Annotated in this window: 49 protein-coding genes, 5 tRNA genes and 1 pseudogene (1 of these 55 cut by a window edge); 15 read left to right on the top strand and 40 right to left on the bottom strand. The window is 40.9% G+C overall.

What is annotated here, in order from left to right:
- On the top strand, positions 1-232 hold the 3' portion of the coding sequence (gene greA / locus KUL10_RS03370; protein ID WP_110427457.1) for a transcription elongation factor GreA. The gene continues 245 nt to the left of window position 1, outside the view; only the last 232 of its 477 coding nucleotides appear in the window; its start codon lies off the left edge, out of view; its stop codon occupies positions 230-232.
- A gap of 355 nt (positions 233-587) precedes the next feature.
- Positions 588-2,171: an ABC-F family ATPase gene (locus KUL10_RS03365; protein WP_110427456.1), complete on the top strand. Its 1,584-nt coding sequence runs from the start codon at positions 588-590 to the stop codon at positions 2,169-2,171.
- A gap of 347 nt (positions 2,172-2,518) precedes the next feature.
- Here the strand turns inward: KUL10_RS03365 and KUL10_RS03360 are convergent, their stop codons facing one another.
- From KUL10_RS03360 to KUL10_RS03315, 10 genes are all read right to left on the bottom strand, one after another.
- Positions 2,519-3,238, bottom strand: a complete 720-nt coding sequence (locus KUL10_RS03360; RefSeq protein ID WP_110427455.1) for a hypothetical protein — start codon at positions 3,236-3,238, stop codon at positions 2,519-2,521.
- Positions 3,235-4,149, bottom strand: coding sequence for an aminotransferase class IV (locus KUL10_RS03355; protein WP_110427454.1), 915 nt, complete (start codon positions 4,147-4,149; stop codon positions 3,235-3,237). Before KUL10_RS03355 ends, KUL10_RS03360 begins: the two co-directional genes overlap by 4 nt.
- 56 nt (positions 4,150-4,205) lie before the next feature.
- Positions 4,206-5,915, bottom strand: a complete 1,710-nt coding sequence (locus KUL10_RS03350; protein ID WP_110427453.1) for a SulP family inorganic anion transporter — start codon at positions 5,913-5,915, stop codon at positions 4,206-4,208.
- A 141-nt stretch (positions 5,916-6,056) separates the two neighbouring features.
- Positions 6,057-7,259 (bottom strand): Na+/H+ antiporter NhaA, encoded by a 1,203-nt coding sequence (nhaA, locus tag KUL10_RS03345; protein ID WP_110427452.1) that lies wholly within the window; start codon positions 7,257-7,259, stop codon positions 6,057-6,059.
- Between the two features lie 230 nt (positions 7,260-7,489).
- Complete coding sequence (lnt, locus tag KUL10_RS03340; protein WP_110427451.1) at positions 7,490-8,989, bottom strand: apolipoprotein N-acyltransferase; 1,500 nt, start codon at positions 8,987-8,989, stop codon at positions 7,490-7,492.
- 13 nt (positions 8,990-9,002) lie between these two features.
- Positions 9,003-9,863, bottom strand: coding sequence for a CNNM family magnesium/cobalt transport protein CorC (corC, locus tag KUL10_RS03335; RefSeq protein WP_110427450.1), 861 nt, complete (start codon positions 9,861-9,863; stop codon positions 9,003-9,005).
- A gap of 32 nt (positions 9,864-9,895) precedes the next feature.
- Positions 9,896-10,384 (bottom strand): rRNA maturation RNase YbeY, encoded by a 489-nt coding sequence (gene ybeY, locus KUL10_RS03330; RefSeq protein WP_373415171.1) that lies wholly within the window; start codon positions 10,382-10,384, stop codon positions 9,896-9,898.
- Between the two features lie 88 nt (positions 10,385-10,472).
- Positions 10,473-11,540, bottom strand: coding sequence for a PhoH family protein (locus KUL10_RS03325; RefSeq protein WP_110427448.1), 1,068 nt, complete (start codon positions 11,538-11,540; stop codon positions 10,473-10,475).
- A 25-nt stretch (positions 11,541-11,565) separates the two neighbouring features.
- The gene (gene miaB, locus KUL10_RS03320; protein WP_110427447.1) at positions 11,566-12,993 is read right to left on the bottom strand and encodes a tRNA (N6-isopentenyl adenosine(37)-C2)-methylthiotransferase MiaB; all 1,428 of its coding nucleotides are present in this window, start codon (positions 12,991-12,993) and stop codon (positions 11,566-11,568) included.
- 179 nt (positions 12,994-13,172) lie between these two features.
- The gene (locus KUL10_RS03315; RefSeq protein ID WP_110427446.1) at positions 13,173-14,030 is read right to left on the bottom strand and encodes a DMT family transporter; all 858 of its coding nucleotides are present in this window, start codon (positions 14,028-14,030) and stop codon (positions 13,173-13,175) included.
- 190 nt (positions 14,031-14,220) lie between these two features.
- Between KUL10_RS03315 and KUL10_RS03310 the strand changes: the two genes are divergently transcribed.
- Together KUL10_RS03310 and KUL10_RS18715 are read left to right on the top strand one after the other, a co-directional pair.
- On the top strand, positions 14,221-15,399 hold the full coding sequence (locus KUL10_RS03310) for an FAD-dependent oxidoreductase (RefSeq protein WP_233499675.1): 1,179 nt from the start codon (positions 14,221-14,223) through the stop codon (positions 15,397-15,399).
- A gap of 85 nt (positions 15,400-15,484) precedes the next feature.
- The gene (locus tag KUL10_RS18715; RefSeq protein WP_199509177.1) at positions 15,485-15,658 is read left to right on the top strand and encodes a hypothetical protein; all 174 of its coding nucleotides are present in this window, start codon (positions 15,485-15,487) and stop codon (positions 15,656-15,658) included.
- A 129-nt stretch (positions 15,659-15,787) separates the two neighbouring features.
- Here KUL10_RS18715 and KUL10_RS03305 read toward each other — a convergent pair whose 3' ends face one another.
- From KUL10_RS03305 to KUL10_RS03255, 11 genes are all read right to left on the bottom strand, one after another.
- Positions 15,788-19,033, bottom strand: a complete 3,246-nt coding sequence (locus KUL10_RS03305) for a S41 family peptidase (RefSeq protein WP_110427445.1) — start codon at positions 19,031-19,033, stop codon at positions 15,788-15,790.
- A gap of 32 nt (positions 19,034-19,065) precedes the next feature.
- Positions 19,066-20,520: a sodium:alanine symporter family protein gene (locus KUL10_RS03300; RefSeq protein WP_110427444.1), complete on the bottom strand. Its 1,455-nt coding sequence runs from the start codon at positions 20,518-20,520 to the stop codon at positions 19,066-19,068.
- A gap of 217 nt (positions 20,521-20,737) precedes the next feature.
- Positions 20,738-20,813 (bottom strand) — tRNA-Gln (locus KUL10_RS03295).
- 23 nt (positions 20,814-20,836) lie between these two features.
- Positions 20,837-20,912 (bottom strand) — tRNA-Gln (locus tag KUL10_RS03290).
- A gap of 4 nt (positions 20,913-20,916) precedes the next feature.
- Positions 20,917-21,001 (bottom strand) — tRNA-Leu (locus KUL10_RS03285).
- A gap of 35 nt (positions 21,002-21,036) precedes the next feature.
- A tRNA-Met gene (locus KUL10_RS03280) sits at positions 21,037-21,113 on the bottom strand.
- Positions 21,114-21,284: 171 nt separating this feature from the next.
- On the bottom strand, positions 21,285-22,286 hold the full coding sequence (locus KUL10_RS03275; protein WP_110427443.1) for a hypothetical protein: 1,002 nt from the start codon (positions 22,284-22,286) through the stop codon (positions 21,285-21,287).
- A 456-nt stretch (positions 22,287-22,742) separates the two neighbouring features.
- Positions 22,743-23,834 carry a redox-regulated ATPase YchF gene (gene ychF, locus KUL10_RS03270; protein WP_110427442.1) on the bottom strand — a complete coding sequence of 364 codons (1,092 nt, stop codon included), beginning with the start codon at positions 23,832-23,834 and terminating at the stop codon, positions 22,743-22,745.
- 52 nt (positions 23,835-23,886) lie between these two features.
- Positions 23,887-24,468, bottom strand: coding sequence for an aminoacyl-tRNA hydrolase (pth, locus tag KUL10_RS03265; protein ID WP_110427441.1), 582 nt, complete (start codon positions 24,466-24,468; stop codon positions 23,887-23,889).
- 6 nt (positions 24,469-24,474) lie between these two features.
- Positions 24,475-25,107: a 50S ribosomal protein L25/general stress protein Ctc gene (locus tag KUL10_RS03260; protein WP_110427609.1), complete on the bottom strand. Its 633-nt coding sequence runs from the start codon at positions 25,105-25,107 to the stop codon at positions 24,475-24,477.
- A 204-nt stretch (positions 25,108-25,311) separates the two neighbouring features.
- Entirely contained in the window at positions 25,312-25,713 is a 402-nt protein-coding gene (locus KUL10_RS03255) for a hypothetical protein (protein ID WP_146216748.1), read from the bottom strand.
- Between the two features lie 126 nt (positions 25,714-25,839).
- Here KUL10_RS03255 and KUL10_RS03250 point away from each other — a divergent pair, with 126 nt between their 5' ends.
- Both KUL10_RS03250 and KUL10_RS03245 read left to right on the top strand, forming a co-directional pair.
- Positions 25,840-27,012 (top strand): ABC transporter substrate-binding protein, encoded by a 1,173-nt coding sequence (locus tag KUL10_RS03250; protein ID WP_110427439.1) that lies wholly within the window; start codon positions 25,840-25,842, stop codon positions 27,010-27,012.
- Entirely contained in the window at positions 27,005-29,860 is a 2,856-nt protein-coding gene (locus KUL10_RS03245) for an ATP-binding protein (protein ID WP_158525302.1), read from the top strand. Before KUL10_RS03250 ends, KUL10_RS03245 begins: the two co-directional genes overlap by 8 nt.
- A gap of 77 nt (positions 29,861-29,937) precedes the next feature.
- On the opposite strand, the gene KUL10_RS03240 is transcribed toward KUL10_RS03245, so the two are convergent.
- From KUL10_RS03240 to lolB, 4 genes and pseudogenes are all read right to left on the bottom strand, one after another.
- Positions 29,938-30,885: a ribose-phosphate pyrophosphokinase gene (locus KUL10_RS03240; protein WP_110427437.1), complete on the bottom strand. Its 948-nt coding sequence runs from the start codon at positions 30,883-30,885 to the stop codon at positions 29,938-29,940.
- Positions 30,886-30,915: 30 nt separating this feature from the next.
- A tRNA-Gln gene (locus KUL10_RS03235) sits at positions 30,916-30,991 on the bottom strand.
- Between the two features lie 23 nt (positions 30,992-31,014).
- Positions 31,015-31,892: pseudogene (gene ispE, locus KUL10_RS03230) on the bottom strand (4-(cytidine 5'-diphospho)-2-C-methyl-D-erythritol kinase).
- A gap of 6 nt (positions 31,893-31,898) precedes the next feature.
- Positions 31,899-32,576: a lipoprotein insertase outer membrane protein LolB gene (gene lolB / locus KUL10_RS03225; RefSeq protein ID WP_110427436.1), complete on the bottom strand. Its 678-nt coding sequence runs from the start codon at positions 32,574-32,576 to the stop codon at positions 31,899-31,901.
- 171 nt (positions 32,577-32,747) lie between these two features.
- On the opposite strand from lolB, the gene hemA reads away from it, so the two are divergent.
- The 3 genes from hemA (at position 32,748) to prmC (ending at position 36,109) form a co-directional block, all read left to right on the top strand.
- Positions 32,748-34,061 carry a glutamyl-tRNA reductase gene (hemA, locus tag KUL10_RS03220; protein WP_110427435.1) on the top strand — a complete coding sequence of 438 codons (1,314 nt, stop codon included), beginning with the start codon at positions 32,748-32,750 and terminating at the stop codon, positions 34,059-34,061.
- Between the two features lie 89 nt (positions 34,062-34,150).
- On the top strand, positions 34,151-35,245 hold the full coding sequence (prfA, locus tag KUL10_RS03215) for a peptide chain release factor 1 (protein ID WP_110427434.1): 1,095 nt from the start codon (positions 34,151-34,153) through the stop codon (positions 35,243-35,245).
- Positions 35,246-36,109 carry a peptide chain release factor N(5)-glutamine methyltransferase gene (prmC, locus tag KUL10_RS03210; RefSeq protein WP_158525301.1) on the top strand — a complete coding sequence of 288 codons (864 nt, stop codon included), beginning with the start codon at positions 35,246-35,248 and terminating at the stop codon, positions 36,107-36,109.
- On the opposite strand, the gene KUL10_RS03205 is transcribed toward prmC, so the two are convergent.
- Positions 36,078-36,473 (bottom strand): type II toxin-antitoxin system HicB family antitoxin, encoded by a 396-nt coding sequence (locus KUL10_RS03205; RefSeq protein ID WP_199509176.1) that lies wholly within the window; start codon positions 36,471-36,473, stop codon positions 36,078-36,080. The genes prmC and KUL10_RS03205 overlap by 32 nt on opposite strands.
- Positions 36,474-36,929: 456 nt before the next feature.
- On the opposite strand from KUL10_RS03205, the gene KUL10_RS03200 reads away from it, so the two are divergent.
- Together KUL10_RS03200 and kdsA are read left to right on the top strand one after the other, a co-directional pair.
- Positions 36,930-37,307 (top strand): SirB2 family protein, encoded by a 378-nt coding sequence (locus KUL10_RS03200; protein WP_110427433.1) that lies wholly within the window; start codon positions 36,930-36,932, stop codon positions 37,305-37,307.
- Positions 37,308-37,358: 51 nt separating this feature from the next.
- Positions 37,359-38,198 (top strand): 3-deoxy-8-phosphooctulonate synthase, encoded by an 840-nt coding sequence (gene kdsA, locus KUL10_RS03195; RefSeq protein WP_373415168.1) that lies wholly within the window; start codon positions 37,359-37,361, stop codon positions 38,196-38,198.
- A gap of 60 nt (positions 38,199-38,258) precedes the next feature.
- Here kdsA and KUL10_RS03190 read toward each other — a convergent pair whose 3' ends face one another.
- Positions 38,259-38,732, bottom strand: a complete 474-nt coding sequence (locus KUL10_RS03190; protein ID WP_110427432.1) for a YchJ family protein — start codon at positions 38,730-38,732, stop codon at positions 38,259-38,261.
- Positions 38,733-39,162: 430 nt separating this feature from the next.
- On the opposite strand from KUL10_RS03190, the gene KUL10_RS03185 reads away from it, so the two are divergent.
- Positions 39,163-41,394 carry an NADP-dependent isocitrate dehydrogenase gene (locus KUL10_RS03185; protein ID WP_110427431.1) on the top strand — a complete coding sequence of 744 codons (2,232 nt, stop codon included), beginning with the start codon at positions 39,163-39,165 and terminating at the stop codon, positions 41,392-41,394.
- Between the two features lie 60 nt (positions 41,395-41,454).
- Here the strand turns inward: KUL10_RS03185 and KUL10_RS03180 are convergent, their stop codons facing one another.
- The 7 genes from KUL10_RS03180 to cspD all read right to left on the bottom strand — a co-directional run bounded on the left by KUL10_RS03180 (position 41,455) and on the right by cspD (position 48,623).
- Entirely contained in the window at positions 41,455-42,642 is a 1,188-nt protein-coding gene (locus KUL10_RS03180; protein ID WP_110427430.1) for a cupin domain-containing protein, read from the bottom strand.
- A 116-nt stretch (positions 42,643-42,758) separates the two neighbouring features.
- The gene (locus KUL10_RS03175) at positions 42,759-44,057 is read right to left on the bottom strand and encodes an adenylate/guanylate cyclase domain-containing protein (RefSeq protein ID WP_110427429.1); all 1,299 of its coding nucleotides are present in this window, start codon (positions 44,055-44,057) and stop codon (positions 42,759-42,761) included.
- Positions 44,058-44,102: 45 nt separating this feature from the next.
- Entirely contained in the window at positions 44,103-45,479 is a 1,377-nt protein-coding gene (gene purB / locus KUL10_RS03170; protein ID WP_110427428.1) for an adenylosuccinate lyase, read from the bottom strand.
- A 91-nt stretch (positions 45,480-45,570) separates the two neighbouring features.
- Positions 45,571-46,197 carry a high frequency lysogenization protein HflD gene (hflD, locus tag KUL10_RS03165; RefSeq protein ID WP_110427427.1) on the bottom strand — a complete coding sequence of 209 codons (627 nt, stop codon included), beginning with the start codon at positions 46,195-46,197 and terminating at the stop codon, positions 45,571-45,573.
- A gap of 6 nt (positions 46,198-46,203) precedes the next feature.
- The gene (gene mnmA / locus KUL10_RS03160; RefSeq protein ID WP_110427605.1) at positions 46,204-47,388 is read right to left on the bottom strand and encodes a tRNA 2-thiouridine(34) synthase MnmA; all 1,185 of its coding nucleotides are present in this window, start codon (positions 47,386-47,388) and stop codon (positions 46,204-46,206) included.
- 124 nt (positions 47,389-47,512) lie between these two features.
- Entirely contained in the window at positions 47,513-48,124 is a 612-nt protein-coding gene (locus KUL10_RS03155) for a pseudouridine synthase (protein WP_110427426.1), read from the bottom strand.
- 277 nt (positions 48,125-48,401) lie between these two features.
- Positions 48,402-48,623, bottom strand: a complete 222-nt coding sequence (cspD, locus tag KUL10_RS03150; protein ID WP_110427425.1) for a cold shock domain-containing protein CspD — start codon at positions 48,621-48,623, stop codon at positions 48,402-48,404.
- Positions 48,624-48,839: 216 nt separating this feature from the next.
- On the opposite strand from cspD, the gene clpS reads away from it, so the two are divergent.
- Together clpS and clpA are read left to right on the top strand one after the other, a co-directional pair.
- Positions 48,840-49,163 carry an ATP-dependent Clp protease adapter ClpS gene (gene clpS, locus KUL10_RS03145; RefSeq protein WP_110427424.1) on the top strand — a complete coding sequence of 108 codons (324 nt, stop codon included), beginning with the start codon at positions 48,840-48,842 and terminating at the stop codon, positions 49,161-49,163.
- 8 nt (positions 49,164-49,171) lie between these two features.
- Positions 49,172-51,451 (top strand): ATP-dependent Clp protease ATP-binding subunit ClpA, encoded by a 2,280-nt coding sequence (gene clpA / locus KUL10_RS03140; protein ID WP_110427423.1) that lies wholly within the window; start codon positions 49,172-49,174, stop codon positions 51,449-51,451.
- Positions 51,452-51,560: 109 nt separating this feature from the next.
- Here clpA and infA read toward each other — a convergent pair whose 3' ends face one another.
- The 4 genes from infA to trxB all read right to left on the bottom strand — a co-directional run bounded on the left by infA (position 51,561) and on the right by trxB (position 54,265).
- Positions 51,561-51,779: a translation initiation factor IF-1 gene (gene infA, locus KUL10_RS03135; RefSeq protein ID WP_006003271.1), complete on the bottom strand. Its 219-nt coding sequence runs from the start codon at positions 51,777-51,779 to the stop codon at positions 51,561-51,563.
- An 87-nt stretch (positions 51,780-51,866) separates the two neighbouring features.
- A complete protein-coding gene (locus KUL10_RS03130) occupies positions 51,867-52,556 on the bottom strand; it encodes an arginyltransferase (RefSeq protein WP_110427422.1) in 690 nt (229 codons plus the stop codon).
- Positions 52,553-53,275: a leucyl/phenylalanyl-tRNA--protein transferase gene (gene aat / locus KUL10_RS03125; protein ID WP_110427421.1), complete on the bottom strand. Its 723-nt coding sequence runs from the start codon at positions 53,273-53,275 to the stop codon at positions 52,553-52,555. Before aat ends, KUL10_RS03130 begins: the two co-directional genes overlap by 4 nt.
- Positions 53,276-53,311: 36 nt before the next feature.
- A complete protein-coding gene (gene trxB, locus KUL10_RS03120) occupies positions 53,312-54,265 on the bottom strand; it encodes a thioredoxin-disulfide reductase (RefSeq protein WP_110427420.1) in 954 nt (317 codons plus the stop codon).
- A gap of 348 nt (positions 54,266-54,613) precedes the next feature.
- On the opposite strand from trxB, the gene yfbV reads away from it, so the two are divergent.
- Positions 54,614-55,060, top strand: a complete 447-nt coding sequence (gene yfbV, locus KUL10_RS03115) for a terminus macrodomain insulation protein YfbV (RefSeq protein WP_110427419.1) — start codon at positions 54,614-54,616, stop codon at positions 55,058-55,060.
- On the opposite strand, the gene KUL10_RS03110 is transcribed toward yfbV, so the two are convergent.
- The gene (locus tag KUL10_RS03110) at positions 55,041-55,610 is read right to left on the bottom strand and encodes a SprT-like domain-containing protein (protein WP_110427418.1); all 570 of its coding nucleotides are present in this window, start codon (positions 55,608-55,610) and stop codon (positions 55,041-55,043) included. The genes yfbV and KUL10_RS03110 overlap by 20 nt on opposite strands.
- A gap of 100 nt (positions 55,611-55,710) precedes the next feature.
- Positions 55,711-57,582, bottom strand: coding sequence for a signal peptide peptidase SppA (gene sppA / locus KUL10_RS03105; protein WP_110427417.1), 1,872 nt, complete (start codon positions 57,580-57,582; stop codon positions 55,711-55,713).
- Positions 57,583-57,671 lie beyond the last annotated feature (89 nt).

Raw genomic sequence — 57,671 nt, 5'->3', positions numbered from 1 at the left:
TACCGGCAAAGTGATATTTGGAACAACGGTTACCGTGATCAATGCAGATACTGAAGAAGAGATCACCTATAAAATTGTTGGCGATGATGAGGCTGACATTAAAAGTGGTTTAATCTCGGTTAATTCACCTATCGCGCGCGGTTTGATTGGTAAGTCTTTAGATGACGTCGCAAATATTCAAACGCCTTCTGGTGTGGTGGAGTTTGAAATTATTGAAGTACAGTATATCTAGAGGGTAATTATTAATCATTTGCTAAATTTAAAGCGTAACATCCTCGAAAGCACAAAATACTACTATATAATTTTACCCTGTTTAGCGCGTCAATAGTCGTTCTAAACAGGGTATTCAAATTTTATTTTTATAAAGCAGATTAAGCTTAATTTTCGTCATTACGAGAAATAACTTAGTTTACTTTTGTCGTTAATCTACATAATTAAAACCTCCCTAAGCAATACATCCCGATAGATTAAGATTCAAACCTTGAAATTTCTTCAGTTTGCTGTACAGTCGCGCGCTCAAAACACGAACAACTAATCGTAATTTGAACTTCTACGATTCAACAGATTGACTACAGGACATTCCCCTTTTGATTACGCTCGCAAACATCACCATGCAATTTGGCGCTAAGCCTTTGTTTGAAAACATATCTGCCAAATTTGGTAACGGAAACCGCTACGGTTTAATTGGTGCAAATGGTTGTGGCAAATCTACGCTGATGAAAATTATGAGTGGAGAACTTGCTCCCTCAGCAGGCAATATCTCTGTATCGCCAGGTGAGCGCTTAGGTACACTAAACCAAAACCAATTTGCGTTTGAAGAATATTCAGTTGTTGACGCCGTCATCATGGGTGACGAAAAGTTGTGGGAAATCAAACAAGAGCGAGACCGTATATATGCGCTTGAAAATATGTCAGAAGAAGAGGGCATGCGCGTTGCTGATTTAGAATCGGAGTTTGCAGAACTAGACGGTTACATGGCTGAAACGCGGGCGATAGAGTTATTAGTCGAAACTGGTATCGACGAGAATTATTACTACGGTTTAATGTCGGAAGTTCCCCCAGGCTTAAAATTGCGTGTGCTTATCGCTCAAGCATTATTTTCACAACCAGATATTTTGTTACTTGATGAGCCTACCAACAACTTGGACATCTACACCATCAAATGGCTTGAAGATGTATTAAATCAGCGAAAGTGCACAATGGTGATCATTTCACACGATAGGCACTTTTTGAATTCTGTGTGCACTCACATGGCAGATATAGACTATGGCGAGCTGCGTCTATATACCGGCAACTATGAAGCGTATATGGCAGCATCTGAATTAGCAAAAGAACAACTGCTCAATGAAAATGCTAAAAAATCAGCAGAAATACAAGAATTACAAAGTTTCGTAGCGCGTTTCTCTGCAAACGCATCTAAAGCGAAACAGGCGACATCACGTGCAAGAAGGCTTGAGAAAATAGAACTGGAAGAGGTCATTCCATCTTCTCGTCAGTCTCCATATTTAGTTTATAAACAACATAAAAAATTACATCGTCTTGCCTTAGAGTTACATGACGTTTCTCATGGTTTTGAGGGTGAAACCTTATTTACCGGCGGTGATATTTTAATTGAAGCGGGTGCGAAGCTTGCCGTTATCGGTGAAAACGGAGCCGGTAAAACTACATTTTTACGTTGCTTAGTGGGTGAGTTACAAGCAAACCAAGGCATCATAAAGTGGTCAGAAAATGCCTCGATAGGATATCTAGCACAAGATGTAAGCAGTGACTTTTCTGAATCGATGACCCTGTTTGATTGGATGTCACAATGGCGTACTCCAAAGCACGATGACTTGGCAGTTCGCGCTATCTTGGGACAGTTGTTATTCAGCTCAGATGATGTGAAAAAAGACGTAAAGGTCTGCTCGGGTGGTGAAAAGAATCGACTGTTATTTGGTAAATTGATGATGCAAGAAATCAACGTGATCATCATGGACGAACCGACTAACCACATGGATATGGAAGCGATTGAGGCCTTGAATAAAGCCTTGCAGGACTTTGACGGCACTCTGATTACGGTGAGCCACGACAGGGAGTTTGTGTCTAGTTTGGCCAATCAAATCATCGAAATAAAGGATAATCAGTTACACTATTTCCAAGGCACATACGACGAGTATATGTCTGGCCGATAGTTAAATTGCTAAAACAGAAGAATCGTCATTCCCGCATCAGCGGGAACCTCCTTGGAATCTAGCAATCTTTAAACATCAACTACCGTTCTCCGTAAGCAATATTCAGCTTTTGCCAGATAATCCCTATGCATTCATAAAACCGCTGTGCGCCATCCTTGGCCGCTGCTGCCAACACGTCCTGTGTTGGAAGCTTTTATGAATGCATAGGGCTCATCTGGCGCGCTGAATGTTCTCTAGTAATGTTTACTCGATAGTTTGATTGAATGGTTGTTGATTGACGAGATTCCTTCATTCGAAGGAATGACGGATAAACTCACTTAACTTACCTACAAAGAAACCCATCAACATCACAAACAAAACCGTTTCAAGGCTTCATAAAACGGCAAAACTTCTTCTAACACTGCTTGTTGCTCTGCATTCAACGAAACATCACGCATCTGCGGCTTACTAAATCCAGTAGACTGCTCAACACTGCGATACCAATGCGCGGCCCAAACGCCGTCTGAATCGCGCTTTCCAGCTGGCCACGAGAGCATTGCGCTATCAAATTTAATATTAAGCACATCGCACAATGCTTTTATGGTTTGCATAGGATTGTTAAGTGTCTTTTCTGTATCAATAACGGGAAGGGGATTCGAAAAGTTATCCGATAAACGCTTATAAATCTCGTATTGCCTAATAATGCCAATATCATCAACACTACAATGGCCCATGCTATTGGTGTAGGAACTGATAACATAAGCGGGATTTCTGATCAAAAAGCAGTGTTTCATATCTGCAGCCCAGGCTAAGTCATCATGCTCTAAAATATGATGCGTCATATGTTTTTGATATTGAAGCGGAGTCTCAACCAAGGCTTTAGTTAAGTCCTCTATGACTGTTTGATAATCATTAGGCTGAGATGCTAATACTTCATCAAACATCGGGTGACGAAACTGAGTGCGTTTTAAATACGCTGCATAAAAGGGCTCATCGATGACACTGCAATCTGCTCTATTTTCCCAGCTTCGCATCATAGCAGTAGATATATTGCGAGGGCCTGACCACATCGCGATTCTAACCGTCATGATTGGTGATCTTGCTCAATAAGCTTGATATACAATTGCTCAAGATGTTTTGTCATACTGCTGACACGTGTGCTTTCGAGTACTCGTCCGTCGACTTGCTTGACAGGTGTTAAGCCTGCAAACGTACCAGTGATAAACGCTTCATCAGCGCTGTATACATCAGATAGCGTGAAGTTTTTTTCGTAAACAGCAACACCATTGTTTTTACATACATCAATCACGTTTCGTCTAGTAATCCCGTCTAAACAAAAATCACCAGATGAAGTCCATACTTCGTCGCCTTTCACAATAAAAAAGTGGGTCGAATTGCAAGTGGCAACAAAGCCATGAGGATCGAGCATCAAAGCTTCATCGACTTGCGCTTTTGCTGCTTGAATACAAGCAAATATGCAGTTTAGCTTTGAATGTGTGTTTAGCTTTGGGTCTTGAACATCAGGGTAGCCGCGACGCACATGAGAGGTGAACAGACTCACGCCATCACCTTCAGCTAGACCCAATGCTTTTTTATGCTCAGCAATAATGACAATGGTGGGTGGTGTTATCGTGACACGAGGGTCTTGATAGGGTGTTGCTTTGATACCGCGTGTGACCATTAAGCGGATATGAACACCATCGTGCATTTTGTTTTTACGGCAGGTTTCGTAAAGGCGTTGGACCAATTCGTCTTTGCTGACATTCATTTGCATGTCTAGCGCTTTTGCACCGTCGTAAAGGCGTTTCATGTGTTGTTCGATAAACGCTAGTTTACCTTCATGTAGTCTGATGCCTTCCCAGACGCCATCTCCTAAAATAAACCCGCTGTCAAACACCGATATCTTGGCATCTGCTCTGGCGAAATACTCACCATTGATGTTGATTAAGATATGCTCATTACGCGGATCATCTTGATATTGATGGGTTCCTTTGGCCATACTTTTCTTCTTTTTAATTTTTAATTTTTAATTATCTAGCATACAACACGGTTTATCTATTCTGCAATGGTGTGGTTCTCATAACGTTTAGTAGACGCATTGTCAAATTCAAGTTGTTTCATGTCGGCAAGAATTTTCGCCCCTGCTTCTAGCGCTTGGGTACGATCTTTCATGAAACGTGTTGGTGATATAAGCTCAGTAAAGCCCATTTCCGTTAGCCTTTGCATTGAACTTGTTTGTTTCACAACCATTATAACTTCACGTTCTAGTTGCAAAGCATCTTTAATCAGGTTCTCTATTGATAAAATAATTGTGTCATCCAAAAATGAAACATCACTTAAATCAATGATCAATACTTTTTGAGAGCTCATACTTTTTAGCTCACGAGACATTGCTTTGGAAACACCAAAAATCATCGTACCACTTAAATAGAAGAATAAGATTTCACCATTGGCTTTGTTTAGCAATAATCGTTGCTTTGTATCCAGTGGGATTCTGTCATCAACGTCACTGATTGCTTTAATGTTTTTGGCTTGTGCGGCACTCAATTTTTCAATCGTGATGATATTAGCAATAAATACTCCAATCCCAACGGCTACAACAAGGTCTACAAACACTGTCAGCAGAAGAACGGTTAGCATGATCAAGGATGTTTGCTTTGAGACTGTATGAGCGCGTTTTATGAAGCTCCAATCAAGTATGTCGATGCCGACTTTTACTGCAATACCTGCTAGAACAGCTATTGGAATGATGGAGATCAGCTGTGATGCACCAAAAATTGCTATCACTAACACCAGTACGCGAACGACGCCCGATAATGCTGTTCTAGCACCCGATTGGATATTGACGACAGTACCCATTGTCGCGCCGGCACCAGGTAAACCGCCAAATAAACCAGACATTATGTTACCAATACCTTGACCGACCAGTTCTTTATCAGATTTGTGTTCGCTTCTTGTTAGGTTATCTGCGATCACTGAGGTTAACATAGAATCTATACAGCCAAGCATTCCCAAAACAATGCCATCTAACACCATGGTTTTGATTTGAGCTTCGGTAAATGTAGGGAAAACCATGTTTGGTAAGCTGACGTTGATCTCACCAATTCTTCTAATTGGGTCGTCAGTAAAAAACCAAATTGAAAATGCTGAAATGAGCACCAATGCAATTAACTGTGGGGGCACAAAACGTTTCCACTTTTTGGGCGTTGCGAAAAGTATTACCAGCGTTGCTAATGCCATAGAAAGTTCAGGCCAACTGATAGCAGCTAAAATATTATCTAAATTAGAAAGTGTGCCTAAAACGCCACCTGATGGTGCTGGAGAACCCAATGCGGGTGCCAACTGCATAATAATTAATATACAACCGATGCCAGACATAAACCCACTTATCACGCTGTAAGGCATTAAGGTGATGTATTTACCTAACTTTAGAAGGCCAAATATAATTTGAGTTGCACCTGCAATCATGACGACCGTAAATGCCATCGCGATACCTTTATCAGGGTTATCAATGATCAAGGCTGTGACAACTGCTGCCATAATCACAGTCATTGGGCCGGTCGGTTCCGATATTAAAGTAGGGGTGCCGCCAAATATAGCGGCAAAAAAGCCAATAATGATTGCGCCATAAAGCCCCGCTTCTGGGCCAACTCCAGAGGCAACGCCAAAAGTCAGAGCAAGAGGTAAAGAGACGATGGCGGCGGTCACACCACCCAAAATATCACCACGGATATTATTAAACTTAAATGTATTAAAAATCTGCAAGGTAGCTATCTCTTCTTATAAGTATATTTAGAACCTAATCACAACAATTAGCGCGGATTATAGACCCTTTGGTAATCATTTAGAGATCGTACCTCATTAAAAAGGCGCTTATCAAAGCGCCTTTTGGTCTTAATTATATGTTTAAGTATTATTTGCTAAATCAGGGTTTTGTCTTTTGTCAAAAGATTTAGCTGACCTCGAAATTACAATGCCACCCAAAATTGCAGATAATATTGAACCACCTAAAACGCCCACTTTTACACTATCAAGGTAAACGGGATCAGCAGTTTCAAATGCTAGGGAGCCGATAAACAAACTCATTGTAAACCCAATACCGCAAAGTATCGAGGCTCCGTATAGTTGACCCCATGTGACGCCCTCGGGAAGTTTGGCGAATCCCGCTTTTACTGCTAACCAACAGGCTCCGAAAATACCTATTTGTTTTCCTATGAACAAACCTACCATAACGCCAATCACCACGGGAATAATTAAATCACCCGTCGCACCAATTACTTGCACTCCAGCATTTGCAAAAGCAAATATCGGTAAAATTAAAAACGCAACCCAAGGGTGCAACTTGTGCTCTAGATGGGGAAGCATTTCATGGCCACTTCTATTTTTACCTCGCAGTGGAATAAACCAAGCCATTGCAAAACCGGCTAGCGTAGCGTGGACGCCCGATTTCAATACAGCCGCCCAAATTACAACGCCAATTAGGATGTAAAGGCCTTGTGAACGCACACCTAATCGGTTCAAAATAAATAAACCGAGTAAACCAAAACCTGCAATGACCAGCGATGTTGTTGATAATTCTGCAGAATAGAACAAAGCAATAATAAGGATTGCGCCTATGTCGTCAAATATGGCGACTGACAGTAAAAATAATTTCAGGGTTATGGGTAATGAACGACCAAAAAGGCTATAAACCCCAAGTGCAAATGCAATGTCGGTCGCTGCTGGTATCGCCCAGCCGTTAATGCCCGTCGGTTCTTCAAAGTTAAAGAACACATAAATTACTGCTGGTATTGCAATCCCAGCAACAGCGCCAACAGCTGGAAGCATGACTTGGTCACGTGATTGAAGATGTCCGGCAAGAATTTCCCGTTTGACCTCAAGCCCTACTAAAAAGAAGAAAATAGCCATCAAACCATCATTTACCCAAAGTAAAAAAGGCTTATTAACTTCGAAGGCTCCAAATTTTACTGCGACGGGGGTTTCAAATAGCCCTTGATAGAAAGGGTTGAGCCCTGTATTAGCCATTATCATTGCAATTAATGCAGCGATTACAAGTAACACTCCGCCAGCGGCATCGTGTTTAAATAAATCTTTTATGTTTTGTAACATGGTTTCTCCTACCAAAGTTGCTACTACTTATACGCAATTAACACATTAAGAAAAAGTCGATTAATCATGCTTTGCACATCGAAAAACTCGAATTAAAGTCATAGCCAATGATTAATATGTTACTAATCGCTTATTGGATTACATTTGTTTGCAATAAAGGTAGGTATTAAGCGCATAATTTTCAATGATTTAATTAAAATTATTAATACTTTAATAAAGAAGGTTGTTTTTTAATCAGACTGACGGAGATTGTTTAGTAGCAATAATAGGTTAAGAAAAACAAAAAATAGCCAAGTTGGATAGTCGCCATAAATTCTGTAGGGTGTTTTGCCCTCGACAAAGGTGACACTGTTAGTCAATGTCGCATCTTTAAACTGGGGAGCAATTTTTGAAATTTCTCCTTTGTGATCAACAAAAGCTGTCACACCATTGTTCGTTGCTCGAAACACGGGTAGGCCAAATTCTCGTGCTCTTACTTGCGCAATTTGAAGGTGTTGATGAGGTCCATGAGAATCTCCAAACCATGCATCGTTGCTAACAGTAATAATCGCATCGGTATCATCATACAAGTTAGCCGCTATTTGTGCAGGAAAAACAATTTCAAAACAGATGGCTGGTGTAAGGTTAAACCCCTTTACTTTCAAATTGTGTTGCTGATAGTCGCCCCTTGTAAATGATGACATCGGCAAGTCAAATATCGGAGCAAGTCCCCTTAAGAATGATTCAAACGGCACAAATTCGCCTATCGGCAGCAAATGATGCTTGGCGAACCTGTTACTATGCATATAGCGATATGGGATCGTATTTTGAGTTTTTGTATCCAGACCCAGTGCGATTAAATTGTTATAAACGCGTTCTGTTTCAAATTGGTAATTGACGATCCCAGTGATTAATGCAGCGTGCTCGCTAGTAGCGCGTCGATCCAATAAATCAATAAACTCACTGGCGATAGGTTCTAGTTTTGGTATGGCGGCTTCAGGCCATATTATTAAGTCAGAATCCCAGTGTTCTTCAGTCATCGTCAAGTATTTTTGCATGGTTGGGATGTCTTGTTCGGGCGTCCAACGCAGCGATTGAGGGATATTGCCTTGAACCATAGTGACTTTAGCGTTTTTCGTTTTGTCTACTGTGACCCAATCGATATTTTGGATCGAGTAAGATGTAGCCAATACAACTGTACATAAAATAATAGAATAGTGTATTCGTTTGCGAACCAAACCAAGTGCAAGACTTGCACTCAAGCAAACTAATATCGTCGAAACACCAATCTCACCTACAACCGGGAATAAGCCATTCAAGGGCCCTTCAAGTTGGCTATAGCCAATTGAAAGCCAAGGAAACCCAGTTAAAAAACGAGCGCGCAACCATTCCATTATCAGCCAGAGAAGCGGCAACACGATTGGCCAATGCTGTATTTTTACATAGCGTTTTAACAACATAAAAACAACGGCCGGATATAGAGCTAAGTATCCGCACAATAAAAGCATTAATGCTATCGAGCCTATCAATGGTAAGCCGCCGAAATCAGCAATGCTCACATGTACCCAACTGATACCTACACCGAAGTAACCTAAGGCAAAGCAAAAACCATGCTTAAAACCAGAATGCTTACTTATTTTAATAATGAAAATGCTAATCGGTAGCACTAGAAAGGCCAGCCACCAATGATCAAAAGGAGCAAATGCAAAAGTTAGGCTTGCGCCAAATACTATTTGAAAGAAGTATTGTATTGGCGCGCTCAGTTTACTTCTCCGAGTCTGGAAGGGTCACCTTCAGTTGAACAATTCTGCGTTTATCTGAGTGTGTGACTTTAAATTGAATTCCGTCTATTTCAACTTCATTATCGGTTTCTGGCATATGCCCAAAGGCTCGAAGAACTACACCACCAATAGTATCGCTTTCTTCTTCGTTGAGGGATGTTTCGAAAAATTCGTTGAAGTCTTCAACTGGGGTAAGTGCTTTTACGGAATAGGTCGATTTGTTTAAGGGGCGAATATCATCTGTTTCACCAATTTCTGTATCAAACTCATCTTCGATCTCGCCGACAATCAACTCCAATATGTCTTCAATCGTCACAAGACCAGATACGCCACCATATTCATCCACCACGATTGCCATGTGATAGCGCTGCTGTCTAAACTCTTTCAACAAAACATCAACGCGCTTACTTTCCGGTACAATTATCGCTTCACGCACAATGTCTTTAAGTAAAAATTCTTTATCTTTATCAAATGCAAATTTCAATAAATCTTTAGCTAATAGTATGCCTTCAATATGATCTTTATCTTCACTAATTACTGGATATCGACTGTGAGCAGATTCTAGTATGAGTGGCAAAAACTCTTCTGCACTTTGCTCGATATCTAAGGTAATCATTTGAGCGCGTGGGATCATGATATCCCTGACGCGCATTTCGCTGACTTCCATTACGCCCTCAATCATTTCTTTCGTTTGAGGGTCGATAAGCTCTCGCTGTTGTGCATCAGAAATGACTTCTGATAACTCTTCTTTGTTTCTCGGCTCTCCACGAAAGGCTTGTGTAATTGAATCCAACCAGCCTTTATTAGCAGAGCCGTTGGTAGAGTGGGGGTTGTCGTCGCTCATAGTTTTGCTCGTTATCTTTTGTATTTTAAGTGTTAAATATCTTTATATGGGTCGTCAATACCCAATTCGGCCAGTATTTTTGTTTCTAGTGCTTCCATTTGCACTGCTTCATCGTCATTTATATGGTCATAACCCAATAAATGCAATAAACCATGTATGCAAATATGTGCCCAATGGTCTTCTAGTTTTTTATTTTGTTCTGCTGCCTCTTTAAATAAGACCGACGAACAAACAATTAAATCCCCTAAATAATAAGTCGCTTCGGATTCAATTATAAAAGCTGGCAGGTCAGAAGGAAACGACAATACATTTGTTGGCTTTGCTTTGTCGCGATACTCATGATTTATGCTATGCGACTCTGTTGCATCGACCAATCTAATTGTTAATTCACAATCTTTGTCGATTACGCGTTGCTCTTGCAATGCTAACGCTTTTTTAAACCAAGTATCAAATTGGGCATCAGTTGGAATAAATTGCCCGTCTGATTCAGCAGAGAGCGCATTTTGTAGGTCTATATTGATACAGTAATTCATCGAAGATTTAATGAATATTGGCTTGTGTGCTGTTTACTAGCAACACACAAGCGGGTTTGATCTTGGGCAAGAGGCATTAAGATGCCGAATCGTCGTTTTTATTAGCTACATCTTTTGCAGCTTGTTCGCGTAAATAGTGTTCTTTTTTTATTTTAGCTTCTTTTTCAACTTTAGCGTCGTAATCTTCGTAGGCTTGAACAATCCGAGCGACAACAGGATGGCGAACGACGTCTTGTGCATTAAAGAAGTTAAATGAAATGTCATTCACTTCACCCAGTACCTCAATAGCGTGTCGAAGACCTGATTTAGCGCCACGAGGCAAGTCGATTTGAGTAATGTCTCCTGTGATCACTGCTTTAGAGTTAAAGCCAATACGGGTTAAGAACATCTTCATTTGCTCTACGGTTGTGTTCTGGCTTTCGTCCAAAATAATAAAAGCGTCGTTAAGTGTTCTGCCCCGCATATAAGCTAAAGGCGCTACTTCTATTACATTTCTTTCGATAAGTTTTTCGACTTTTTCAAAGCCTAACATTTCAAAAAGTGCGTCATACAACGGTCGTAAATATGGGTCGACTTTTTGCGATAAATCACCTGGTAAGAAGCCAAGTTTTTCTCCAGCTTCAACTGCTGGACGCGTCAACAGTATTCTTCGTATTTCTTGCCTCTCAAGCGCATCTACCGCGCATGCAACAGCTAGATATGTTTTACCAGTCCCTGCTGGGCCCACACCAAAAGTGATATCGTGGTTGACAACATTGGTCACATATTTTGACTGGTTGGGGTTGCGCGGTTTAATTACGCCACGCTTAGTTTTGATGTGTACTTCTTTGCCATAATCACCTGCTTCTGCGCGTTCAAGACACTTTGCCTCTTGAATTGCAAGGTGAACTTGGTCTGGTTCTAGGCTAGGAATGCTACCTTTTACCGGTTGTGTTTCTATGTACAAAAGCTTGAGTAATTCACTTGCACCATTAGCTTGCTGAGGGTCGCCTAGCACTTTGAAACAATTATTTCGGTAAGTGATTTCAACTCCTAATCGGCGCTCAATCTGTTTTATATTATCGTCAAAAGGGCCGCATAGGCTAGAAAGACGTTTATTGTCTTCTGGTTGTAATACGATTTCGTTACTAACTAGTTTGCTCAAGCTTTTACCTCAATTAATTTGTTATTTATGCGGGCACATACTGCGTTACACCAATAGCATCAGGGTGTGGCTGTTTGGCTAATATACTTTCTGGCGATACTGCTACACGCAATCCCATATTTGCTTCTCTTAAAATGACATCACCTCTTAACGAGTTTGAAAATACGTTAGTGATTTTTACATCAACAAATTCGCCAACCATGTCCGGGCTTCCTTCAAAATTAACGACACGATTGTTTTCCGTGCGACCCGTTAATTCCATTGGATTTTTCTTGGAAGGGCCCTCAACTAGTATACGTTGTGTTGTATCAAGCATATTTCTAGCAATCTGTTGAGCATTTTGGTTAATTCTATTTTGAAGAATTTGCAGGCGTTGTTTTTTAGTTGCCTCTGTTACATCATCGATTGCATCTGCAGCTGGTGTCCCTGGACGAGCGCTATAGATAAAACTGAAGCTCATGTCATATCCCACGTGATTAATAAGGTCCATGGTTGCTTCGAAGTCGGCATCGGTTTCTCCTGGAAAACCTATGATGAAATCAGATGACATGCAAAGGTTGGGACGCACTTTCTTCAATTTTCGAATGGTTGATTTGTATTCGATCGCTGTGTGACCTCGCTTCATCAAATTCAAAATACGATCTGAACCACTTTGAACAGGTAAGTGAAGGTGATCAACTAATTCGGGAATGTTTTTATAGGCTTCGATAATATCATCTGTAAATTCTACTGGATGAGATGTTGTATATCGGATTCGGTCAATACCATCGATAGCTGCTACTAATTCTAGTAATTCAGCAAATCGACAAATACCGCCTTCGAAATCTTCTCCTCGGTATGCATTTACATTTTGCCCGAGTAAATTAACTTCACGTACGCCTTGAGAGGCTAATTGAGCAACTTCTAATAGCACATCATCGACAGGGCGACTTACCTCTTCGCCTCGTGTGTAGGGTACAACGCAAAAACTACAATATTTAGAACAGCCTTCCATAATAGAGACAAATGCAGTGGGACCATCCGCTCGTGGCTCTGGTAAGCGGTCAAACTTCTCTATTTCAGGAAAGCTAACGTCTACAACAGATGCTTCACCACCTTTTACCTGCTTTATCATCTCTGGCAAACGATGAAGGGTTTGAGGGCCGAATACGATATCAACGAAAGGCGCACGTTTTCTAATTTCAGAGCCTTCTTGAGAAGCCACACATCCACCCACACCGATAATCAATTCAGGTTTATCTTTTTTCAGGTTTTTCCAACGACCAAGTTGATGAAACACTTTTTCTTGAGCTTTCTCGCGAATAGAACATGTGTTCAATAGGATTATATCAGCTTCCTCAGCTTCCTTAGCTTCAGTATAGCCGTGCGTTGCATCCAATAGATCTGCCATTTTTTCCGAGTCATACTCGTTCATTTGACAGCCCCAAGTTTTAATAAATAGCTTTTTGCTCATGTCGTAGTGCTCATATCGAAAATAGGCTCAGTTAAACGCTTAAAACGGGCAAGTGATTCGTGTATTTAAGGGACGAACAGCGCGAATGCGTAAAAATAAAATTTAGCTCGATATTTTAACAATAATGTTGTCAACAAGCTAGATATGATGGCGAATCAGCTCATATTCAGAGTGTTAAGTTAAAACAACCATTTTTGTCTGATGGTCATATTGGCAGCAAAGAATAACAATAGGATGCCAAAAAGCGTCAATAGGGTAATAGGCTCATCCCATATGAAGTACCCAATAAGTGTCGCAAAAATCACACTAGAGTATCCCAATAACCCTATTTTAACTGGTGACGCTAGCTTATATGCCTTTGTCATCAATAATTGACCTAGCACTGCAAGTATGCCGATGACACACAATAATAACCACGCTAAGTTATTGATTGTTTTCCATTCAATTAACAATGGAAAAAATGAAATGATAGTTGAGATGACGATAAAATAGTAGACGATGCGAACGGTTGGCTCGGTATCAGATAATTTTCGCAGTGTGCATTTTGTGATGGCCACAAGCACTGCGCAAAAAATTGCAACCCAAACATAATGAGCTTCAAATTTTTCGATATTAGTTGGATTAATAACCAGCGCAACCCCCATGAAGCCGATAAATATCGCAACACTGGTTTTTAAAGTCACTTTTTCTTTTAACCACACACTGGCGACAATCGGAATAAAAAATGGTGCAATTTTTATTGCCAAAATAGCAGCGCTAAACGGCAAGTTTGCTAGCACGTAAAAAAAGCAATACATACCAATTAAGCCAGTGGCCGCTCGAAAAAGGTGTAAACCTAGCCTATCTGTTTTTAATTCGTGATAGCCTTGTTTTATCATCCAAGGCGTCAATATAATCAAAGCCACAAGATTTCTGAAAAAAATCAATTGAGATTCTGTAAGTTCGTCGCTTAAGAACTTGACGATAGTACCTACACCAGAAAACAATGCTTCAGCACTGATTAAGACTATCGCACCCAACAACAAATGGTTTTTCATGCTATTTCATAATTAAAGAGGTTATGGTATTTGCAATAACAACAAGCTATTCAAAATTCGCTAGTATAAACGAAGCGAACAAAAATTTAGTTTATGTATAAAAGTAAATGTAAGCGCACTGGAAAAGCACGAACTTTGGCTTTGTAGGGCAATGTTAACAAAAAGCATCATCAAAAGGTGATTAACTCAAGTGATATCTGAAAATTTAAATTGTGATGTGTGTATTGTCGGGGGCGGTATGGTTGGAGCCACTACAGCGATTGGATTTGCCAAGCTTGGACTAGACGTTGTTGTATTAGAGCGCTCTAAACCAGAGGCCTTTGATGTGAAACAGGCACCGGATCTTAGAGTCTCAGCGCTTAATCACTTCAGTCTCAATCTATTAGAAAAATATGATATTTGGGAGCGTGTCGAAAAAATGCGTTTCCGTGATTATGAGCAATTAGATGCTTGGGAAAGCACTGGCCACTTAACAAGTTTTAAAGCAAGTGAAATTGGTGAAACTAGACTAGGGTCTTTTGTTGAAAATCGTATCTTACAATTAGCCATTGTTGATGTTATCGAAACAGGCTACCGTGATTCTATCCGAATCATTTATGGTCATAGAGTGGTTCATATTGACCATGTACAAAGCGAGATAAAGCTCGAAAATGGTTATCAAATTCAATGTAAATTACTTGTGGGGGCTGATGGCGCTCAATCATTGGTCAGAAAAAGTACTGGAATAGGTGATACGGGGTGGGACTACACTCAATCTGCGTCGCTCATTACTATCAAATCTAAAGAACCTTTTGAAAATTGCACGTGGCAACAGTTTACACCTCAGGGGCCGCTTGCGTTTTTGCCTATGCATCAAAATTATGCTTGCCTTGTTTGGTATGGAGACAAATCCAAAACCGCAGAGATCAAAGGTGCAAGCTCAGAAGAGCTTACAAACATGATTGGCCTTACATTTCCCTCTCGTTTATCAGCGTTCGAAGTCTTGGATAGGGGAAGCTTTCCTTTGAGAAGAATGCATGCAAATACATATTTTCAGAACAAAACAGTTTTGATAGGCGATGCAGCGCATACTATAAACCCCTTGGCTGGGCAGGGGGTTAATCTGGGTTTCAGAGACGTGGGAGCGTTAATTGAATCGATCAAAAATAACGGTTTAGAATTAAAGCAAATTGAAAAGGCATTATCTGAATATTCATCAAAGAGGCGATTACAAAATTTAGCAATGATGTCTGCGATGGACGCAATTTATCACACTTTCAGTAACGAAAATTGGGTATTAAAAAAGCTAAGAAATATTGGACTTTCTGCTGCTGATAAAGCCGGTCCACTAAAAATTACAGCACTAAAATATGCTGTTGGCATAAAATGAATTGAACTTGAGTTCTTAGAAAATGCCTATACCTAAACAACTTTAAAAATCAACGAAACTACTCGCTTTACGAATAAGGAAAGTCATGACCGCCATAATGATATTAGCAGTGCTGTTTATAGCATTAATCGTCATCGTTCCATTGATTGAAAAATCTAATATGAGGGTTTCCCCTGAAACACAAGCCAAAATGGGTAAGTGGATTTGGCCGCTTTTAGTTATATTGCTAGTTTCCCAATTGATTATGATGATGTTTTAGTAGCTGCTTGGCGTTTTGAATTTAATAAGGGAGGGGAGAGTAGCACTGACACGTAGCTGCTCTCCTATTTGAATTAATGAGGGTGACAGCCTTTTTAAGTCCAGGCAATCACCACTGCTATTATTACTATTACCTCGTTTCTTTTAACAAGGTTTTTATTGCTTTTTCAAGCTGCTCATCACGTCCATTTGCCGTTTCTTTTGGCATGTTTTTAATGATGATGTCTGGCGCTGTTTGGTTGTTTTCAAGCCATTCACCTGCTTGGTTTTTTGCACTGACGGGGACAACACCCCAATAACCGCCATTAGGAAGACGTTCCCATCCTGCAAAGCTACAAGTACCTGGGACAGGCATGCCAACTGATTTACCTAGTTTTAAGTCTTGGTAGCCGCTGGCGTAACAATGTCCGTCGCTGTACATGGCTTCGTTAAACAAAGATACGATTGGTTTGGTATATCGAGACGTGGGTTCACCCCCGACAACGCGATCTTCAGTTGCGTAGGTTAAAAATGCTTCACCGGTAAAGAACATCGCTAAATCAGCAACAAGGTCACCGCCGCGGTTATTTCTCGCATCTACTACCATACCTTTTTTGTCATAAAAACGTCCCATCATATCATCATAGATGTTTCTGAAAGGGCCATCTCCCATACTTGGGATGTGTACATAGCCTAATTTGCCTTTACTATCTTTCAAAACTTGCGCTTCATTGCGTTTTACAAAACGGTCGTATAACAAGCGACTTTCGTCTCTTAGGCTAATAGGTTTGACGGTAATTTGTTTTTTGACTTCACTGTTTGCGCTAGCGATATCCAGAAGCACGAACTTATTGGCTTTACGATTAAGAAGCGAAGCCCAATCCATAGCGTCAGTGATAGGCGTGCCATCGATTGCTTTGATGATCATACCTGCCTCTATATCAAATTTAGCTTTGTCGAGGGGACCATCATTTATAATTTCAGTGATTTTTATGCCGTCACCACTGTAATCATAATCGTAAAAAATACCCAATGATGCGGTTGCGTCTCCTTCGCCAGTGCCTCTATAGCCAGCACCTGAGTGCGACACATTGAGTTCGCCTAACATTTCGGCCAGCAATTCAGTGAATTCATGTGGGTTACTGGTATGGCTCACTTTGGGCAAGTATTCATTGCGCATTTGTTGCCAATCAATACCATGATAGGTGGGTTCGTAAAATACTTTCGAGGTACGCAACCAAACATGCTCAAATGCTTCAAGCCTAATTGCATCGTAGTCGACAAGCATGTCGGCATTGATTCTAATGCCGCTTTTTGAACCTTTATCTAGATCTAACTTTGATAAGCTACCGCCGCTTAAAAAGTAAAGATTCTCCATTTCTGGGTCCCAGGCTAAGCTTCCACTGCGACCATTTATTGAAATAAGTTTCTTGGTTTCTTTGGTGCGTAGGTTGGTTTCCCACAAATCATAACCGTCTTCAAACTCGGACAAATAGTAGAGTGTGTCAGCTTCTTTGTTTAAAACGGCATCTGATAAACTAGAAGAATGAATGGTTAATTTTGCGATGCGCCTATCTAGGTCATCCCAATCAAAGGTTAATAATTCAACTTCTTCGTTGTCATCTTTATTTTGGTCAGATTCATCTGCGGCTTTATCATCAGCTGTTTCTGACGCTTCTTGTTGAGCTTCTAGTTTTTCTTCAATTGCTTTCATTAAATTGAAGTCATCCTCACTCATATTAAATTTGTCCCACTCTTCTTGAGTGAAAAACAATGAATAAACGTCATATTGTGCGCGCCCACTGGTCGCATAGCTCTTTAAGCCTTCGGCGTTACTAAACCAAATGATTTGCTTACCATCATTGACCCATTTAGGGGAAGCGTCATAGTAACCGCTGGGTACGATAACTTTTTTCTGCTCCGTACCATCGGCTTTGATCAGCGCGATATCGGTATTGTTAAGCAATTTGCCGTATTCAAACATAATCCATTGACTGTCGGGGCTCCAAGAAAAAGTTTGGTCACCATCTCTAAAGTGAATAGTTTCTTGAGGCTTCACTAAATTAACTGTTTTTTGACTGTCGAGATCTAGCACGCTAATGGTACGGCGGTCTTCGACAAAGGCTAGTTTTTTACCGTCAGGGGATAGTTTGGGTTGATAGTTGTCTTTTTCGTTTGATAAAAATACGCTCTCATCTATCAACGATGCAGCATAAAAGAAGGGCTCTTGTTCTCTTTTCTTTTGCGCTTTGTAAATACTCCATTTTGCACCGCGCTCCGAAGCGTAAATTAAATAGTCGCCTTCAGGCGAAAATGATACGTCAGCTTCTTTCGCAGGTGTCGATGTAATTTGTTTGGTAAATGCGCCGTCAACCGACGATACAAACACATCGCCTCTAGAAATATAAGCGATTTCCTTGCCATCGGGTGAAATAGAAAACTCACTTATTTCACCGTTGACACCCACCATTTCATGACTGTTTACGATGTCTTGAGTGCGAATTGATATATTAACGGGCGAGGGGTTTTCACCCTCCTGCATTGTGTACAAAGTGCCGTGATGCGTAAACGCAAGTTTATCTTGTGCAGCAGATAAAAATCTAACAGGGTGCAATTCAAAGTCAGTTAATTTTTTACTCGATGTAGGACGTTTTAATGATGATTTGTGAATATTAAAACTGCCTTTGCTTTCACTCAGGTAATAATAGCTTTTACCGTCAGCAGAATAGACGGGATTGCGATCTTCACCTTCAAATTTGGTGAGTTGTTTATGATCACCTGATTGCGTATCGTATTCCCAAATGTCGCGAGTGACAGCACTTCTATGATGTTTCCGCCACGGATTCTCAGTGCCTTGATGATCGATATATAAAAACTTATCACCGCTTGCGTTAAATTGAACTTCTTCAGCTGGGGTCGTCAATATTTGCTTGATTGCACCGCCGTCAACCGGAACAGAATAAAGCTCAGCTAATCCACCGCTTGGAAAAACTCGGTTGCTCGCAGCATCCATTCTCAAACCTTTAAAATAGACTTCAGTGTTATCGTTAGTAAAGGTATAAGGTTCTTCGTTACTAGAATGATAAGTGAGGCGTGTGGCTTGACCTCCTTCAGCATCCATTACAAAAACATCAAAATTACCATGCCGGTCTGAGGCAAATGCTAAACGTTGAGAATCTTTACTCCAAACAGGTTTGAAGTCGTGTGCTTTGTGAAAAGTTAGTTGAGTGGCTTGACCGCCGTTTACATCAACAGAATAGATATTGCCTTTGTATGTAAAAGCAATTTTACTAGCGTCTGGAGAGATAGCTGGGTATCGCACCCACTCAGGTGTTATTTGCGCGATTGAGCTTGCACAAAACGCAGTCAGCGCAAGTCCAGTTAATTGTTTGATCATTGTCGTTATTGCTCCTGATATTCTTGGCGGTTTTACTGCCAAATTTTGTCTTCGGTGCTTCCTTGAATCTTGCACTCTTTTTCTTTGAAACCAATTTCTAAGTCTGGTTGATTTAATTGGGCTTTGCGTTTGTCGTGATAGTCTTTTGTGACGGCCACTATGGTGGGGGTCAGTAATACGATAGCGATGATATTAACCACCGTCATTAAACCCAGCGCCATATCTGCCATCGCCCATACTTTGGGTAATGCGGCCATCGAACCCCACAGGATCATCGCGAGGTAACCGGTGGTATAAAAGGTTCGCCCGATTTTGTTATCTAACTTGAACATATGGAGATTGCTTTCGCCGTAGGCATAGTTTGCAACCACTGAGGTGAACGCAAATAAACAGATTGCGGCAGCAACAAAATCACCGCCGATCACACCTAAATGGCTTTCCATAGCGGTTTGAGTGAGACGAATGCCCGCCATTTGGCCAATTTCGTCATTCCCTGCTAATAAAATGATAAATGCAGTACAGGTACATAAAATCATGGTGTCGATAAATACACCTAACATCTGTATATAACCTTGAGAGACAGGGTGGTTGGGATGTGGCGTTGCACTAGCCGCAGCGTGAGGAACACTTCCCGAACCGGCTTCATTTGAGTAAAGTCCGCGTTGAATACCATTTTTAACCGCTGCTGCAAACGCGCCTGCACCGGCTTCTTGAAGGCCAAATGCTGATTTAACGATGTTCAACAATACATCTGGCAGTAAATGAATATTTAGGGCGGTAATCACTAGGGCAACTATTACATAGGCAATACCCATAAAAGGCACCACCCATTCCGCAAAACGAGCTATTGCACGTAAGCCGCCTACCACGATTAAGGCAGCAAGTGAGATGATGACCAATCCTGAGTGAAATGTATCGATACCATAACTATTATTCAGGGCATCAGTAATGGTGTTGGCTTGGACGGCAGAAAATACAAATCCATAGCCAAAGAACAAGCACAAGGCAAACAATATAGCGAACCAAGAGTTTTTGAGACCTTGTTTAATGTAGTAGGCTGGGCCACCTCGGTATTCACCTTTTTCGTCTTTTATTTTATAGACTTGGCCTAGTACACTTTCAGCATAACCTGTAGCCATACCGAGAAGGGCGATCACCCACATCCAGAAGATTGCACCTGCGCCGCCTAGAGAGATAGCGACAGCCACCCCGGCAAGGTTTCCTGTTCCTACTCGCGCAGATAAACTTGTACACAATGCTTGAAACGAGCTAATGCCCGAACTATCACTCTTACTACTGCCTTTAAGCAGCGAAAACATATGGCGAAAGTTGAGTATTTGAATAAATTTAAGTTTGAAACTAAACCAAATGCCGGCAATAAGTAACATATAGATGAGGACTTGGCCGTCGCCCCACAAAATCATGTTGATAAAATTAACGGTACTTGTCACTGCTTCACCGGCAGTATTAAATAGAGTAGAAAGCATGATGATCGATAGTCTTTTTATTGTAATACGAACAACGAATGGTGCTGTTAGAAGCGTATGTTGTTTTGGCTATGTCTCAACTATATCAAAGCGTGAGATTTTTCCTATCTTAATTTATGTAACTGAATGTGGCTTATTTAGTAAGAAAAGATTTATTTGCAAGGTCAAAGCGTGTAAAACGAAAAAACGCCGACCTAAGTCAGCGTTTTATCTAATATGGCTGGGGTAGCAGGACTTGAACCTACGAATGGCGGGATCAAAACCCGCTGCCTTACCAACTTGGCTATACCCCAAGGGAATTTGTTGAACTGAGAGATGGCTGGGGTAGCAGGACTTGAACCTACGAATGGCGGGATCAAAACCCGCTGCCTTACCAACTTGGCTATACCCCAACAATGGTGCGGAAGGAGAGACTTGAACTCTCACGCCGTGAAGCACTGGAACCTAAATCCAGCGTGTCTACCAATTCCACCACTCCCGCGTTTCTCAGTGCTTGTTTTTACAATTCAAGCGAATTGGTGGCTACGGCGGGACTCGAACCTGCGACCCCATCATTATGAGTGATGTGCTCTAACCAGCTGAGCTACGTAGCCATCTATATCGCCTCAGCACAAACAAGGTCTGTCCTGAAGTGGCGCGTATTATGCTCAGTTGAGCATGGGTCGTCAACCGTTTTTTGATGAAAATTAAATGCTTGCCTATATATTCGCCAACATCAGCTTACATCTGCGTCATTCATCAATTCGTGTTGATAAATTGTTCACTTATTTGGGTAAAATACCACCGCCGATTTTAAAACGATTCAACTGCGCAGATAATTTAACGCCAAGCTTTCCGTGTTTTTCTTTTGGTAAACTGGGGACTCTTGTCTCGTCGGTTTCGTAATTGCTTTGCGTGAAAGCTGCTCTAAAGTGTTCGTTGCCCTCAGTCACGCCTTTATGTCGAGTTTGAGCCGATAAATCTGCAATTTTTAACACGCTGTTTGAGCGAGAAAACCTAGCGAACCGTTTAAATGTGAAATTCTCTTCTACATGTCTGTTGCTTCGATGCAAGAGCGCGTCTATAACAGCGTAAAGCACTGCGTTTTGGTTCATTTCATCGACTAACAAGTTCATTGTGAAAGACTCAGATAAATCGGGTTGCTTGGTTTTTTCTGAAGGCAAAAACTGTAAGCTGATTACAAACTGGCGATTTGCCAACTCGATTGTGTCTAAAAGAAGAAACGAGCCATCATCGAAACTGAGTTGTTCAATCAGTCCTTTTAATTTTTCTTTGCTCAACAAAGCGTCATCATTATTGGCTTGCGTTTTTGAGGACATAGCCATTAAGGGTAAATCGTGGTGACAACTAAAAGGCGTCGTTGTTTTTCCTTTTTGATGTAACTTAACTAACTCACGTATTTCGTGTTCCCGTGCTTTCATCAGCGCTAAGAAACATGTCTGTATAATTTCTGAAGAAGGCAGATTTGGTTCAACACGCCAGCGTCTGCCATACACGATTTTTTGGTGGGCTTGAAAGTGCTTACTAATATAGTTATCCAAGCCGACAATACCCACTTGAATAAAAATACCGCCTTTGTCTTCATCAGCAAACAAAAGGTAATGAGGGTCATAATCAATATCTGCTACTAAGTCTTGCACCGACGACTTGGTGTGATGATATGACAAGTAATGTTGAGGAATACAATTAGTGCCATCGTCTAATTTGATCTGTGGCGCTTGTGGCATCGGTATTTCACCGGGTAGCAATGTGTGTGTTGCTTTCATTAATAATGTTCTCACTACTTTACTAGGGCCTGTTGACCTTTGCTGTATGATTATGCACTGGCGCTGCCCGAAGGGTTCGCTCTATGTGTTCACCGTTCTTCGTTACATCCTCTTGAGACAGCCCACTGCATCTGCGAATCTGTGCCTTGATCGCTGAACACATAGAGCGAACAAAATTCATACAGCAAAGGTCAACAGGCCCTCGTCAACCAGACCAAGGTAAATCGTAATTAATTTCAATGATTACGTGCTTTATTGTGTTGTTTTTACGTCGCGATTTTTATTTGGTTTTATTGCTGATTAGATATTTATATTAAATTTTTATTGCCGTAGCAGAAAAGGGAGAAGATACGTTGAAATACTTGAAAGTAAAAATGATTAAACTAGCAGATACCAAATACAAAAAAGGCAGCAAAACAAGCTGTTTTTGCTGCCTAAACAATCTTTTAATAGTGCTTAGACGTTAAATCTAAAATGGATTACATCACCATCTTTTAATATGTAGTCTTTGCCTTCTAAACGCCATTTGCCGGCTTCTTTTGCACCTGCTTCACCCTTACAAGTCACATAATCGTCATAGCCGATAACTTCTGCACGTATAAAGCCTTTTTCAAAGTCAGTGTGAATTTTACCCGCGCCTTGAGGTGCCGTTGAGCCAATGGGATAGGTCCAAGCTCGCACTTCCTTAACACCTGCCGTAAAGTAAGTCTCAAGCGTCAACAAGCTGTAACCTGCTCTAATCACACGATTCAAGCCAGGTTCAGTTAAACCAAGCTCTTGCATAAACTCGTCCTTTTCTTCATCTTCAAGTTCGGCAATGTCTGATTCAATTGCCGCACAAACGCTAACAACCACAGCGCCTTCTTTTTCAGCAATGGCGCGCACTTGGTCGAGGTAAGGGTTGTTCTCAAAACCGTCTTCATTGACGTTTGCAATATACATCGTCGGTTTTATCGTTAGGTAATTCATGTACGAGATAGCAGCGTATTCTTCTTTGCTCAAGTCAACAGAGCGAAGTAATTCACCTTCGTTTAGGTGAGGAAGCAACTTTTCTAGTACTTTTAACTCGAATTTAGCGTCTGCATCGCCGCCTTTCGCGCGTTTACCTACACGTAGTATGGCTTTTTCAGTCGTTTCTAAGTCAGCCAATGCTAGTTCGGTGTTGATGACATCGATATCTTCTTGCGGATTGACTTTTCCCGCTACGTGAACAATGTTTTCATCATCAAAACAACGCACAACGTGACCGATTGCATCAGTTTCTCTGATATTCGCTAAAAACTTATTTCCAAGCCCTTCACCTTTTGATGCACCAGCAACCAAGCCTGCGATATCGACAAACTCCATGGTTGTTGGGATCACTCGCTCTGGACTCACAATAGCGGCAAGCGCATCTAGGCGCTCATCAGGAACAGGAACCACACCCGTATTTGGCTCTATTGTGCAAAAAGGGAAGTTAGCCGCTTCGATACCCGCTTTTGTAAGTGCATTAAAAAGCGTTGATTTACCGACGTTTGGCAAACCGACTATGCCGCATTTAAAACCCATGATGATGTTCCTTGAAATGTATTTTAAAAATTATCGCTGTTAACGAAAAGGATTATGCCTTGAAAGCATGCAAGCGTTGTTGAGCCGAAATTAAATCTTGTTCGATTAATAGCTCGGTGCATCTGAGCGCTTCATCAATCGCTGCATCTATCTGTAACTGTTCGTCTTTTGGGGCTTTGCCAAGCACATGCCCAGTGACTCTTGACTTATGCCCCGGGTGACCGATACCGATGCGCAAGCGCAAAAACTCTTTTTGGTTACTCATCTTAGCGACAATATCCCTAATACCATTTTGAGAAGAGCTTCCGCCGACTTTAAATTTTGCTATGCCTGGCTCGAAGTCTAGCTCGTCAAATGCAACAAGTGTTTGAGCAAGTTCTATTTTATAAAATTTGCACATTGCAGCAACGGCTTGACCGCTTCTATTCATAAAGGTGGTAGGGATGAGTAATCGCACATCTTGGCCGTTGATCATGGTGCGGCCAGTAAAACCAAAAAACTTAGGTTCAAGTTTTAATGTCACATTAAACCTTGAAGCTAAGCTTTCAACAAACATAGCACCTGCATTGTGCCGTGTGTTTTTATATTCGGGGCCTGGATTACCCAGACCCACGATTAGACGAATATCAGCCAAGCTGTATTATTCCTCTGTAGCCTCTTCTTCACCGTCAGCGTCTGCTGCAGCTGCGCCTTTAGCAGCTTTAACAGTCACAACAGCTAAGTCATGAGACTCACCTTTACCAAGTTCAACTGACTCAACACCTTTAGGAAGCGTGATGTCTGAAAGGTGAAGCGTTTGACCAAGTGCTACTTCCATCAAATCAACTTCGATGAACTCAGGAAGATCTTTAGGCAAACATGTGATTTCTACGTCAGCCATGTGGTGCTCAGCGTGACCGCCTTCAACTTTGATAGACGGTGCTTTGTCTTCGTTGATGAAGTGTAAAGGTACGTTTGTATGTACTTTTTCGCCAGCGATAACACGTTGGAAGTCAATGTGCGTTACTTTTGGCTTGTACGGGTGACGCTGCATATCTTTTACAAGCGCTTCTACTTTTTTACCATCGATATTGATAGTTAAAACGTGAGAGTAAAACGCTTCAAATTCTTGAGCTTGAATCACTTTGTTGTGATCTAGTGTAAGAGATACAGGGTCTTCGTTACCACCGTAAAGGATTGCAGGTACTTTATCCTGATGACGTAGGCGGCGGCTCGCACCTTTCCCTAGGTCAGTACGGATGCTTGCATCCAAATTAAAAATTGCGTCAGACATTGAAATGTCTCCAAATAAAAAGTTTAAGGTGCTTAGTTTTGCGACCAAACTAAGCTCGAATTTTTATGTGGAACTCAAAATTAATATAAGCTAAGTCCACACACCCATTAAAAACGGGCGGCGAAGTTTAGCATTTCAATGCGCGAATACACAAGTAAATGGAAGGGTAATTTACGATTAATTATATATTACTGAGTAGTTTTATTATTCAACGTGGATATTTTTTATCTTTAATAGTTGACCAAACTGAGTCGTCGTCATCATACCCGTGACAATAACCCCCTCAACTTTAACCGCTAAGCCATCTATTTTATGTTCATCGTTCAGGTTCATCAGCGTATATCTACTACCATCGTTTGCTATAAAACTGTAAAACCCGCCTTCGAGATCCTGAAATACGATTTTTCCCACTTTTTGCAATGTATGTTCATTCATTTCGACTGACTCCTTGCCAATAGCAATTGGCTCTGGCGAAGTGGCTATCAAGTTTTGAGCTGGTTTAATTTGCTTTTCTACTGATTGAGTTTCTTCTTGTGGTGGGGGAGTTTCTTGCTCTGCACTACAACCCATTATCGTTATCGCCGATAGAAAGTAAAAACTCTTCATATAATTAGCATTTTTCACATTTTGCTCACTTTTTTATCTGGTTGGTAAAGCGGTTTCACTGATTCAAGACTATATCAGTCATGTCGATAAACTAAAATACCGGTTTATTTCAAAGATAGTGATTTTATGAACGCTAAAATTTTAGCCTTACTCTTTCTTTTCTGCTCAGTCATTTCAGTTCACGCGTCACAGCTCACTATTGTGTTAGATGCGGATTTCTCAGGAGGTGCTAAAAATGGGGGGATCGCTATCAAGCGCGGTGTTGAGCTGGCGGTTGTTGATATTAATGAAAATGGGGGGCTACTTGGAAAGCAACTTCAATTAGTGGTAACTGATCATCGCGGAAACCCGGCTAGAGGGGTGGCAAATTTAAAAAAGCAATTAAAAGATGAATCAGTAATTGCAGTAATTGGAGGTGTTCATACTCCTGTCGTATTAGCGCAACTGCCATTAGTAAAGCAAACGGGGTTGCCATTTCTAATTCCATGGGCTGCAGGCACAACCATAGTAGAAAACGGCTTTGAAAATAATAACGTGTTCAGAGTTTCACTAAGAGATTCTGACGCGGCAATCACCATGTTAAATCATGCAAAAAACCAAGGGTACAAGAATGTATCACTTATTTTGGAACGCACGGGGTGGGGACGCTCAAATGAGGTATCGATGAAGCGCTATGCCAGCAGTTTGGGTATCTCAGTTGATGAAGTACTATGGTTTAATTGGCGACAAAGCACATATGAATCACTGATCGAACAAATTGAAATGAAACCACAAAAAGCATTAATACTTGTTGCAAATGCGCCGGAAGGTGCAGAATTTCTATTGTCCCTGCTTAATAACAATGAAAAGAGAGTAATGCCGGTACTTTCTCACTGGGGGATTACTGCCGGTGATTTTGTTTCTTTGGTGGGGCTGGAGAAACTAGGACAGATGCAGTTGTCAATTTTGCAATCTTTTCATTTCGCAAAAACTGACATGCAAGATAATGCACAAACATTACTTTCAAAATATCGAGCAAAGTATGATACGCAAGCGAACGAATCCAATATTACAGCTGCAGTGGGCGTTGCACAGGGCTACGATATCGTTCAGTTGTTAGCCGAGTCAATTCGTAACACAAAAAGCTACATGGCCCCACTGATCCTCGACGGTTTAGAAAACCTAGAGAGCTACCAAGGCGTGGTTAAACATTACCAACGCCCATTTTCGGCGGGCAAGCATGATGCATTACTTGCTGATGATTACTTAATGACACGTTTTAACGAAGATGGTCACTTGGTACCTGTATCAAATGAATAAATCGCTTCCTTCTTTGTCTCAAGTCTTAATTAAGAAAACATTACCGAAACAGGTTGGTTTGCAGCTTGGTTTGTTTTTGGTGTTTTTCATTGCATTGGTTTTTTATAGTTACCGTCAGATCAATGAACTACATAAATCTCAAAGCTTGGCATTTAACCAACATATAGAGCAAAACCTGATACTTGTTAAACAGCAGTTAGATAATATTGCAAGTAATGATTTGGTGGTGAATTCAATTATTGATTATGACCAGCGAAACACATATTTACCTTTGCTGTTTCAGTCTTTGAGAATTAACAACACCAAAGACTTTAGCATTGCGTTTGTCGATTTCACGGGGGAGGTAATTACAGAACGAAATTACTCCTCTCAACTCAAGCAACTGTATTTAGATGAATTAGTCTCTATTACGATCGAGGCCAAAGCACATTATAAAATAATCGACAAACGAGGTGTTTTCATTTCTGTGCCGGTTCTTTTAAATGACTACGCTGAAGGGGCAATTGTCTTTCATACCAAAACGCTTGAGAAAGTTATCCCCAACTTCGATTCGGGGATTAGCATGCAAGCAGTTTCAGCAGGTGAGGTGCTGTTAACTTCATACTCTGGTGACATTGTGCATGAAGAGTCAAAACAATTTGAAAGGGCTTTTTTATATAAAGATTGGCAGATTGAATCAACACAAAGCTATTTTTCGGCATACAAGCAATTGGCCGCAGGTGCTATATTTATGTTTTGTGCGGTGATGTTGTCGATCTTTGGTTGCTATATCGCGAGTCGATTAGCCGCGAATGAGAGTCAAATTATTCTGCGCCGTTTTTCTTTACAGCTGAGGGCATTAGCGACCAGAACCGAAATTCCTGATTCCGAAAACATCGTTGAAAGTAACGAAATTGCAGCAATTTACTCTACATTTGAACATACACTAGATAGACTTACCGAAGTTTCAAAAGCTACCAGTCAACTCAACCTTATTTTTAATGGAGTAAAAGAGTGTCTAATATTATTAGATGCTAATAACGACATTGTCATGACAAATTCGACTGTCGATTCATTATTAGAACAGACAGATTTTGATGAGCAAACAATCACAGAGATAATCGAATCACTGGTTATAACTGATTCTGAATTGAGCATTCAAATTCAGTCGACAGTGGAACACCAATATGTCATCGCCGATACTCAAGCTCACGAAGTGATTTTGTGGTACTCGTCCAAAATAAAAACTGACGATGGCGGTTTTGTGCATATTTTAGTAGGACAAAATATTTCTGAAAAGCGAAGAGCCGAAGAAGAATTGTTAATTAAAAGCTCAGCTGTTGATAAAGCTAATACCTCGATCATTATTTCAGATGTTTCACACAAAGATCAACCAATAATCTATGCCAATCAAGCTTACAGTGACCTTACCGGTTACGAGAAAAGCGATGTTTTGGGTAAAAACTGTAATTTATTACAGGGAATAAAAACTGAACCTGAAAAAGTCGAAAGGATAAGAAAGGCAATTGCACTTCGCAAGCCGCTGACGTTAACGTTGATTAATTACAAAGCTAATGGCAAACCATTCTCAAACCGCTTGATGCTTTCACCAGTCAAGCAGCCAAATGGTGATGTTCGTTATTATGTGGGTATTCAACAGGACGTCAGCAAACAGGTAGCGGCTCAAACGTTACTTGAAGATGCTAAACAAAAAGCAGAAGAATCTAATAAATTAAAATCAGATTTCTTAGCAAGTATGAGCCACGAAATAAGAACACCAATTAATGGAATCTCTGGGACACTTCAGCTTTTAGACAAGACACAGTTAGATCAACGCCAATCAAAGTTTGTTAGTTTAGCAATTCGCAGCACAGACAATTTACTCACCATCATTAACGACATTTTAGATTTTTCTAAAATTGAAGCTGGTAAATTATCAATTGAAAAATACGAACTAAATATTGAAGAATTAGTACGCACAAGTTCCGACGGATTTTATGCTTTAGCCGCTGAGAAAAACTTAAATTTAAATGTACATGTGGATTTAAATGATGAGGTTTATATTCTCGGTGATGGGGTTCGCTTAAGACAGATACTTGATAACCTCATCAGTAATGCAATTAAGTTTACGAACAAAGGTGATATTTTTATCACGCTTGGCTGGCAGCCAAACTATAACGGTAAATATGCGATTTGCTTCAGTGTTTCTGATTCAGGTGTGGGTATTGCTAAGGAACAGTTGAATAGGGTTTTTGAGCATTTCGTGCAGGAGGATGCCTCGACAACTCGTAAATTTGGCGGATCGGGTTTAGGCCTTGCCATATGTAAACAATTGTGTGAACTGATGAATGGTGAAATTTCTGTTGAAAGCGAAAAAGGCCAAGGAACCACCTTCAGGGTAACGATACCTACTACTATCGTGCAAAAGAGAGTGGTTTCAAGTCATATTGAAACGCAAGCCTTTGTTGATGAATCTGCTTACAAAGACTGCACTGTATTGATTGTTGAAGACAACGAACTAAACCGTATCATCGCATCTGAGCAACTCAATCAGTTCAAGTTATTCAACGCAGAAAACGGAAAACAGGCTATTCAGCTCTTAAACAATAAAAATAGTAACATCGACGTTATTTTGATGGATTGTCAAATGCCTGTTATGGATGGTTACGATGCAACTCAAGCGATCAGGACTGGTAAGGCAGGGGAGCGTTATCGTGACATACCTATTATTGCATTGACAGCAAATGCCATGAAAGGGGACCGCGAAAAATGCTTAGAAGCTGGCATGAATGACTATCTTAGTAAACCCTTTAAAGCTGAGTCATTAATTTTTGCAGTCAAAACGTGGTATGAAAAATCTATTTCATAAATAGTTTTACACATGTCTAGAAACAAAAAAGGCTCAAGTTAATGAGCCTCTAATAAAATATTGGCTAATTTAATTGACTAATATTCAAACATAGCAGAAATTGATTCTTCGTTGCTTATGCGACGAATAGTTTCTGCTAGCATCTCAGATAGTGTTAATTGCTTAACTTTTGGTAATTTAGCCATTTCCGGACTTAACGGAATACTGTCTGTAATAATCAGCTCATCAATGACAGAGTCGCGAAGATTTTCAACTGCATTACCTGAAAATACCGCGTGGGTGGCGTAAGCGTATACTTTTGCTGCACCGTGTTGCTTGAGTGCTTCAGCTGCTTTTGCGAGAGTTCCGCCAGTATCAATCATGTCATCTACGATAATACAGTCGCGATCCTTGACATCACCAATGATATTCATAACTTGTGCAACGTTTGCTTTAGGTCGTCGTTTATCGATAATGGCAAGATCAGTATCGTTCAATAATTTAGCAGTCGCCCTGGCTCTCACTACACCACCAATATCAGGTGATACAACAACTGGACGAACAAAATCTCTTTGGAACATATCGTCAAGCAGAATAGGTGTGCCAAATGCGTTATCTACCGGTACATCAAAGAAGCCTTGGATCTGCTCTGCATGAAGGTCAATAGTGAGGACCCTGTCAACGCCAACGTTTGACAGAAAATCAGCAACCACTTTAGCGGTAATCGGCACACGAGCCGACCTAACACGCCTGTCTTGACGAGCGTAGCCAAAATATGGGATGACGGCGGTAATGCGACCTGCCGATGCGCGTCTAAACGCATCAATCATGACGATTAGTTCCATCAAATTATCATTTGTTGGTGCGCATGTTGATTGAATGATAAAAACATCTGAACCACGAACGTTCTCGTGGATTTCAACTGAAATTTCACCGTCGCTGAATCGTCCAACGGTTGCATTACCAATTTTAGTGTAAAGACGTTCGGCTACTTTCTGGGCGAGCTCAGGAACAGCATTTCCTGCAAAAAGCTTCATATCAGGCACAAGATTATTCCTCAGTGCTTATGGTGGTGGTGGCTGGGGTAGCAGGACTTGAACCTACGAATGGCGGGATCAAAACCCGCTGCCTTACCAACTTGGCTATACCCCAATAATTACTTTCGAATATGACTGCTAACATTCCACATCAAGCGCTCTTAATTGCTGATGCAAAGGGGATTCGTTAACACCACGAGCCACAAAACCTGTGTATTGCTCGGGCAGTTTTTGCAAAGTTTCTTGTGCTTCTTGCATCGTTTCAAAGACGCTGAACACACTAGCACCAGTGCCGGTCATTCTCGACGGGGCGTAGTTTATCAACCACTGTAATAAATTTGCAACCTGCGGATGCATTTTCGAGACTAAAGTTTCGCAATCATTTTTTGTGTTTTTGAAATCATATTGATTTATATCGATTTTTTTTGTGTCGCGATTTAAGTCAGGGTGCGTAAAAACATCTGCGGTTGACACATGAACATCTGGTGTGGCGACTAAAAAGTATTTTTCGACCTGCGGGTAAGGCACAAGCTTTTCGCCAACACCTTCAGCAAAAGCAGTTTTGCCATGAACAAATACTGGTACATCTGCGCCTAATGAAAGCCCAAGGTCGGCGAGTTCATCTTGCGACATTGAGCATTTCCACAAGTGATTTAAAACCAATAGAACCGACGCGGCATTTGAGGAGCCTCCGCCGATTCCGCCCCCCATGGGGAGTCTTTTTTTACATACAAATCAGCCCCCAAATCACATTCAGTATGCTGTTGAAGTAGTCTAGCGGCTTTAAACATTAAGTTGTCTGATTCAGGCACCCCAGCTATTGGTGTTTTAATACTTATTTTTCCCGTATTGTTAATTTTTACACCAATTTTATCTCCTTGATCAAGCAATTGAAAAAGGCTTTGTAAGTGATGGTATCCGTTAGGGTAGCGACTGTTTATATGCAGAAATAAGTTTATTTTTGCAGGGCTATCGACCCAGACAATATCATTGTCAGGTAAACTGGCAATTTGCATAGCTGATTAGAACATCCATTTAGAAATTGTGAAGTTAAGCCTAGTTTCCAGGGTATCATTTGATAAACGCACCTTGTGTGGAAGCCATTGGCCATTAATTTGCTTGTAGTTATCGTAAGAGATTTCCCAAACATCGCAATTTATACAATCTGCATTGATTGAACTCACTAATCCTGACTCAAATGAATCAAATTGATCATTTTGGGTGGGTAATGCTTTAATCCAATATTTTAGTTGGCTAACTGGTAAAAACCATCCCGTTATTTGATAAATTAAGCCTTCAGCGGAGCTGTCTGAAATTACCTTTCCGTCACTTTCAAGTTCTGCACCATTTTTATTGTCTCTTACACGGGCTAACTGGACGCCTAAAATGTTAGTCATTTTAATATCAGATTCGTCTTTGTTTTGCGCCCAATTGAGATAAACACTTGTTCTTTTTTCGGGTGTAATAACGCCTAATTTACCAGCAATCTTCCATGACTCGATTGCTTTCAATGATTCAAAATGTAGATCCTGATTAATGAGTGTTTTGTCAGAAAGTTCTTCGGTCTGTCTTTGAGAGACACTTTGACAGGCGCTAAGCAGAAGAGCAAACACAGACAGACTTAAAAATCTACGCGCAACTCGCCCAACCAAAAGCAAATTTAAAGGTGGCACAGTGTATTTTGATGAATGAAGAGGCATGTAGTATGTATTGCTCCGGCTTTACAAATTGTGTGTGTGATGTTTCCAAATCTTGGCAAGATAGCATTCACAAGCTTGCGATCCGTAGTCTATCATCGCTAACTCTTTCAATCGACATCGCTTTTTACTACAATGCCGCGATAACTCTAAGGATGATTCCGTTTTTTCTTCATGCCCTTTATAGCACTAGGTATTAATCATAAATCAGCGCCAGTAGAATTACGCGAAAAAGTAGCGTTTTCTCCTGATAGCCTAGTGCATGCATTGAAAAGTTGCCCAGCTACAACGAATGCAGAAGAACTCGTGATTTTGTCAACGTGCAATCGAACTGAGTTGTACGTAAACTTTTCACACACCGCTAATGACTTAAATTTATCTGAACGCGTTGAGGTTAAATCGCTTATTCGTTGGTTAGCTGATTTTCATCAAATTTCAGAAGAAATGGTCGCGCAACATGCATATGTGCAAGAAGATCAAGACGCGATGGCGCACCTGATGTCAGTAGCCTGTGGCTTGGACTCTTTAATAGTGGGAGAGCCTCAAATTTTAGGACAGGTGAAGCAAGCATACAGTGAAGCGAAAAATGCCGGCCAAATAAAAACAACGATGGAACGGCTTTTCGATGCCACGTTTAATGTTGCAAAGCGCGTTAGAACCGAAACTGAAATTGGTGAAAATGCAGTTTCTGTAGCATTTGCCGCCGTGCAGTTGAGTAAACAAATATTTGCGAAACTCTCTCATGCAAACGTGTTATTGATTGGTGCTGGTGAGACCATTGAGTTGGTCGCTAAACATTTAAAAGAAGCGGACGCAAAACATATCACCGTCGCCAATAGAACCCTCGCAAGGGCTGAGGCGCTTGCGATTGGTTTAAAAGGAGAGGCGATAACCATCAGCCAAATTCCTGAACACTTACCAAACGCAGATATTGTTATCAGTTCGACCGCTAGTTCTCTTCCACTTATTGGACAGGGGATGGTCGAGCGAGCCGTGAAATCAAGAAAACATAAACCCATTTTAATGATAGACTTAGCGGTTCCCAGAGATATAGAAGCTGAAGTCGACTTACTCGACGATGTATTTTTGTATACCGTGGACGATTTACAAAATATCGTTGAACAAAATGTTGCTAATCGCGAGGTTGCGGCTGCACAGGCCCAACAGATGATTTCTCAACAAATTACGTCGTTCGTTGAATGGGAACGAACTCATCAACATAAAGACTTAATAAGACTATATCGCGAAAATGCTGAGCAGTTGAAACAAGAGCTGTTAAATAAGGCATTAAAGCAAATAGCCGATGGTGAGGACGCAAATAAAACACTCGAATCTTTTGCATTCAAGTTGTCAAATGCACTGATGCACGGACCAACGAAGTCATTACAACTTGCATTGAAAAAAGACGATGAATCGTCATTAGCATTATTGAATCAAGCATTTGGTTTATCAGCGTCAATTTCGACCAAGCATAAAGACCAAACGTAAAACACGACATTCGGGTGATTTAGGTAAGCAGTCTACGTAAATTGATTGCTGTCATTGCTAAAATAGAACACCGATTACACAGGATAATCATGAAACAGTCAGTAGTACAAAAGTTAGAAACCCTGGTTGAACGCTTTGAAGAGGTTCAGGCATTGTTGGGTGATCCAGAGGTCATTGGTAATCAAGAGCGTTTTAGAAGCCTGTCTAAAGAATACGCACAATTAGAAGAAGTCGTTAAACAATTCAATGCTTTCCAACAAGCCCAGGAAGATATCGAGTCTGCCTTAGAAATGGCGAAAGAAGATGACCCAGAAATGCGTGAAATGGCCCAAGAGGAGTTAAAAGAAGCCAAAGCGAGGGTGGCAGAATTAGAAATTAGTTTACAAATTTTGCTGCTGCCCAAGGACCCCAATGACGACAATAGTTGTTTCCTTGAAATTAGAGCCGGTGCGGGTGGCGATGAAGCAGCAATCTTTGCTGGTGACCTCTTTAGAATGTACTCTCGATATGCTGAAACTCAAGGTTGGCGTGTTGAACTGATGAATTCTAACGAAGGAGAACATGGCGGCTACAAAGAAATTGTTGTGAATATTAGTGGTGATGGCGCATATGGTGTAATGAAGTTTGAATCTGGCGGGCATCGTGTTCAACGCGTGCCTGAAACTGAGTCTCAAGGTCGTATTCACACATCTGCTTGCACGGTTGCAGTACTGCCTGAAATTCCAGAATCTGAAGCTATCGAAATAAATGCTGCGGACTTACGTGTTGACACTTTTAGGGCTTCTGGCGCGGGTGGTCAACACGTCAACAAAACAGACTCTGCAATTCGTTTAACGCATATTCCCACCGGTGTTGTTGTTGAATGTCAAGATGAGCGCTCGCAACATAAAAACCGAGCTAAAGCGATGTCAGTGCTTCAGGCTCGATTAAATCAAATCGAAGAGGATAAACGAGCAGCGGAAGAAGCAAGTACTAGAAAATCGCTTGTTGGAAGCGGAGATCGTTCTGAGCGCATAAGGACTTATAACTTTCCTCAAGGGCGGGTAACTGATCATCGAATTAATCTGACACTTTATAAATTAGATGATGTGATCGGTGGTGATTTGGGTGCAATAATGGAGCCTATTCGTCAAGAGCATCAGGCTGACCTACTTGCTTCATTATCTGAAGAAAACTCTATATAAGTGACTAGTCAAACTATTGCCCAAACCATTAAAGCTTGTGCTTCGGTTCTTGACAATCACGACGGCTCATTAACGTTTAATGAGCCGTCACTCGAAGCTAAAATCTTAGTGGGGCACTGCGTCAAGAAAACATTTTCTCAATTGATTGTAGACGCAAACGAATACATACACGCTGATATACAACTCAATATCAAAAGGTGCATAGAGCGTCGATTAGCTGGTGAGCCAATCGCATATATTATCGGACATCAGCCGTTTTGGACACTTGACCTTGATGTTTCTGAACACACACTGATCCCCCGTTCAGACACAGAAACGCTCATTGAAACTGTGATGAATTTGCCCATTGCTGATGATGCATCAGTCGTTGATTTAGGGACAGGTACAGGTGCAATCGCTTTGTCGCTTTCGAGTGAAAAGCCGAATTGGCAAGTACTCGGTATCGATTTCAAGCAAGAAATTATTGAATTGGCGCGAAGAAATGCTTTGAAAAATGGTTTAAAGACAACGTTCTTACAAAGCGACTGGTATCATGCATTGAACGGACTGCGATTTGACCTTATTGTTTCTAACCCACCATATGTAGAATCCGATAGCCCGTATCTAAATCAAGGTGATTTGAGGTTTGAACCGCGTTCAGCCTTAACATCAGGTGACCATGGGTTAGCTGATATCAAAACAATCATCACGCAAGGTAAAATGCACTTGAAGAAGGGGGCATATATGGTGCTAGAGCATGGCGCAACACAAGCTATGCCCATTACCAAAATCTTTCTTGAACAAGGTTATTCGCAGATTAGCACCATAGCTGACATTAATGGGCTTGATCGCGTCACGCTCGCTGTTTTTGATAAACCTTTGTAAAACTGTTTTGCAAACTCTTTTTCTTTAGGCTCTCTCGCTCGAGTTTCTCTTTGATCGCTTCACAAACAAACGCATTAAGGCTTGTTTCTTGAGATGCAATTGCGGCTCTTCGATGTAAATCTGGGCCTGTACGGATATTGAAACTACCTTTAAAAGGTTTGTCCGGCTTTCTAGATGAGATTGCACATTTAGCCAAGTATTCATCGACCGCTATTTCAAACGCACTTGCCAGTTTTTTGACTGTTGTTCCCTCATATGTGACAACGTCACGCATATAGGCAAGCTTTCCAAATAAAGTATCATTTTGTTCGTCAGCCTCAATTGTGCCTACATAGCCTTTATATTCAAGTTGAGATATCTTCATTCATACTTTTCCAGTCAATATCTTCCCTTAGGATAGATTCATAAATTTACGATGATTTTAACAATTTAATATTAAGCAAAACACATGCCTAGATTAAAAAATAAGCAGTATGTTGGGTTGTACTATTTTTAGTCGCACAAATTAAGTCTGAAAAGCAGGGCTCGCGAAGTATGAAAGCTAGTTTGCAACTTTTTATAGTTGCGGAACTGCAATTAGGTTCTTCCGCTATTTACTTGATTGAAAAGTGGCATTTTTACATTTAAATAGGTGCTAATGTGCCATCCGAAAGGACATTTCTGTAAAGTATGAGAATAGGCACTATTTCATGTCTTTCCCTAGCGGATCAAAGCATACCTCATATCATTAAATAAAAAAGTATGATGCAAAGCACTGTGGTATCGCGGTATATTATTGTGTTAATAAACCGTCAAAAGAACGGCGAAAAAAGGAAAATATATGTACGAAATGGCCAAGCATATTCATTTAAGTGTTGTTGTGGTAAGTGTCGCTTTGTTTATTGTTAGATTTATCTTCTTGATGAAAGGCAGTGAGCTTATGAAAAAAAAGGCACTAAAAGTCGTGCCTCATGTTGTAGATACTTTTTTGTTAATTTCAGCTATTTGGCTAGTCACCATGTCGCCAATGGTCAATGTGGACGGATGGCTAGCAAGTAAAATTGTGGGGCTGGTTCTGTATATTGTGTCAGGGTTATTTGCTTTTAAGTGGGCGAAAAATAACAGGATGCGTCTCTTAGGCTTTTTTAGTGCCATGATTTGGCTTTCCGTCACTTTTGGTGTTGCTGTTTCGAAACAACCACTTTCGTTCTTGGCTTGAGTTTAGTGAGTAAACCCAAGTCATTAATCATAGAAGAATAAGGATAATTAATTGATAAATTCAGTCAAGATTCAACACTTAAATGTGGATAATGCCGCACCATTCGTTTTATTTGGTGGCATGAATGTGCTTGAGTCGCGTGATTTAGCGATGAAAATTGCTGAGACGTATAAAGAAGTAACAAGCAAGTTGGGTATTCCATATGTGTTTAAAGCGTCTTTTGATAAAGCCAATCGCTCATCGGTGAGTTCTTATCGTGGCCCAGGCATGGAAGAGGGCCTGAAAATTTTTGAAGAAATTAAAACTACTTTTGATGTTCCATTAATCACGGACGTTCACGAACCTTACCAAGCATCTCCCGTTGCTGAAGTGGTGGACGTAATTCAATTGCCAGCTTTTTTAGCTCGACAGACTGATTTGGTGGTCGCGATGGCTAAAACAGGTGTGACAATAAATGTTAAAAAACCTCAGTTTTTAGCGCCACATGAAATGCGTCATATAATTAAAAAATTTGCCGAAGCAGGGAATGAAAACATCATTTTATGCGAGCGGGGTTCATGTTATGGATACAATAATTTAATTGTTGATATGCTAGGTATGGATGAGATGAAGTCTATGGCCCCCGTAATTTTTGATGCGACGCATGCACTTCAAAAGCCTGGAGGGAGAAGTGATTCAGCAGATGGTAGGCGTCATCAGGCGGCAGAGTTAGCAAGAAGTGGCATGGCCTTAGGCATTGCCGGATTATTTATTGAGTCGCATCCTAATCCGGATGAAGCAAAATGTGATGGTCCTTGTGCATTGCCATTAGACAAACTTGAAAGCTATTTGACCCAAATGAAAGCTGTCGATGATCTAGTGAAATCGTTTGCCCCTCTAAATATACAATAAAACCTAAATTAGCAGGTCATCACAGCTACAGCGTTGACCTGCTTTAATTTAGTTAAAAGTTTATCTGCGACAACACCGCTTAACTTTTTTGCCACTTCTGCACGGACATAAATCGTTTCGGCCAAGTTTTATTTCTCCTGATCCTGCCTGAATATCACCTTTTGTGTAAAACCATTGACCTTCTCTAAAGACAAATTGTGATAGTTCGTGCATGACATAAAAATGTTTGTTAAATATGCTAGTCGCTTTAAATTCAACGGTTGCACATGTTCCACTGCTGGTTTCTGAGATGACTTCTAGGTGCAGCCATTGTGTACCATTATCGGATTCGGAAAGTTTGCTTTCATTGAGACCTTGCCGGAATTCGCTGGCGTAGGTAGCTAGTACATAATCATAAAGCCCTAACGCATAAGCACTGTACCTTGAGCGCATTAGAGCTTGCGCAGTAGACGCTGTGCCATGATGAGCGTGATAAATTTCGCAACAAGCTGAATAGGGCAGTTTTGAGCCGCATGGGCAGGCGTTTTTATTCATATTTTTTAGTTCTTTGGTTACGCACAAAATGTGGGCTAGTCTTCCTAATACTTGTTGTATTGGCAGTTATCCCCTGTTACTCGAACAACCTCAAAAAATCTTTGTATAAATACAAGTTTCTATAGAATACATATCGGCAGGTTCCTTAGATAACTTGCTTTTGTAACTCAATGTTAACATAAGGATGCATAATTCTCCTTAAGAGGTCGGATCAGATCGAATTTGATACGACCATAGAAGTACAAAGCTGTAAAAACAATACAAATTCAGCTAATATCACGCTCCCAAATTTCAATTTGTGATCTTAGGCAATTAGTTCTGCCTATATTTTTTTGGATTAAATTCAATTGGTCTTACCATAAAACCAATTGGTGTTTTTAGAGCCATAGCTGATCACAAGTGAGTTGAACACACGATAATAGGAAAATTAATGAGTAACGAAAAAGCTAAAATCATTTACACCATTACCGACGAAGCTCCGGCATTAGCAACCGAGTCTTTATTGCCCATCATCAAGGCATACACTGCTTCTTCAGGTATTGATGTTGAAACACGTGATATTTCATTAGCTGGCCGAATAATCGCTAATTTTCCAGACAGTTTGACTGAAGAGCAAAAAATGCATGATGCGCTTGCAGAGTTGGGCGAACTTGCTAAGACACCAGAAGCTAACATCATAAAGTTGCCTAATATTTCAGCTTCAGTACCACAACTTCAAGCTGCAATTAGAGAATTGCAGGCACAAGGATACGATCTACCAGAATATCCAGAAGACGCTCAAACAGAAGAGCAAAAAGAAATAAAAGCGCGTTATGCGAAAGTGCTTGGCTCAGCAGTTAACCCCGTGTTGCGCGAAGGTAACTCAGATAGACGTGCACCTGGTTCTGTTAAGCAATATGCAAAAAACAACCCGCACTCAATGGGGGCTTGGTCTGCTGATTCTAAATCTCATGTATCACATATGGCATCAGGTGATTTTTATGGAAGCGAGCAGTCTGTCACAATCGACGGTGTGCAAAAAGTTAGCATCGAATTTGTTAGCGCTGATTGCGGCGTTAAAGTGTTAAAGAAAGACTTGCCGCTACTGGACAAAGAAATCATCGACTCGTCAGTCATGAGTAAAAAAGCGTTGGTTGAGTTCTTCGAAGCGCAAATCGAAGAAGCAAAATCGCAAGACGTACTTTTATCATTACACATGAAAGCAACGATGATGAAAGTATCAGATCCTGTGATATTTGGTCACGCGGTAAGCGTTTTCTACAAAGATGTGTTTGCAAAGCATGCAGATACAATTAAGAGCTTGGGTGTAGATGTTAACAACGGTGTTGGTGACCTTTACGCAAAAATCGAAAAACTGCCTGCAGACAAAAAAGCTGAAATCGAAGCTGATCTTGAAGCCGTCTACAAAACACGTCCTGATATGGCAATGGTTGATTCTGACCGTGGCATTACTAACTTGCACGTACCAAGCGATATCATCATTGATGCTTCTATGCCTGCTGCATTGCGTGCATCTGGTCAAATGTGGGGCCCAGATGGCAAGCAAAAAGATACTAAGTTTATTATTCCTGACCGCAACTATGCAGGTGTTTTCCAGTCTGTTATCGATTTCTGTAAAGCGCATGGCGCATTCGATCCTACAACAATGGGTACTGTTCCTAACGTTGGTTTGATGGCGCAAAAGGCTGAAGAATACGGTTCGCACGATAAGACTTTCATTCTTGATGCTGAAGGTACAGTAAGAGTAGTGAACGAAGCGGGTGACGTATTGATGTCTCACGAAGTTGGCGAAGGTGATATCTTCAGAATGTGTCAAACTAAAGATGCGCCAATCCAAGACTGGGTGAAATTAGCTGTCACTCGCGCGCGCGCAACAGGTTGGCCAGCAATATTCTGGTTAGATGCTAATCGTGCCCATGATGTGCAAATGATTGCGAAAGTAAAAGAATACTTGCCAACTCATGATGTTTCAGGTTTAGAAATCATGATTATGAGCCCAATTGAAGCGACTGACTTTACCTTACCTCGTTTGCACAAAGGTGAAAATACGATTTCTGTCACAGGTAACGTATTACGTGATTACTTAACTGATTTGTTCCCAATTTTAGAGTTGGGTACAAGTGCTAAAATGTTATCAATTGTGCCGCTAATGAACGGCGGTGGTTTGTTTGAGACAGGCGCAGGTGGTTCTGCACCTAAGCACGTCCAACAATTCGAGAAGGAAAACCACTTGCGTTGGGATTCTTTAGGTGAGTTCTTGGCATTGGCTGCATCTCTAGAACACACAGCAACGGCTACAAATAATCCAAAGGCGCAAGTTTTGGCGGATACTTTAGACAGAGCGACTGCGACTTTCCTACAAGAAAATAAATCGCCTTCGCGTAAAGTTGGTGAACTAGACAACAGAGGCTCTCACTTCTATTTAGCAATGTATTGGGCGCAAGAGCTTGCTGCCCAAGATGATGATGCTGAGCTTAAGGCACAGTTCACTGAAACTGCTAGTAAAATGTCGGCTAACGAAGCACAAATCGTTGAAGAGTTAAACGACGCTCAAGGACCTGCTGTTGATGTTAAGGGCTACTTCAAAGCGGATTCAAACTTAGTGTCTGAAGCGATGCGCCCAAGCACTACTTTGAATGCAATCATTGATGCTTTAGCCTAACAAGCCAAATTGCTACAACTAATAAAAGCCCGCCTATTGCGGGCTTTTTACCTTTTATATTTAGTCAATTTCATAAATCCATAAGCCCAGATTTAATACCGTTCGAATCAACTTAATCCATTCATCTTTTGCTGTACACGTCAGTCTGTTTAGCGTGGCTATGTCACATTGGTATTCATCGTCGCTTATAAGCATTTGTATTAGCTCTTTTAAGGCAATGTCTACGTTAAGCGTTTCTCCATCTGCGAAAAAGTAAAACTGCTTGGTTCCCTCTTGCTCTTGGTATAGTGGTCGAAGGCCTAGTAAAGGATATATCACTGCATTGTTTTCAAACAGTTGCTCCACATCATTATGAGAATATTGCTGTTCTTCACTTAATACTTCTCTATTGAGGTGTTGATTACTTAGCGCTTGAATAATGGCGTGATTGGTACTTTGAGACTTTATGAGCGAAATCATATTAGACTTAAGCGCCTGCAACTCTGCCTGCGATACGCAGTGATTAGTTGATGCACGATGAGATATTGCTCGGTTCATCCAATCAGAAATACTTTGCTCTGGATCTTGATATCGCTTAACAGTATTTGATTTGAAGTGCTGAGTATCAAATAATCCGTTGAGCAACTCATAGTTAGTCATTGCTCTAAAGCCCATCGAATAGTTGATACAGGGCGCTAATGCGATGCCATTGTGGGGATGTAAAGGGGGGATATAAACGGCATCACCAGGTTCAAGTACTTCATCAATGATTGCATTGAAATGTTTGATTTGCCTAATTTTAGGATGAGGAATAAGTGTTTCGTATTCGTCAGGTAAGCCAACTTGCCAACGTCTTCTGCCTTTGCCTTGGACAATAATCACATCATATTCATCTAAATGTGGACCAACGCCCGCATTTTCTATCGAAAAACTCACCATGACGTCATCCAGTCTCCAATGAGGAATAAAGTTTACAAACTCAATAAGCTCATTTACCTCAGGTATTTGTTTATCTACACCTTGCACCAGAAGCGTCCAGTTGCCATTGCACGCCGTATCGAAATCCTCTATTGGTCCACTTGTGACTTGCCAGTTATTTTCAACTTTTGCAATAACTCTACTGTCGATTTCTGTTTCTTGTGCTAAGCCAGCAAGTTCGTGCTCATCAATAGGATCGATGAAATCCTTGATAAAGCCTTTTATTACACAAGGGCGCTTTTGCCAGTACTGTCTTAAAAAGTCAGTCTTATCGAATTGATTTATGATCATATAAAGTTGTGGTGTTGAATAATTTAACGAAAACTACTTGCTCTCTTTAATAAAAACAAGCGCTATTATTTTTTAATAAGCGTTATTTATGGGAGTCGGGGTTTTGCCGATAGTATCTAACGTTTACCAAGCAAGCGAGCATATTTAATCTTTCCAAGCCCCTTTAGTTCTTTTTGCCCCAAGTGGCCATACAAGAGCGACTGCTCAGTCAATCGTTTAGTCACGGAACACACGCTAATACTCCCAGCTGCTGTCTGACTTTCGAGTCTAGCTGCAACATTGACCGTTGTTCCCCACAAATCATACGCAGGTTTGTCGCTACCAATGATGCCACTAACACTTTTGCCACTTGCAATACCAATGCGTATGTTCATTGGAGGTTTAAAGTTTTGGCTCTGAAACCAAGTTTTAATAGCCAAAGAGAATTGGCAAGCTGCGAGTGCTATTTGTGCTTGTTCATATAAAGTTAACTTAGAGTTGGCAATTACCATATATTGGTCACCATTAGTTTTGATTTTTTCAAGTTGAAAACGATTTGCGATTGCGTCAAATGTGCAAAACACTTCATGAAGCATTTTAATGACGTGAGCGTGTGGGTGAGAGCTACAATATCGCGTAAATTCACTAAAATCTGCAAAGACTACAGAACAAAAATCGTGCTCTTCAATGATCGCAGAAGGAATATGATGACTATTTTCTCGCCCTAACTCTTGCTGGATTTCTCTTTGCATCAAAGCATTACATAATTTAGCCGGAATAATATTGTGAAGCGTCTGTTTTTGTCGTCTTTCAGTATGTTGGAGTCTCTGCCAATTAGCGAGTGACGTTCGGCTAATGCAAAATAAGCATAAAAGGCAGGAGCCTGCCATTGCAAATGCATTACTGAAGATGATCAATGACTGCCAACTTTGTGAAACGATCGGGTAGGGCAAGCTTGTTTGAAAATAAAGAAACAAAGTAATGGAGAGCGTTGACCAAAGCCACTTCTCAAGGTTTTCAATGTGACCGTCTTTATCCTTGCCATACAAATAAGACGTGACAAATAATGCGAGTAGATAGAAATATTGAATGTTTAAATTTATTTGCCACAGTAAACAAGCAAAGGTGATGTAACTTAGAAAGCTACCGGTTAAGACGGTTCGCGCTTTACCGACAGACTTTTGAAGACATAGCTTTATTGCGAATGCGAAAATAACACAATGGACAATGGCATTTAAAAAATGCTCAGTCTTGTCAATTGAAGGAGGAATCAATAGCAGCTTAGAGGATTGTGTTATGACCGTAATGAGCAGCAGAAAGCCGATACCGATTAAAATGTCGCTTTGATCAAAACGCCGCCTTTGATGTCGAGCTAAGTATCGATAAACGCGTAAAACGGATGCATAGACTAATTTAAAGGGTAAGTGTAAGCGCATAGAAAACAATGAAGTTAAAGTATGCGCTTGAGTATGAAGGAATCGCTAGGAGTCTAACAACTGATCAACAAGCCTGATTGCATCGCCAATATAATTATCGGGTGCAAGCTTTTTAAGTTCCTCTTTAGCGGCTTCTGGCATCTCTAAGCCATCGACAAATGCTGACATGACTTCTGCATTCACTTTTTTGCCACGGGTCAATTCTTTTAGCTTTTCATAAGGTTTTTCAATTGCATAGCGGCGCATTACTGTTTGGATGGGCTCCGCAAGTAATTCCCAGTTATTATCTAATTCGGCTCGTAAGCTTGCTTCGTTGACTTCTAGCTTGGAAATGCCTTTTAGCGTTGCTTGATAAGCGATTACTGCATAACCAAGGCCAACACCTAGATTCCTTAGTACCGTTGAATCTGTTAAGTCGCGCTGCCATCGACTGACCGGAAGTTTACTTGCAAGGTGTTGTAAAATCGCATTTGCTATACCTAAATTACCTTCTGAGTTTTCAAAATCAATTGGGTTAACCTTATGAGGCATGGTGGACGAACCAATCTCACCTGCGATAGTTTTTTGTTTGAAATGGCCAAGTGCAATGTAGCCCCAAACATCTCTATCGAAATCGATAATAATGGTGTTGAAGCGAGCAATAGCATCATACAACTCTGCAATATAGTCATGTGGTTCTATTTGAGTGGTATAAGCATTCCATTGGATACCAAGACTGTTCACAAATGAGGCTGAGAATGCATGCCAGTCAATGTTTGGGTAGGCACTTAAGTGTGCATTATAATTGCCCACTGCTCCATTAATCTTACCCATTATTGCAACGTTAGCAATTTGATCTCGCTGACGCGATAAGCGAACCATCACATTTGCCATTTCTTTACCCATCGTTGTTGGGGAGGCAGGTTGGCCATGTGTTCTTGCCATCATTGGAATAGATTTATATTCGCCAGCCATGCGCTTCATTGCTTCAATCAATTGATCACAGTATGGCAACAACACACTATCAAGACCGCCTTTTAGCATCAGAGCATGAGAAAGGTTATTGATGTCTTCTGATGTGCAGGCAAAATGAATAAACTCAGTAATTGCTTGAAGTTCGGGCAGGACTTCGACTTTATTCTTTAAAAAGTACTCAACCGCTTTTACATCGTGGTTAGTTGTGCGCTCGATACTCTTAACTGCTTGCGCATCTTCTTCGCTGAATCCATCAACTATTCCGTTGAGTAATGCGTTTGCCTCGTCACTAAATGCAGGCACTTCCACAATATCATTATGGGCAGCGAGCGCTTGAAGCCACCTTATCTCAACTAAGACGCGTTGCTTAATAAGGCCGTATTCGCTAAAGAATTCGCGTAACTCAGCAGTTTTACTGCCATAGCGCCCATCCACAGGTGAGAGTGCAGTAAGTGAAGATAAATCCATGATGTTTCCTGTTTGTCATTGCTACGCGCTTCTTGGCTATCTTTTGATAGTAGTTGCGTCAGCAGCGAAGGTTAAATTGATTAATTAGCGTTTAATTTATGACGCGTAGCGCTTGCTTTGATACTGCAAGAATCGCTTTTCGCGAAAATAAAATTTGGCGTCGTTTACCACCCATTTGTCGCCACAGAACTACTGCTCTGACGCCAGCGAGTAGAAGTGCACGAACCTTTTTTTGATTGCTTTCTAAACTTAGGTAACTGGGGTTGCCTGCTACTTGAATTTTTGGAGCTAAAGGAGACACTACATCTGTATAAATACTGGCAAGAGAGGCTAGATTTTGATCGCTTTCAAAGTCTATATGTGCCAATTGTCGTTGAACATGAGAAATACGTTCACCAAGAGTGTTTAGTGAAGATTGATTTCTATTTAGTTTTCTTTCTAAGCTTAATATAGAGGCAATGTATCGAGTAAGTTCAGCATCTTTTTGTTTTGAGTTGCCATCGAGTTGTGCACTTAGTGTACTAAATCCAATTCTAAGATTTGCCAAGGAACCAAATACTTGCTGAGGGTTGTCAGGCTCTGTCACTAACACACTTGAAATTGAAGCTTCAAAAGCTGTCTCATCGCAGCTTCCTTTCCGAGCAATCGCTTGAACAAGGGTAGCCACTTGGCAGACGCCAGCTAATGCTAGTTGTTGTTCTATTTCTTTACTTATCATGATCGTTTAACTTGCCTTCTGAGCGCTGGAATGAACACCACTTTCTATCGATATTTCTTCATCGCGAATGTATCGTTCGATGATTCCTCCACCTAAGCATACATCGTCTAGATAAAATACCGCTGATTGACCCGGTGTTACAGCCTTCTGGGGCTCATCAAAAATCACTTTCACACGGTTGCTATCGAGTGTAATCAAAGTGCACGGAATGTCTTGTTGGCGGTATCTGGTTTTGACCATCATTTTGGTTTCGCTGTTTGGACCTACCCTGTCTACCCAGTGTAACTGGTCAGCAATTAACCCCTGAGAAAATAAGCGGGGGTGCTGCGCGCCTTGTCCCACGATCAATACATTTCTGACAGTATCCTTATCTACAACATACCACGGTTCATCGCCATACTCCTTCTTGCCACCAATAAGCAATCCTTTTCGTTGGCCTAGGGTATGGTACATAAGACCATCATGTTTACCGATTTCTTTTCCTTCACTCGTCTCAATTACACCTGGTTGCGCAGGAAGGTATTTTGACAAAAAGTCTTTAAATTTGCGCTCACCAATAAAGCAGATACCTGTGCTGTCCTTTTTATCGTGAGTGATTAAACCTTGTTCCTCAGCAATTCTGCGTACTTCAGGTTTTTCTAAATGCCCAATAGGGAATAAGGTTTTAGCGACATGCTGGTGACTCAATGTGTATAGGAAATAACTTTGATCTTTATTGTTATCGAGTCCACGAAGCATTACCCATTTATCGTCTTCGAGTCGACGCTGGACATAATGACCTGTAGCAATGAAATCAGCACCTAAATCTTCGGCCGCAAATTCTAAAAATGCTTTAAACTTAATTTCTTTATTGCACATAATATCGGGGTTTGGCGTGCGCCCAAGTTTATATTCTTCTAGAAAGTACTCGAATACATTGTCCCAATACTCAGCTGCGAAATTAATGGTGTGAAGGTATATTCCTAGTTTATCAGCAACGGCTTGTGCATCAGCAAGATCTTCTGCTGCTGCGCAATATTCATCGTTGTCATCTTCTTCCCAGTTTTTCATAAACAAGCCTTCAACCTGATAGCCTTGTTTTTGCAGCAAATATGCTGAGACGGACGAGTCTACGCCACCAGACATGCCCACAATAACTTTAATATCGCCCTTATTGGGTTCACTTGGAGAAGACGTGCTCGAACTATGAATACTATTACTGGTCAATGCTTATTCACTATAACGGAAATTTAAGGTGGGCGATGATAGCAAAAAATCAGCCCCTGTTGAACCAAGCCATATTAAGAAAACTTAGTTTTTTACGAACTTATTGAGCTTATTTGGTGATTATATATTCGCCATTATTTATGCCGTCAATTGTCCAATTTCCAATCCGATATCTAATCAATCTCAGTGTGGGAAAGCCAATATTCGCGGTCATTCGTCTTACTTGTCTATTTTTGCCTTCAGTGAGTGTGATTGCCAACCAAGTAGTCGGTATATTCTTACGCTCTCTTATTGGAGGCTCTCTTTCCCAAAGAGTGGGTTCTTCTATGAAATTCACCTTTGCAGGCTGTGTTTTTCCATCTTTCAATAAAAGTCCGTCTCGCAGTTTTTGCAAGTCTGTTTCTGTTGGCGCACCTTCAACCTGCACCCAATATGTTTTGGATGTCTTTTTTTTGGGAGATGCTAATTGATTAATTAATTTACCGTCATTTGTAAGAACCAATAAGCCCTCAGAGTCGCGATCAAGCCTTCCTGCCGCGTATACGTCTTTGATTGGTATAAATTCTTTTAAGGTTTTTCTGCCTTCTTGGTCAGTAAATTGGGTAAGCACGTCAAATGGTTTATTAAAAAGCACAATAATTTGATTGGCAGTTTTGTCAGCGCTTTTTAATTTGTTTTTCCGTTTGAGCTGGGGATTTTTAAGACGCTGTTTGCTATTCATTTTTGTATAATTATAAAGTGTTGTTAATCTAATGATTTGAGGTGATTTTTAAAGCTGTATTGAACTTTTATTTAATCAAGAACTCCTACCAGTTGTATGAACAAAAAAGCTCAGATGAAACTGGTGGTTTTTTATTCGATTTGGATTTTATTCTATTTGTTTGTAATAACACAAAAAGCAGACTACTGAGGCCTGCTTTATATGAAACTAGAAATACTAGCTCATGTAGGATGTGTGCAAATTGGCTGACTAGTTACAGGTATAACTGAGTAGCTAATTAGCGTTCTGGTTCGCTATCTGCAAGGTCGATGTTTTCTGCATGCAGCCCTTTGGGGCCTTGCTGAACATCGTAAGTTACTGCCTGACCAGCCTTTAACGAACGGTAGCCATCCATTTTGATAGTTGAGTAGTGAGCAAAAATGTCCTCACCACCGTCTTCTGGAACAATAAAGCCGAAGCCTTTTGCATTGTTAAACCATTTAACTTTGCCAACTGCCATACTACTACTTCCTTTTCTTAATCCTTGAAATACCACTTGGTTACCCCCACAATAAGATGAAGGGTAGAGGGTTGTGACTCACTACACAGAAGCACCACTAAACGAAACTTTAGGGGGTATTACTGTGAATTGTCAAGTACAAAAACCGGTTTACACCTTATGTAGTATAAATCAGCGTGAATATTGTTAAATTGGCATATCTAAAGTAAAACAAGAATGAGTAAAAACAACATAATCAATATAGACGGTGAAAAGTTATTAGACGTCGTTAAGAAAAAAGTTGAGCCGCCGCCTATGTATAAAGTGATGCTCAATAATGACGACTACACGCCCATGGATTTTGTAGTAGAGGTATTGGTTACCTTCTTTTCGATGGACACCGAGAAAGCAAATCAACTTATGTTAACTGTTCATTATCATGGCAAAGCTGTCTGTGGCATATATACTGCAGAGGTAGCTGAAACAAAAGTGATGCAAGTTAATCAATATGCTCGCAAGCAACAACATCCGTTGATGTGCAGCATGGAACCAGCGCAATAGGGGGATAGATGTTAAATAAAGACCTAGAACAAACCTTAAATGAAGCCTTTGTATTTGCGCGTCAAAACCGACACGAATTTATGACGGTCGAACATTTACTACTTATGCTACTAGATAACCCTGCTGCACAAGAGGCACTTAAGGCTTGTGGAGCCGGTGTCGATTCACTTAGAGCTGAATTGACAGAGTTCGTAAACGACACAACACCGTTGATGTCAGAGCAACAAAGTGTAGAACGCGAGACACAACCTACACTAGGTTTTCAACGTGTGTTACAACGCGCTGTTTTTCATGTTCAGTCCTCTGGAAAAGGTGAAGTGACGGGGGCTAACGTACTGGTTGCAATTTTCAGTGAACAAGAATCCCAGGCCGTTTATATTCTTAAAAAGGCCGATGTGACGCGTTTAGACGTTGTGAATTTTATCTCTCACGGTGTGAGTAAATCTGAAGACGAAAATGAAACACCCGAAGAGGTCCAAGAAGAGGGGGCTGATGGCGAAGAAAATCAGTCAATGTTGGCAAAGTATGCCAGCAACCTGAATCAAGCTGCCAAAGACGGCAAAGTAGATCCGCTCATTGGCCGCGATAAAGAAGTTGAACGCAGTATTCAAATTTTATGTCGTCGTCGAAAAAACAACCCTTTGTTAGTGGGTGAAGCAGGTGTTGGTAAAACAGCTATTGCAGAAGGACTTGCTTATAAGATTGTTAAAAATGAAGTGCCCGATGTAATTGCAACCAGCACTGTTTATTCACTTGATCTGGGTGGCTTGTTGGCTGGCACCAAATATCGTGGCGACTTTGAAAAGCGGTTAAAAGGTATCCTTAAAGAATTAAGCAAAGATCCGGACGCGATACTATTTATAGATGAAATTCATACTATTATTGGTGCAGGTGCAGCGTCAGGGGGCGTCATGGACGCATCAAACCTTCTCAAGCCTAAACTGAGCAGTGGTGAATTGCGCTGTATCGGCAGTACGACCTATCAAGAATATCAAGGAATATTCGAGAAGGATCGTGCCCTAGCTAGACGCTTCCAAAAGATAGACGTGGTAGAACCGAGCGTCAATGATACCACTAAAATATTGATGGGTTTAAAGTCGCGTTACGAAGAGCATCACAGTGTACGATTTACTGCTAAAGCACTTGCGGCTGCGTCAGAGTTGTCGGCTAAGTACATAAATGAACGGTTCTTGCCAGACAAGGCTATCGATGTCATGGATGAGGCTGGGGCGAGTCAGCGTTTGCTTCCTGCATCTAAGCGCAAGAAGGTGATCAACGTTTCCGATATTGAAAGTGTTATTTCAAAAATCGCAAGAATTCCTGAGAAGTCAGTGTCGGTTTCGGATAAAGAAGTACTCAAAAACTTGTCGCGCAACTTGAAAATGGTAGTGTTTGGTCAGGATGAAGCAATCGATACCTTAGCTGACGCTATTCAATTATCACGCTCAGGTCTTGGTGTCGAGTCAAAGCCTATTGGTAGTTTCTTATTCGCAGGCCCAACCGGCGTGGGTAAAACAGAAGTCACTCAGCAGTTAGCAAAAGTGATGGGCGTTGAATTAGTTCGCTTTGATATGTCTGAGTATATGGAACGCCATGCAGTAAGTCGATTAATTGGTGCGCCTCCAGGTTATGTTGGCTTTGACCAAGGTGGGCTATTAACCGATGCCGTCATTAAAAACCCTCACAGTGTTGTGTTGCTAGATGAAATGGAAAAAGCACATACAGACGTCTACAACATCCTGTTGCAAGTCATGGATCACGGTACACTTACTGATAACAACGGTCGCAAAGTTGATTTTAGGAACGTCGTACTTGTTATGACAACTAATGCCGGTGTGCAAGCAGTTTCTCGGAAATCGATTGGCTTTAAGCAACAAGATCACAGTCATGATGCGATGTCTGAAATCAACAAAACGTTCTCACCTGAATTTAGGAATAGGCTCGATGGTATCGTGTGGTTTAACCACCTAGACCAAGAAGTCATATTGCAAGTTGTCGATAAGTTTATTATTGAATTACAGGCGCAACTCGACGTTAAAGGGGTGTCTTTAGAAGTCACTGATAAGGCCAGAGAGTGGCTGGCAAAAGAGGGCTATGACAAGGCGATGGGCGCAAGACCAATGGCCAGAATAATTAAAGAGAAGCTCAAAAAAGAGCTGGCGTCTGAATTGTTGTTTGGTGAACTTAGTCAGGGCGGTGAAGTTAAAGTTGGACTTAAGAAAGGTGAGTTGAGTTTTACTTACACCAAGCCTGAAAAGCAAAAGAAACAGGAGAAGTCTTCAAATTAAGGCTTATGTTTGTATTAAAAACAAAACCCGCCAATAGGCGGGTTTTTTGTATTTGGTTGGTAGGCACTTGTGCTTGGCACTTTAGCTACCTTAAATAGATTGCTAAGTATTAACGCGCTCTATAGATGATACGGCCTTTACTCAGGTCGTAAGGTGTCATCTCTACCGTGACTTTGTCGCCCGTTAAAATACGGATATAGTTTTTACGCATTTTACCAGAGATGTGTGCAGTCACAACGTGACCATTCTCTAGTTCAACTCTAAACATAGTGTTTGGAAGTGTATCTTGAACCGTACCTTCCATTTCAATGCAATCTTCTTTTGCCATTTAAAGCAATCACCCCAATTTTGTTAGTCAATAATTTTGCCGCGCGAACTCTAACTAAAAACCATATAAGAGTAAAGGAATTAGTGATTATTTCGTGTATAAATGCCATTTTTCATCAAAAAAACGCTCATATGGCGCAAACTTGGTTTTGTAGTTCATTTTACGACATTCGTCAATTTGATAGCCTAAATACAAATAGTCTTTATCATGTTGCAGACATAACTCAATTTGTTTTAAAACCATGAATGAGCCAAGAGAACGCGCTTGCATGCTCGGTTCGTAAAAGGTGTACAGCGCGCTGTAAGAATTGCCGACTCTATCTGTTACTGCTACCGCCACTAAATTATCATCGTGCCATGCCTCTAAGAATAATGGGTTTGTCCATTCAGCATTCGTAAAAGAAAAATATTGTTCGGAAGATGTAGGATACATGCTGCCATCACTATGAAGAATGTTAATGTAGCGCTCGAATAACTCATAGTACTCTTGTCGATTTTTTGGGCTGAGTCTAATGCTTAAATCGCGGTTTTTATTACTTAAGCGCTTTTGACTCTTACTCTTCTTAAAGGAGCCTACAGGAATACGAACAGAATGACATTTTTGACAAGCAATACAGTGTGGACGATACAGTTGTTCGCCACTGCGCCTAAAACCAACAGAAGTAAGTTGAGAATAGGCTTCATTGAGCTTATGGCTTGATTCAACGCACACTAATAAACGTTCTTTATGTGAGGGTAAATAGCTACAATCAAATTCACCTGTAATGCCAAACTTCATAGTTGAATGATGACCTCCTGAGGACGCCAAACACCTTGGTGTACATCTAGATCTTTGTATCGATTTAATAAAACCAAAAATTGCTCTCTAGTCACATCCTCACATCCTAGTTTAGCCAAATGATCAGTATTCATCTGACAATCAATAAAACCAAGTTGATTCGCTTTCATGTGCTGTACAAGCGCGAGTAGGGCTATTTTTGATGCATCCGTGTATTTATGAAACATTGATTCGCCACAAAAAACACCGCCAATAGTCACGCCATACAATCCACCCACAAGTCTATCATGTAGCCATACTTCAACAGAGCTGGCGGCACCTGCGTGATGAAGATCAATATAGGCCTGTTGCATTTCGTGCGTAATCCAAGTGTCACTTTGAGGATTAGCACCAAAGTTTCGCGGGATTAACGCACATTGTTCAATAACTTCTGAAAATTTATGATTGATAGTGATTTTAAAGTTGTGTTTACGTAAGCTCTTTTTTAAGCTTTTAGAACAATGGAATTGTTCGAGATGGATGATGCCGCGTGGGCTAGGTGACCACCAAAGGTACGGTTCTGTCTCGGCAAACCAAGGAAAAATACCTTGTCGGTAAGCACTTTTAAGGCGTTTGATACTGAGATCACCACCAAATGCCAATAGGCCATTGGGTTCGTCTAGGGCCTGATCTAAAGCAGGGAATGCAATGCGCTCATCTAAACGGTAAAGTTCAAGCATAAAGCGATTACTCTTCCCTAATTTAAAGCATCAAGTTTATTCTTGCGCGTCCAAGAATTTTTCTGCATCTAGGGCTGCCATGCACCCCGTACCTGCAGAGGTAATAGCTTGTCTATAAACATGATCACTTACATCACCGGCCGCAAATACTCCTTCTACACTTGTCTGTGTTGCGTTACCTTGTAAGCCACTATTCACAACAATGTAGCCATCCTTCATTTCAAGTTGCCCCTCAAAAATTGAGGTGTTTGGAGAGTGGCCAATGGCAATAAATAAGCCCATAAGTTCTAAATCGCTTACTTCATTGGTGCCAGTATCTTTAATTTTGATACCCGTGACGCCCATGTCATCGCCCACCACTTCTTCAAGTGTTTTATTCAGATGCAATACAACATTGCCATTTTTAGCTTTTTCCATTAAACGATCCGCGAGTATTTTCTCGCTTCTAAAGCTATCACGGCGATGCACCACATGCACTTCTGATGCAATGTTAGATAGATAAAGTGCCTCTTCAACCGCAGTATTACCGCCACCGACAACGGCGACCTTCTGGTTTCGATAAAAGAAACCGTCACAAGTCGCACATGCTGACACGCCTTTACCCATGAAGGCTTGCTCTGACTCTAAGCCGAGGTATTTAGCAGAAGCGCCTGTTGCGATTATAAGAGAGTCGCAAGTGTATGTGCCTTGGTCACCTGTTAGCGTGAACGGGCGTTTGCTCAAATCAGTTGCGTTGATATGATCAAATATAATTTCGGTATCAAATTTTTCTGCATGCTTTTGCATTCTGACCATCAAATCAGGACCAGTAAGCCCCTCTGGGTCGCCGGGCCAGTTTTCTACCTCTGTTGTTGTGGTTAATTGACCACCTTGCTGAATCCCCGTGAGAAGCACAGGGTTGAGGTTTGCACGTGCTGCATAAACGGCTGCTGAATAACCAGCGGGGCCCGAACCTAAAATTAATAGTGGGACATGTCTGTTAGTTGACATTAAGCTCTCCAATGACTACGTATTCTTAACGATAAAAGGTGGGGGCACATTTTGTCGTTTCAACAATTTTTAAGAATGTTTGTGCGCAGTATAGCGATAAAACTTTTCGGGTTCATGTAAAAAAAACGGTGGCGTGCAACTTATTGCGTATTAAAAGCGCATATATAAAATGAAAATTATGTTATCTTTTTACCAGTAATAGCGAAATGGGTTGCTTAGTTTACACATTGAGTAACATTTAAATCATCCAATTGAAGTGCCTTGCCGTTATTATAGTTATACGATGCGCGCGCGAAGAACCTATAAATTGTGGTTTGTTTTGCGAAGCGAAGTAAGTTAGAGGTGTTTATGTCATTTATTGTTCCGCAAATGCTCCAAGACGGTCAAGACTATATGAAAGCATGGCCAATGCAAAAGCAACTATATGCGCTTTTCCCTGAGTGCAGGGTGATTGCTGCCACGAAATTCGGTATTAAAGTGATGCCAGCGCTTGCGGTAATAAGTGTCGCTTTGCATCTAAACTACTTTGGAATGGACCATTTGTCACAGGCTATTGCGACGGGTATTTTCTTTTTGAGTTTACCAGTACAAGGTTTGCTATGGCTTGGACATCGCTCACAGCAATCATTACCTCCCGCGATTGAGTCTTGGTATCGCCAAATTTATGAAACAATGCAGACAAAAGGTTGTGCGCTAGAAAACTTAAAGCCAAAACCAAAATTCAAAGAGCTTGCCTTATTACTAAAGACAGCTTTCAGTGAAATGGATAGAGCGTTTACAAAACACATGTTTTAGGCCTCAGGACTTCCTTACACTTTCGGCATCGATAGGACTGTTTGTTTCTGATTACTTTGTTGTGCCTTATCAGTGACAAAAGGACCGGTTGGTCACAGTGACATTCATATTCGAATGTTGATTGCATCACATCTTTCACTTCAAAGGCGTGAGTGACATGAGCAGGGCGTTTGAACACTCCTTGCATGATTGACTGCCACTCTTTCCCATGGGGTTTCACTGCCGATTTACCTAACCCATTTCTTACTTTATTCCTAAATCCTGTTGAATATCGTTCGTACACAATTAAATGAGCCAGTTCGTGAGGAATCACATCTTCTATAAATGCAGATTGATTTTGCCAAAATAATATCGCGTTAAGCCTAATATGATACTTCTGAAGAAGGGCGCTACCCGCTATTTTTCCTCGCTGCGAAAGGCATAAAGATGGTTTGACAATCTTCATGTTAAGCTCTATTGCAGCCTTCTGTGTTAGCGTATCTAAACAGGAGTCAGCTATTTTCAAAAGATATGATTTTTGTTCATCTGTGATTGAAACTGTGCTTTGCATTTGATTGCTAATTTTAAGTTAATAATTTCATTAGGCGCTGTTTTTTTTCGTACCAATAAGAAAGGCAGCACAAGGCTGCCCTTTATAGCATTCTAAACGCTTAGTTTAATTCACATTCGATACACATTGCGTACGTTGCTAATGGATCATTAAGCTGTCCGTACTTCGCCAACTCTTTGTCAATACCATTGACCATCTGGAGTAATGGGCTAGGTTGACGTTGAATGTCGAAAGAACCAATAAACTCAGCAGTACCTTTTAACAGGTTTTGCCAGAACTGGTCTTGTGGTGAAAGGTCTTGAACTACATATTCTGTTACGTAGTCGCTAAGGCTAGCAAGCTCTGCAGCAGAATCAATTGCATCTTGCAGGTTACCAAGCGCGTCCACCAAGCCAAGCTCCAACGCTTGACTACCAATCCAGACACGACCTTGAGCTATTTCATCTACCTGTTCAATTGTCATATTACGTTCACTAGCAACAAGGTTGATGAAGCGAGAATAGCCTCTTTCTATATTCATTTGTAATATATCTTTAAAACCCTGTGCCAGCCCCATTGTTGGAGCTGCATTCAAACTTGCAATATCTGATGTGGCAACTCCATCGGTGTTTACTCCCAAGTAGCCTAGTGAGTTTTCGTAGGTCATCAGCATGCCGAAAATACCAATTGAACCGGTAATTGTGCTTGGTTCTGCTATTATTTTATCCGCACTTGCTGATATCCAGTATCCGCCAGAAGCAGCAAGCGTGCTCATCGAAGCAACGACAGGTTTACCTGCAGCTTTGAGTAAATCTACCTCGTTGCGAATTACTTCTGAGGCAAATGCGCTACCGCCGCCAGAGTCTACTTGTAGCACAACAGCTTTAACCTTGTCATTTAAACGCGCTTTTCTTAATAATGCTGCAGTTGAGTCTCCGCCTATTTCGCCAGCCTTGCGAGCGCCGTCTAAAATTGTCCCTTTTGCCACGACAATAGCAACTTGGTCTTTCTCATTAGGGACTTTTGGTAACGCGGGACTGATGATCGATAAATAACGGTCAAAGTTGATTGAAGCATAACCACGTTTACTGTCATCTTCACCAAGGAGGTCAATCATTTGTTGTCTAAATTCATGTTTCGACTTTAGCTCATCAACCCATCCATTCTGCAATGCATATTGACCGAAATCGCCGTCGACAGCCGCCATTTTTGAAACAACGTCACCAAATGTTTCATCAAAATTTTGCATATCCATATCTCGCGCAGCAGATACATCTTCTTTGTACTGATTCCATAGTGCATTCATCCATGTGAGATTGGCTTCTTTCGCTTCTTCGGACATGTCATTGCGAATAAAGGGCTCTATCGCTGATTTGAATTTACCAACCTTGAACACATGCGTACTGGCTTTCAGCTTTTCTAGTGCGTCTTTATAATACATTCTATATCGACCATACCCTTCGATAATCATCGCACCCATAGGGTTTAGATAGATTTCGTCAGCGTGTGCAGCCAAGTAGTATTGTGTCTGACCATAATAATCACCCACCGCATAAACAGGTTTTTCGGAGGTTTTAAAATCCTCAATTGCTTCAGCGACGAGTTTTAATTTGTCGAAACCAGCGCTTCGTAGCCCTCCTAGGCTGAGAACCAAGGCTTCTATTCGCCTATCTTCCTTAGCGTTTTTGATCACTTTTACGACGTCTTTAACCAGAATCTCTGGACTTTGCTCTTGTTGTCCCAGTGCTTCGTTAATCACTTGTTCAGCAGGGTCTATCCAACGCTTTTGAATTACCAAGTCACCATTCAAATTAAGCACCAACGCGCTGTTTTTGGGAACAGTGAGTTCGTCTGAATCGGAAGAGCTTATTGCGATAATTAAGCCTACAACAATTATGATGAAGAGTAGATTAAAGAAAAATCTACGCGTAAAATTCAATACATTCCAAGAACCAATAAAAAATGATTTGGTCCAGCTTTTTTTCGCAGTCATACACATCCTAATATTTTTAGTTTCGCGCTTTTGTCATATTATATAAATACATTCAATTACCACAGCCTAAAAATGTAATTGTTTGTAAA

Source organism: Glaciecola sp. KUL10, assembly GCF_003203515.1.
Classification (GTDB): domain Bacteria; phylum Pseudomonadota; class Gammaproteobacteria; order Enterobacterales; family Alteromonadaceae; genus Glaciecola.
Note: the sequence above shows the minus strand (reverse complement) of the source record. Positions and strands in the feature narration are given on the sequence as shown.

Bases quoted from the DNA above. Each gene is read 5' to 3' on its own strand.
- KUL10_RS03275 (WP_110427443.1), bottom strand. From the start codon at position 22,286: ATGAAAGCAACACACACATTGCTACCCGGTGAAATACCGATGCCACAA.
- yfbV (WP_110427419.1), top strand. From the start codon at position 54,614: ATGTCATTTATTGTTCCGCAAATGCTCCAAGACGGTCAAGACTATATG.
- KUL10_RS03185 (WP_110427431.1), top strand. From the start codon at position 39,163: ATGAGTAACGAAAAAGCTAAAATCATTTACACCATTACCGACGAAGCT.
- KUL10_RS03355 (WP_110427454.1), bottom strand. From the start codon at position 4,149: ATGGCCAAAGGAACCCATCAATATCAAGATGATCCGCGTAATGAGCAT.
- hemA (WP_110427435.1), top strand. From the start codon at position 32,748: ATGCCCTTTATAGCACTAGGTATTAATCATAAATCAGCGCCAGTAGAA.
- KUL10_RS03315 (WP_110427446.1), bottom strand. From the start codon at position 14,030: ATGAAAAACCATTTGTTGTTGGGTGCGATAGTCTTAATCAGTGCTGAA.
- hflD (WP_110427427.1), bottom strand. From the start codon at position 46,197: ATGATAAGTAAAGAAATAGAACAACAACTAGCATTAGCTGGCGTCTGC.
- KUL10_RS03255 (WP_146216748.1), bottom strand. From the start codon at position 25,713: ATGAAGAGTTTTTACTTTCTATCGGCGATAACGATAATGGGTTGTAGT.
- KUL10_RS03360 (WP_110427455.1), bottom strand. From the start codon at position 3,238: ATGACGGTTAGAATCGCGATGTGGTCAGGCCCTCGCAATATATCTACT.
- clpS (WP_110427424.1), top strand. From the start codon at position 48,840: ATGAGTAAAAACAACATAATCAATATAGACGGTGAAAAGTTATTAGAC.
- cspD (WP_110427425.1), bottom strand. From the start codon at position 48,623: ATGGCAGTTGGCAAAGTTAAATGGTTTAACAATGCAAAAGGCTTCGGC.
- KUL10_RS03250 (WP_110427439.1), top strand. From the start codon at position 25,840: ATGAACGCTAAAATTTTAGCCTTACTCTTTCTTTTCTGCTCAGTCATT.
- KUL10_RS03260 (WP_110427609.1), bottom strand. From the start codon at position 25,107: ATGTCTGACGCAATTTTTAATTTGGATGCAAGCATCCGTACTGACCTA.
- KUL10_RS03305 (WP_110427445.1), bottom strand. From the start codon at position 19,033: ATGATCAAACAATTAACTGGACTTGCGCTGACTGCGTTTTGTGCAAGC.
- corC (WP_110427450.1), bottom strand. From the start codon at position 9,863: ATGAGCGACGACAACCCCCACTCTACCAACGGCTCTGCTAATAAAGGC.
- KUL10_RS03190 (WP_110427432.1), bottom strand. From the start codon at position 38,732: ATGAATAAAAACGCCTGCCCATGCGGCTCAAAACTGCCCTATTCAGCT.
- KUL10_RS03155 (WP_110427426.1), bottom strand. From the start codon at position 48,124: ATGAATAGCAAACAGCGTCTTAAAAATCCCCAGCTCAAACGGAAAAAC.
- infA (WP_006003271.1), bottom strand. From the start codon at position 51,779: ATGGCAAAAGAAGATTGCATTGAAATGGAAGGTACGGTTCAAGATACA.
- KUL10_RS03130 (WP_110427422.1), bottom strand. From the start codon at position 52,556: ATGAAGTTTGGCATTACAGGTGAATTTGATTGTAGCTATTTACCCTCA.
- lolB (WP_110427436.1), bottom strand. From the start codon at position 32,576: ATGCCTCTTCATTCATCAAAATACACTGTGCCACCTTTAAATTTGCTT.
- KUL10_RS03180 (WP_110427430.1), bottom strand. From the start codon at position 42,642: ATGATCATAAATCAATTCGATAAGACTGACTTTTTAAGACAGTACTGG.
- KUL10_RS03200 (WP_110427433.1), top strand. From the start codon at position 36,930: ATGTACGAAATGGCCAAGCATATTCATTTAAGTGTTGTTGTGGTAAGT.
- trxB (WP_110427420.1), bottom strand. From the start codon at position 54,265: ATGTCAACTAACAGACATGTCCCACTATTAATTTTAGGTTCGGGCCCC.
- KUL10_RS03175 (WP_110427429.1), bottom strand. From the start codon at position 44,057: ATGCGCTTACACTTACCCTTTAAATTAGTCTATGCATCCGTTTTACGC.
- KUL10_RS03245 (WP_158525302.1), top strand. From the start codon at position 27,005: ATGAATAAATCGCTTCCTTCTTTGTCTCAAGTCTTAATTAAGAAAACA.
- nhaA (WP_110427452.1), bottom strand. From the start codon at position 7,259: ATGTTACAAAACATAAAAGATTTATTTAAACACGATGCCGCTGGCGGA.
- aat (WP_110427421.1), bottom strand. From the start codon at position 53,275: ATGCTTGAACTTTACCGTTTAGATGAGCGCATTGCATTCCCTGCTTTA.
- KUL10_RS03300 (WP_110427444.1), bottom strand. From the start codon at position 20,520: ATGCTTTCTACTCTATTTAATACTGCCGGTGAAGCAGTGACAAGTACC.
- ychF (WP_110427442.1), bottom strand. From the start codon at position 23,834: ATGGGTTTTAAATGCGGCATAGTCGGTTTGCCAAACGTCGGTAAATCA.
- KUL10_RS03205 (WP_199509176.1), bottom strand. From the start codon at position 36,473: ATGAAGATATCTCAACTTGAATATAAAGGCTATGTAGGCACAATTGAG.
- purB (WP_110427428.1), bottom strand. From the start codon at position 45,479: ATGGATTTATCTTCACTTACTGCACTCTCACCTGTGGATGGGCGCTAT.
- sppA (WP_110427417.1), bottom strand. From the start codon at position 57,582: ATGACTGCGAAAAAAAGCTGGACCAAATCATTTTTTATTGGTTCTTGG.
- clpA (WP_110427423.1), top strand. From the start codon at position 49,172: ATGTTAAATAAAGACCTAGAACAAACCTTAAATGAAGCCTTTGTATTT.
- KUL10_RS18715 (WP_199509177.1), top strand. From the start codon at position 15,485: ATGACCGCCATAATGATATTAGCAGTGCTGTTTATAGCATTAATCGTC.
- prfA (WP_110427434.1), top strand. From the start codon at position 34,151: ATGAAACAGTCAGTAGTACAAAAGTTAGAAACCCTGGTTGAACGCTTT.
- miaB (WP_110427447.1), bottom strand. From the start codon at position 12,993: ATGAGCAAAAAGCTATTTATTAAAACTTGGGGCTGTCAAATGAACGAG.
- KUL10_RS03110 (WP_110427418.1), bottom strand. From the start codon at position 55,610: ATGCAAAGCACAGTTTCAATCACAGATGAACAAAAATCATATCTTTTG.